This is a genomic window from Eubacterium callanderi (genome assembly GCF_900142645.1).
Lineage (GTDB): Bacteria > Bacillota > Clostridia > Eubacteriales > Eubacteriaceae > Eubacterium > Eubacterium callanderi.
This window is the reverse complement of the sequence record NZ_FRBP01000012.1, coordinates 57,672-115,342: the sequence shown is the minus strand read 5'-3', so window position 1 is coordinate 115,342 and position 57,671 is coordinate 57,672. Positions and strand designations below refer to the sequence as shown.

General features: G+C 44.9%; 55 protein-coding genes and 1 riboswitch (2 of these 56 cut by a window edge). Of the genes, 30 read left to right on the top strand and 25 right to left on the bottom strand.

The genetic code is table 11. The annotated features are described in order from the left end of the window. Together BUC22_RS16405 and BUC22_RS16400 are read left to right on the top strand one after the other, a co-directional pair. On the top strand, window positions 1-239 hold the end of the coding sequence (locus BUC22_RS16405) for a trimethylamine methyltransferase family protein (RefSeq protein WP_013381128.1). It extends 1,168 nt beyond the left edge of the window; the window shows 239 of its 1,407 coding nt (coding positions 1,169-1,407); its start codon lies beyond the left edge, outside the window; the stop codon is at window positions 237-239. 94 nt (window positions 240-333) lie between these two features. Next, entirely contained in the window at window positions 334-1,104 is a 771-nt protein-coding gene (locus BUC22_RS16400; RefSeq protein ID WP_013381127.1) for a formate/nitrite transporter family protein, read from the top strand. A gap of 61 nt (window positions 1,105-1,165) precedes the next feature. Here BUC22_RS16400 and BUC22_RS16395 read toward each other — a convergent pair whose 3' ends face one another. Beyond that, a complete protein-coding gene (locus tag BUC22_RS16395) occupies window positions 1,166-2,050 on the bottom strand; it encodes a LysR family transcriptional regulator (RefSeq protein ID WP_013381126.1) in 885 nt (294 codons plus the stop codon). 155 nt (window positions 2,051-2,205) lie between these two features. Here BUC22_RS16395 and BUC22_RS16390 point away from each other — a divergent pair, with 155 nt between their 5' ends. From BUC22_RS16390 to BUC22_RS16355, 8 genes are all read left to right on the top strand, one after another. Further along, window positions 2,206-3,969, top strand: a complete 1,764-nt coding sequence (locus tag BUC22_RS16390) for an ABC transporter ATP-binding protein (protein ID WP_013381125.1) — start codon at window positions 2,206-2,208, stop codon at window positions 3,967-3,969. After that, window positions 3,969-5,855, top strand: coding sequence for an ABC transporter ATP-binding protein (locus BUC22_RS16385; protein WP_013381124.1), 1,887 nt, complete (start codon window positions 3,969-3,971; stop codon window positions 5,853-5,855). The genes BUC22_RS16390 and BUC22_RS16385 overlap by 1 nt, the downstream gene beginning before the upstream one ends. A 214-nt stretch (window positions 5,856-6,069) precedes the next feature. Beyond that, a complete protein-coding gene (locus tag BUC22_RS16380; protein WP_013381123.1) occupies window positions 6,070-6,651 on the top strand; it encodes an MptD family putative ECF transporter S component in 582 nt (193 codons plus the stop codon). Continuing rightward, the gene (locus tag BUC22_RS16375; protein ID WP_013381122.1) at window positions 6,651-7,385 is read left to right on the top strand and encodes an energy-coupling factor transporter transmembrane component T; all 735 of its coding nucleotides are present in this window, start codon (window positions 6,651-6,653) and stop codon (window positions 7,383-7,385) included. Before BUC22_RS16380 ends, BUC22_RS16375 begins: the two co-directional genes overlap by 1 nt. A gap of 7 nt (window positions 7,386-7,392) precedes the next feature. Further along, window positions 7,393-8,892: an ABC transporter ATP-binding protein gene (locus tag BUC22_RS16370; RefSeq protein WP_013381121.1), complete on the top strand. Its 1,500-nt coding sequence runs from the start codon at window positions 7,393-7,395 to the stop codon at window positions 8,890-8,892. Continuing rightward, window positions 8,882-9,877 (top strand): helix-turn-helix domain-containing protein, encoded by a 996-nt coding sequence (locus tag BUC22_RS16365; protein WP_013381120.1) that lies wholly within the window; start codon window positions 8,882-8,884, stop codon window positions 9,875-9,877. The genes BUC22_RS16370 and BUC22_RS16365 overlap by 11 nt, the downstream gene beginning before the upstream one ends. Window positions 9,878-9,941: 64 nt before the next feature. Further along, window positions 9,942-11,717, top strand: coding sequence for an ABC transporter ATP-binding protein (locus BUC22_RS16360; protein WP_073383256.1), 1,776 nt, complete (start codon window positions 9,942-9,944; stop codon window positions 11,715-11,717). Continuing rightward, window positions 11,710-13,458 (top strand): ABC transporter ATP-binding protein, encoded by a 1,749-nt coding sequence (locus BUC22_RS16355; protein ID WP_013381118.1) that lies wholly within the window; start codon window positions 11,710-11,712, stop codon window positions 13,456-13,458. The genes BUC22_RS16360 and BUC22_RS16355 overlap by 8 nt, the downstream gene beginning before the upstream one ends. Before the next feature lie 211 nt (window positions 13,459-13,669). On the opposite strand, the gene BUC22_RS16350 is transcribed toward BUC22_RS16355, so the two are convergent. From BUC22_RS16350 to BUC22_RS16340, 3 genes are read right to left on the bottom strand one after another with little or no spacing between them, the layout of a single operon-like run. Beyond that, complete coding sequence (locus BUC22_RS16350) at window positions 13,670-15,250, bottom strand: ABC transporter permease subunit (RefSeq protein ID WP_013381117.1); 1,581 nt, start codon at window positions 15,248-15,250, stop codon at window positions 13,670-13,672. A 13-nt stretch (window positions 15,251-15,263) separates the two neighbouring features. After that, entirely contained in the window at window positions 15,264-16,028 is a 765-nt protein-coding gene (locus tag BUC22_RS16345) for an ABC transporter ATP-binding protein (RefSeq protein WP_013381116.1), read from the bottom strand. Between the two features lies 1 nt (window position 16,029). Continuing rightward, window positions 16,030-17,019, bottom strand: coding sequence for an extracellular solute-binding protein (locus BUC22_RS16340; RefSeq protein ID WP_013381115.1), 990 nt, complete (start codon window positions 17,017-17,019; stop codon window positions 16,030-16,032). 301 nt (window positions 17,020-17,320) lie between these two features. Between BUC22_RS16340 and BUC22_RS16335 the strand changes: the two genes are divergently transcribed. Further along, complete coding sequence (locus tag BUC22_RS16335; protein ID WP_013381114.1) at window positions 17,321-18,706, top strand: sigma-54 interaction domain-containing protein; 1,386 nt, start codon at window positions 17,321-17,323, stop codon at window positions 18,704-18,706. A 44-nt stretch (window positions 18,707-18,750) separates the two neighbouring features. On the opposite strand, the gene BUC22_RS16330 is transcribed toward BUC22_RS16335, so the two are convergent. The 7 genes from BUC22_RS16330 to BUC22_RS16300 form a co-directional block, all read right to left on the bottom strand. Continuing rightward, window positions 18,751-20,202, bottom strand: a complete 1,452-nt coding sequence (locus tag BUC22_RS16330) for a trimethylamine methyltransferase family protein (protein WP_013381113.1) — start codon at window positions 20,200-20,202, stop codon at window positions 18,751-18,753. Window positions 20,203-20,239: 37 nt separating this feature from the next. Further along, the gene (locus tag BUC22_RS16325) at window positions 20,240-21,496 is read right to left on the bottom strand and encodes an MFS transporter (protein WP_013381112.1); all 1,257 of its coding nucleotides are present in this window, start codon (window positions 21,494-21,496) and stop codon (window positions 20,240-20,242) included. 274 nt (window positions 21,497-21,770) lie between these two features. Further along, a complete protein-coding gene (locus BUC22_RS16320; protein ID WP_013381111.1) occupies window positions 21,771-22,562 on the bottom strand; it encodes an XdhC family protein in 792 nt (263 codons plus the stop codon). Window positions 22,563-22,576: 14 nt separating this feature from the next. After that, a complete protein-coding gene (locus BUC22_RS16315) occupies window positions 22,577-23,353 on the bottom strand; it encodes an ABC transporter ATP-binding protein (RefSeq protein ID WP_013381110.1) in 777 nt (258 codons plus the stop codon). Beyond that, window positions 23,353-24,360, bottom strand: coding sequence for a FecCD family ABC transporter permease (locus tag BUC22_RS16310; RefSeq protein ID WP_041690285.1), 1,008 nt, complete (start codon window positions 24,358-24,360; stop codon window positions 23,353-23,355). Before BUC22_RS16310 ends, BUC22_RS16315 begins: the two co-directional genes overlap by 1 nt. 64 nt (window positions 24,361-24,424) lie before the next feature. After that, a complete protein-coding gene (locus BUC22_RS16305; protein WP_013381108.1) occupies window positions 24,425-25,465 on the bottom strand; it encodes an ABC transporter substrate-binding protein in 1,041 nt (346 codons plus the stop codon). Then, window positions 25,457-25,592: riboswitch (molybdenum cofactor riboswitch) on the bottom strand. (Overlaps the previous gene by 9 nt.) A 92-nt stretch (window positions 25,593-25,684) precedes the next feature. Further along, on the bottom strand, window positions 25,685-26,599 hold the full coding sequence (locus BUC22_RS16300) for a DHH family phosphoesterase (protein WP_013381107.1): 915 nt from the start codon (window positions 26,597-26,599) through the stop codon (window positions 25,685-25,687). Between the two features lie 240 nt (window positions 26,600-26,839). On the opposite strand from BUC22_RS16300, the gene gpmA reads away from it, so the two are divergent. The 11 genes from gpmA to BUC22_RS16235 all read left to right on the top strand — a co-directional run bounded on the left by gpmA (window position 26,840) and on the right by BUC22_RS16235 (window position 38,735). Beyond that, window positions 26,840-27,583, top strand: a complete 744-nt coding sequence (gene gpmA / locus BUC22_RS16295) for a 2,3-diphosphoglycerate-dependent phosphoglycerate mutase (RefSeq protein WP_041690284.1) — start codon at window positions 26,840-26,842, stop codon at window positions 27,581-27,583. A gap of 336 nt (window positions 27,584-27,919) precedes the next feature. Then, window positions 27,920-30,994, top strand: a complete 3,075-nt coding sequence (locus tag BUC22_RS16290) for a hypothetical protein (RefSeq protein ID WP_013381085.1) — start codon at window positions 27,920-27,922, stop codon at window positions 30,992-30,994. A gap of 152 nt (window positions 30,995-31,146) precedes the next feature. After that, window positions 31,147-32,574 carry a WYL domain-containing protein gene (locus BUC22_RS21325; RefSeq protein ID WP_242946568.1) on the top strand — a complete coding sequence of 476 codons (1,428 nt, stop codon included), beginning with the start codon at window positions 31,147-31,149 and terminating at the stop codon, window positions 32,572-32,574. Window positions 32,575-32,665: 91 nt separating this feature from the next. Then, complete coding sequence (locus BUC22_RS16280; RefSeq protein ID WP_013381083.1) at window positions 32,666-33,442, top strand: MerR family transcriptional regulator; 777 nt, start codon at window positions 32,666-32,668, stop codon at window positions 33,440-33,442. Window positions 33,443-33,787: 345 nt separating this feature from the next. Beyond that, entirely contained in the window at window positions 33,788-34,225 is a 438-nt protein-coding gene (locus BUC22_RS16275) for a GNAT family N-acetyltransferase (RefSeq protein ID WP_238054404.1), read from the top strand. Between the two features lie 211 nt (window positions 34,226-34,436). After that, window positions 34,437-34,853 (top strand): LexA family protein, encoded by a 417-nt coding sequence (locus tag BUC22_RS16270; RefSeq protein WP_242835448.1) that lies wholly within the window; start codon window positions 34,437-34,439, stop codon window positions 34,851-34,853. Between the two features lie 253 nt (window positions 34,854-35,106). Further along, window positions 35,107-35,367 (top strand): hypothetical protein, encoded by a 261-nt coding sequence (locus BUC22_RS16260; protein WP_013381079.1) that lies wholly within the window; start codon window positions 35,107-35,109, stop codon window positions 35,365-35,367. Next, window positions 35,364-36,077, top strand: a complete 714-nt coding sequence (locus BUC22_RS16255) for an ImmA/IrrE family metallo-endopeptidase (RefSeq protein ID WP_013381078.1) — start codon at window positions 35,364-35,366, stop codon at window positions 36,075-36,077. The genes BUC22_RS16260 and BUC22_RS16255 overlap by 4 nt, the downstream gene beginning before the upstream one ends. A 548-nt stretch (window positions 36,078-36,625) precedes the next feature. Continuing rightward, window positions 36,626-37,054, top strand: coding sequence for a hypothetical protein (locus BUC22_RS16245; protein WP_013381076.1), 429 nt, complete (start codon window positions 36,626-36,628; stop codon window positions 37,052-37,054). A gap of 160 nt (window positions 37,055-37,214) precedes the next feature. Next, window positions 37,215-37,436, top strand: a complete 222-nt coding sequence (locus BUC22_RS16240) for a hypothetical protein (protein WP_013381075.1) — start codon at window positions 37,215-37,217, stop codon at window positions 37,434-37,436. Between the two features lie 75 nt (window positions 37,437-37,511). Next, window positions 37,512-38,735: a tyrosine-type recombinase/integrase gene (locus BUC22_RS16235; protein WP_013381074.1), complete on the top strand. Its 1,224-nt coding sequence runs from the start codon at window positions 37,512-37,514 to the stop codon at window positions 38,733-38,735. Between the two features lie 107 nt (window positions 38,736-38,842). Here BUC22_RS16235 and BUC22_RS16230 read toward each other — a convergent pair whose 3' ends face one another. Continuing rightward, the gene (locus BUC22_RS16230) at window positions 38,843-39,520 is read right to left on the bottom strand and encodes a methyltransferase family protein (protein ID WP_013381073.1); all 678 of its coding nucleotides are present in this window, start codon (window positions 39,518-39,520) and stop codon (window positions 38,843-38,845) included. A gap of 166 nt (window positions 39,521-39,686) precedes the next feature. Here BUC22_RS16230 and BUC22_RS16225 point away from each other — a divergent pair, with 166 nt between their 5' ends. Next, on the top strand, window positions 39,687-40,415 hold the full coding sequence (locus tag BUC22_RS16225) for an NAD-dependent protein deacylase (RefSeq protein WP_013381072.1): 729 nt from the start codon (window positions 39,687-39,689) through the stop codon (window positions 40,413-40,415). A 30-nt stretch (window positions 40,416-40,445) separates the two neighbouring features. Here BUC22_RS16225 and BUC22_RS16220 read toward each other — a convergent pair whose 3' ends face one another. Together BUC22_RS16220 and BUC22_RS16215 are read right to left on the bottom strand one after the other, a co-directional pair. Further along, a complete protein-coding gene (locus tag BUC22_RS16220; RefSeq protein ID WP_013381071.1) occupies window positions 40,446-41,381 on the bottom strand; it encodes a DMT family transporter in 936 nt (311 codons plus the stop codon). Continuing rightward, entirely contained in the window at window positions 41,365-42,231 is an 867-nt protein-coding gene (locus BUC22_RS16215) for an AraC family ligand binding domain-containing protein (protein WP_013381070.1), read from the bottom strand. Before BUC22_RS16215 ends, BUC22_RS16220 begins: the two co-directional genes overlap by 17 nt. A gap of 469 nt (window positions 42,232-42,700) precedes the next feature. Between BUC22_RS16215 and BUC22_RS16210 the strand changes: the two genes are divergently transcribed. After that, window positions 42,701-44,023 (top strand): MATE family efflux transporter, encoded by a 1,323-nt coding sequence (locus tag BUC22_RS16210; protein WP_013381067.1) that lies wholly within the window; start codon window positions 42,701-42,703, stop codon window positions 44,021-44,023. Window positions 44,024-44,070: 47 nt separating this feature from the next. On the opposite strand, the gene BUC22_RS16205 is transcribed toward BUC22_RS16210, so the two are convergent. From BUC22_RS16205 to BUC22_RS16155, 11 genes are all read right to left on the bottom strand, one after another. Then, the gene (locus BUC22_RS16205) at window positions 44,071-44,832 is read right to left on the bottom strand and encodes a peptidylprolyl isomerase (protein WP_013381066.1); all 762 of its coding nucleotides are present in this window, start codon (window positions 44,830-44,832) and stop codon (window positions 44,071-44,073) included. 62 nt (window positions 44,833-44,894) lie between these two features. Continuing rightward, complete coding sequence (locus BUC22_RS16200; RefSeq protein WP_013381065.1) at window positions 44,895-45,908, bottom strand: spore photoproduct lyase family protein; 1,014 nt, start codon at window positions 45,906-45,908, stop codon at window positions 44,895-44,897. Beyond that, window positions 45,880-46,413 (bottom strand): hypothetical protein, encoded by a 534-nt coding sequence (locus BUC22_RS16195; RefSeq protein WP_013381064.1) that lies wholly within the window; start codon window positions 46,411-46,413, stop codon window positions 45,880-45,882. Before BUC22_RS16195 ends, BUC22_RS16200 begins: the two co-directional genes overlap by 29 nt. A 47-nt stretch (window positions 46,414-46,460) precedes the next feature. Next, the gene (locus tag BUC22_RS16190) at window positions 46,461-46,760 is read right to left on the bottom strand and encodes a nitrous oxide-stimulated promoter family protein (RefSeq protein WP_013381063.1); all 300 of its coding nucleotides are present in this window, start codon (window positions 46,758-46,760) and stop codon (window positions 46,461-46,463) included. Continuing rightward, window positions 46,760-48,412 (bottom strand): amino acid ABC transporter ATP-binding/permease protein, encoded by a 1,653-nt coding sequence (locus tag BUC22_RS16185; RefSeq protein WP_013381062.1) that lies wholly within the window; start codon window positions 48,410-48,412, stop codon window positions 46,760-46,762. The genes BUC22_RS16190 and BUC22_RS16185 overlap by 1 nt, the downstream gene beginning before the upstream one ends. Next, complete coding sequence (locus BUC22_RS16180; RefSeq protein ID WP_013381061.1) at window positions 48,363-50,147, bottom strand: ABC transporter ATP-binding protein/permease; 1,785 nt, start codon at window positions 50,145-50,147, stop codon at window positions 48,363-48,365. Before BUC22_RS16180 ends, BUC22_RS16185 begins: the two co-directional genes overlap by 50 nt. Further along, window positions 50,140-50,514: a YbaN family protein gene (locus tag BUC22_RS16175; protein WP_013381060.1), complete on the bottom strand. Its 375-nt coding sequence runs from the start codon at window positions 50,512-50,514 to the stop codon at window positions 50,140-50,142. Before BUC22_RS16175 ends, BUC22_RS16180 begins: the two co-directional genes overlap by 8 nt. A gap of 22 nt (window positions 50,515-50,536) precedes the next feature. Further along, window positions 50,537-52,627 carry a heavy metal translocating P-type ATPase gene (locus BUC22_RS16170; RefSeq protein ID WP_013381059.1) on the bottom strand — a complete coding sequence of 697 codons (2,091 nt, stop codon included), beginning with the start codon at window positions 52,625-52,627 and terminating at the stop codon, window positions 50,537-50,539. 14 nt (window positions 52,628-52,641) lie between these two features. Next, window positions 52,642-52,884 carry a DUF6110 family protein gene (locus tag BUC22_RS16165; RefSeq protein WP_013381058.1) on the bottom strand — a complete coding sequence of 81 codons (243 nt, stop codon included), beginning with the start codon at window positions 52,882-52,884 and terminating at the stop codon, window positions 52,642-52,644. 88 nt (window positions 52,885-52,972) lie between these two features. Continuing rightward, entirely contained in the window at window positions 52,973-53,194 is a 222-nt protein-coding gene (locus BUC22_RS16160) for a FeoA family protein (protein ID WP_013381057.1), read from the bottom strand. Between the two features lie 12 nt (window positions 53,195-53,206). After that, entirely contained in the window at window positions 53,207-53,422 is a 216-nt protein-coding gene (locus BUC22_RS16155) for a FeoA family protein (RefSeq protein ID WP_038351731.1), read from the bottom strand. A gap of 295 nt (window positions 53,423-53,717) precedes the next feature. On the opposite strand from BUC22_RS16155, the gene BUC22_RS16150 reads away from it, so the two are divergent. From BUC22_RS16150 to BUC22_RS16125, 6 genes are all read left to right on the top strand, one after another. Further along, entirely contained in the window at window positions 53,718-54,281 is a 564-nt protein-coding gene (locus BUC22_RS16150; RefSeq protein ID WP_013381055.1) for a DUF3793 family protein, read from the top strand. 24 nt (window positions 54,282-54,305) lie between these two features. Next, a complete protein-coding gene (locus tag BUC22_RS16145; RefSeq protein WP_013381054.1) occupies window positions 54,306-54,734 on the top strand; it encodes a flavodoxin in 429 nt (142 codons plus the stop codon). A 57-nt stretch (window positions 54,735-54,791) separates the two neighbouring features. Continuing rightward, window positions 54,792-55,406 carry an L-2-amino-thiazoline-4-carboxylic acid hydrolase gene (locus BUC22_RS16140; RefSeq protein WP_013381053.1) on the top strand — a complete coding sequence of 205 codons (615 nt, stop codon included), beginning with the start codon at window positions 54,792-54,794 and terminating at the stop codon, window positions 55,404-55,406. A gap of 714 nt (window positions 55,407-56,120) precedes the next feature. Continuing rightward, complete coding sequence (locus BUC22_RS16135; RefSeq protein ID WP_013381051.1) at window positions 56,121-56,777, top strand: TetR/AcrR family transcriptional regulator; 657 nt, start codon at window positions 56,121-56,123, stop codon at window positions 56,775-56,777. A gap of 87 nt (window positions 56,778-56,864) precedes the next feature. Next, the gene (locus BUC22_RS16130) at window positions 56,865-57,521 is read left to right on the top strand and encodes an HAD family hydrolase (RefSeq protein WP_013381050.1); all 657 of its coding nucleotides are present in this window, start codon (window positions 56,865-56,867) and stop codon (window positions 57,519-57,521) included. 119 nt (window positions 57,522-57,640) lie between these two features. Further along, window positions 57,641-57,671, top strand: the beginning of a protein-coding gene (locus tag BUC22_RS16125; RefSeq protein WP_013381049.1) for a MarR family winged helix-turn-helix transcriptional regulator. 389 nt of this gene lie beyond the right edge of the window; 31 of the gene's 420 nt are visible here — the first part of the coding sequence; its start codon is at window positions 57,641-57,643; its stop codon lies beyond the right edge, outside the window.

The following is a 57,671-nucleotide window of genomic DNA, read 5'->3' as shown; positions in this document are numbered from 1 at the left end:
AGACCGGCCCCTCCGGACAGCATTTTGAGCGGACACAAAAATCTTACCGTACGGACTTTATCATGCCGAAGCTTTCGATTCGGGATAATCATAACAGCTGGATACAGGCCGGCTGTCCGTCGTCGGAATCGCTGGCGACGGAGGTTTGGAAGAAACGTCTGGATGAGTATGTTAAGCCTGACTTTAACAAGGAGCAGAGAAGTATTCTGGAGGACCTGCTGCCTGAAAAATACCGTTAAGAATCAACAAAGCAATCCTGCGCCGTGACGATGGTCACGGCGCTTCTTTTTTGCCTTTGTTATAATTTTCACAAAAGCGTTAGGAGGATAACAGATGTTTTTTGAAGAGTTTATGAGTGTGCAGAAAGCAGCCGCGGCCAAAACCGGGCTGCTGAAAAAGAACCCCCTTGGCTATTTTGTGGCAGCCATGCTGGCTGGTGCCTTCATTGGATTTGGTGTTTTATTAATTTTTACCATTGGCGGCCTGCTGACCGGGGAACCTTATGTTAAGATTGTCATGGGGGCAGCCTTTGGCGTTGCCCTGAGCCTGGTGGTCATCGCGGGGGCAGAGCTTTTTACAGGAAACAATATGGTCATGACAGCAGGACTTATGTCGAAATCCGTTACCATGGCGGATACCTTAAAGCTGTGGGGCGTCTGCTGGCTTGGCAATCTGGCAGGGTCTGTGCTCCTGGCCCTTGTTTTCTGGGGAGCAGGCTTTGCGACCGGCCCAGTCGGTGAGTTTATTGCAGCGTCGTCAGCGATTAAGATGAACCTTCCTCTGGTACCCCTGTTTCTGAGAGGGGTTCTGTGTAATGTGCTGGTCTGCCTGGCAGTGTGGTGCGGCTTTAAATGCAAATCGGAAAGTGGGAAGCTTATCATGATTTTCTGGTGCCTTTTTGCTTTTATCACAACAGGATTTGAGCACAGCATTGCAAATATGACCCTGCTGACAATCTCCCTGCTTGCGCCCATGGAAGCGGCTGTCACTATTGGCGGCTACGCATACAATCTCATTGTCGTAACCTTGGGCAACATGGTTGGCGGCATTCTCTTTGTGGCGATTCCGTACTATTTTATTTCAAAAAAGAAGGAAACAGTATAGTATAGGGTTTATCTCCCTCGTTCTAAAAACACCTGAGCATTATGCTCAGGTGTTTTTGTTGTTATTGGAGAAAGGTGTTTTTTGTAAGCTCAATAAAAAGCTTAAGCAGCGGGTCTTTTTTCTTTCCCTTATAATACACGCCATAGGAAACCTCGTTGGACGGGTCGTATGGAATGTAGGCCAGCTCAGGGTCACGGCTTGGCATGAGGTCGGGCAAAAGGGAGAAGCCTAGTCCGGCCTTTACGAGGGTATAGGCCTCATCAATATTTTCAGAAAAATAGGAATTGGCCGGTGAAAAATTGGATGCCTCCTTTTGTTGAAAGGCCGAAATATCAGAGAATACTGGCACTGGCGGTTGGCAGAGCACAATGCTGAGATCTTTAAGCTCAGCCGGGGTAACAGACGGCTGCCCGGCAAGGGGGTGGTCCTTTTGCAGGACACAGGCGATGGGCGCTTTGGTCAGCTCGACATAATTGAGACGGAGCTTATCTGTTTTTTCGTTTTTAAATTCAAACATGACGTCAATGGTTTCATCGGTCAGGAGATTGGCAAGGGCGTGGAAAGGAACCATTTTGATAATGGGGTGCAGCAGTGGAACCTGCCGCTTCATTTCCTTAATAATATCCGGAAGAAAGGAAAGCTCCATTTTGCTGTGGAGTCCCATGGCAAAAAAGGAGAGCTTGTCTGTGCTATCATCGTGAAGCCGCATTTTTGATATTTTCATGAGGGACAGGATGTTTTTGGCGTCGGCAAAAAAACTCAGTCCGGCCTGTGTCAGGGATACGGAGCGCGTGGTGCGGTGAAAGAGCTTTACGTTCAGCTCTGCCTCGAGGGTATGGATCTGGTGGGTGACTGAGGGCTGTGTGATGTGCAGCGCTTCCGCTGCCCGTGCGAAGTTCAGGTTCTCTGCGACCTGCATAAAGCATTCGAGCTGTGTGCTGTTCATAAGGGCCTCCTTGATTTATTGATAAAAATTTTATTTATTAATTAATTGACACTCTTAATTAATAATAACATTTTTTGAATTCACTTTCAACAAAATTTGTAGTTTAATATTATCTATAACAGGCAAAAACAACAAACCTTGAAAGGAAGATAAAAATGGTAAAAACACTTTTAGGGCAGGTGAAGCAGTATAAAAAGGCTTCGCTGCTGACACCCTTATTTACAGCCCTGGAGGTTGTGATGGAGGTTTTGATCCCTTTGGTCATATCACTCATCATCGACCGGGGTATTGAGGCTGGAAACATACAGCAGATTTATTTTTACGGAGGGATCATGGTGATCATGGCCATGGCAAGCCTGATCTTTGGTATTCTGGCGGGCAAATACGCGGCCAGCGCGTCTTCAGGCCTGGCCTGCAACCTGAGGGAGGGAATGTATGAAAATATCCAGCGCTTCTCCTTCTCAAACATCGACAAGTACAGCACGGCCGGGCTGGTCACGCGGCTTACAACAGACGTTACCAATGTGCAGAACGCCTTTCAAATGATCCTTCGCATGTGTACCCGCGCGCCGCTGATGCTCATCAGCGCCATGGTCATGTGCTTTTTCATTAATACCCGGCTGAGCCTGGTCTTTGTGGCAGCTATTGTGGTTCTCGGCCTGGCTCTGGCATTGATTATTTTAAAGACCATTAAAATTTTTGACCAGGTTTTTAAAAAATATGACGCCTTAAACGAGAGCGTCCAGGAAAATGTATCTGCCATACGGGTGGTCAAAGCCTATGTCCGGGAGGACTATGAAAATACACGCTTTACCAGGGCAGCCACTAACCTGTATCGGCTTTTTGTTAAAGCAGAGGGCATCCTTGCCTTTAATAACCCAGTAATGATGTTTGTTATTTATGGCTGCATCCTTGGGATTTCCTGGCTTGGCGCTCAGATGATTGTTGTCGGCAGTCTGACAACCGGCGAGCTGACCGCTATGTTCAGCTATATCATGAATATTATGATGTCTCTGATGATGCTGTCCATGATCTTTGTGATGGTGACCATGAGCCTTGCCAGCTGCCGCCGTATTACCGAGGTGCTGGAGGAACAGGCCGATATCAAAGATTCGGCGCGCCCAGTAACAGCCGTGGAAAATGGCAGCATTGATTTTGAACAGGTCTGTTTTGCCTATAAAAAGGGAAGCGGTAAGGAAACACTCTCAGATATCGACCTTCACATCCGCGCCGGTGAGACCATTGGCATTATCGGGGGCACAGGCAGCGGCAAGTCGAGTCTGGTCAATCTCATCAGCCGGCTCTACGATGTGACGGATGGCAGGGTGCTGGTGGGTGGCAGGAATGTCCGGGATTATGACCTGGAGACTCTTAGAAATCAGGTGTCTGTGGTGCTTCAGAAGAATGTATTGTTTTCAGGGACAATTCTGGACAATCTGCGCTGGGGCAATGAGCAGGCGACGCTGGAGGAATGTAAGCACGCCTGCAGGCTGGCCTGCGCCGATACTTTTATTGAGCAGCTGCCCGACAAATATGACACGGTTATTGATCAGGGCGGCACCAATGTTTCCGGAGGACAGAAGCAGCGTATCTGCATTGCGAGGGCGCTTCTGAAAAAGCCGAAAATACTGATCCTGGACGACTCTACCAGTGCGGTGGATACCGCTACAGACGCCCGGATACGGAGCGCCTTTATCAGCGAAATTCCAGGCACGACCAAGCTGATTATCGCCCAGCGTATCTCCAGCGTCGAGGATGCTGACCGGGTTCTGGTGATGGACGCGGGGCGTGTCAACGCATTTGATACGCCTGACAATCTGCTGAAAACAAATGCCATCTATCAGGAAATTTACGCCTCTCAGCTAAACGGCGGCGGAGATTTTGATGAGGGCAGTATGGAAATGGAGGCGGTGAGCTAATGAACAAAATTAAAAAAGACGGTCTGAGCATAAAGGCGCTTGGCCGTATTCTGACAATGATTGTCGAGAATTACAAGGCAGCCACAGTGGTAGTGCTTTTATGTATTTTCGGATCGACTCTGATCACCGTTAAGGGAACCCTGTTTATGCAGACTCTGATTGACGATTATATTATCCCCCTGACCGGAGCTGCCAATCCCGATTTTGGCCCGCTGGCCACAGCGCTTGTCCGTCTGGCCTGTATGTACCTCATTGGTGTAGGGCTGGCCTTTGCCTATAACCGCATCATGATCAATGTGAGCCAGGGTACCCTTAAAAAGCTCAGAATCAAGCTTTTTACCCACATGGAGTCGCTGCCTATCAAGTATTTTGACACCCACGCTCACGGCGATATCATGTCGGTTTACACCAACGATGTCGATACTCTCCGCCAACTCATCAGCCAGAGTCTTCCACAGATTATCCAGTCGATTATCAGTATTGCCACCACCTTTGTGAGCATGCTGTTTCTGGATATTCCTCTGACACTGGTGACACTGGCCATGACCGTGGTTATGCTGGTCGCGACTTCAAAGCTCGGCGGAAAATCAGGCGCTTATTTTGCGGCCCAGCAGAAGGACCTGGGCAGTGTGAACGGCTATATCGAGGAGATGATGAGCGGTCAGAAGGTCGTCAAGGTTTTCAGCCATGAAGAAAAAAGCCTGGAAGGCTTCAGGGAGCGTAATAACCGTCTACGTGAGAGCGCCAACAGCGCCAATAAGTTTGCCAATATTCTCATGCCTGTCAACGCGAATCTCGGTAATATCAGCTATGTGCTGTGTGCCATTGTGGGTGCGGTGCTGGCCCTGAGTGGCAGTGTAAGCCTGACTCTGGGAACACTGGTGTCTTTTCTCACGTTGAACAAAAGCTTTACCCAGCCCATCACCCAGGTCAGCCAGCAGCTTAACAGCATTGTCATGGCTCTGGCAGGGGCTGACCGTATCTTCAACCTTCTGGAGGAAAAGCCCGAGTCTGATGCAGGCTATGTCCAGCTGGTCAATGCAGTGGAGCAGCCGGACGGCTCCCTTTGCGAGAGTACAGAGCGTACAGGCCTCTGGGCGTGGAAGCACCCACACAGGGCAGAAGGTACTGTTACCTACAAACGGCTGGAAGGGGAGGTTACCTTTAACGGCGTCGATTTTGGCTACGACGATATCCATATGGTACTGCATGACATAAGGCTTTTTGCCAAACCTGGGCAAAAGATTGCCTTTGTGGGCAGCACTGGTGCAGGAAAGACGACCATCACCAATCTGATCAACCGCTTCTACGATATACAGGACGGGAAAATACGCTATGACGGCATTAACATCAATAAGATTAAAAAGGCCGATTTACGGCGCTCACTGGGCATTGTTCTGCAGGATACGCATCTTTTTACAGGCACTGTCATGGACAATATCCGCTTTGGACGGCTGGATGCCACCGATGAGGACTGTATCGCTGCTGCGAAATTGGCCAATGCCGACGGTTTTATCAGCCGGCTGCCGGATGGCTACCAGACCATGCTCACTGGCGACGGCGGCAGCCTGAGCCAGGGACAAAGACAGCTTCTGTCCATAGCAAGAGCTGCGGTTGCCGACCCGCCGGTTCTCATTCTGGACGAGGCTACCAGCTCCATCGACACCCGTACCGAAGTCATGGTGCAGGAGGGAATGGACCGCCTGATGAAGGGCAGAACCACCTTTGTTATCGCTCACCGCCTCTCCACTGTCCGCAATGCAGACTGTATCATGGTGCTGGAAAACGGCCGCATTATTGAGCGAGGTACCCACGATGAGCTTATCGCCGAGGAGGGGAAGTATTATGAGCTCTATACTGGAAACTTTGCCGAGGAGGCAGCCTGAGTTCAGAGAAAAGCCTAATTGCTCCTAAAAGACGGAGAATAAACCGTTTAGACGGTTTTTCTGTCTGAATAGATTTATTTTGTCCGGATGGAGCAGACGAGAGACAAAGGGTTATGCTACACTTAATATGCTTATGAAAGGACTCCGAGATCATGGAGTCCTTCTTTAAAAAATCGTAGTTAGATAGAACTAACTAAAACAGGAGGAAATTTATATGAATAATAAGCTTCAGGCAAAGGACCTGATTAATGTGGGCATTTTCACCGCCATTCTTTTGGTTATCTGCATGGGTGTAGCTATGATTGGCTATATTCCCATTTTTGTACCGTTGCTCTCCGTGATCGTTCCCTTTGTGGGCGGGATACCCTTCATGCTGTTTTTGACAAGGGTTAGAAAGTTTGGGATGGTGCTTATCATGGCTGCCATCATCGGTATTATCATGTGTCTGATGGGCATGGGTATGTGGGCGTTGATTACCGCGCCGGTCAGCGGTCTGCTGGCAGAACTGGTACTAAAATCCGGTGATTACACCAGTTCCAGAAAGGGTGTTTTAAGCTACGGTGTATTTTCCATGTGGCTTATCGGCAATTACATTCCCATTGTAGTCAACCGGGGAAGCTATTTTGATATGCTGGTTTCTGGATATGGCCAGGAGTATGCCAACACGCTCATGGCCTACATTCCCGACTGGAGTCTTCTGCCGCTTCTGGCCGCCTGCTTTATCTCCGGTATTTTAGGGGCTCTGCTGGGCAAGGCAGTGCTTAAAAAGCACTTTATGAAAGCAGGGATTGTCTGATGGCAAAGGCGTGTACCAACGCGGATGTGTCTGGCGGTCTGTCGTTTGATCCAAGGACAAAAATGCTTCTGGTTGTCACTGTTTCCACGGTTGTCATCGGTGGGGGGAATGGTGGTGTCATGAATTTTGTCAAGCCGGCCCTCACACTGGTTCCCTTTATGCTGCTGCTGGCCTCAAAAAAGCGGGGGGCGGCTTTTGTGTATTTAGCAACTTACACGGCGGCTTTCTGTGGCGAACTGTTTTTGGTGCCTGTCACCACAGGTTTTTTGAATTTTATCATCGTTGCAACCTGCGGCCTGTTTGCCCGGTTTATGCCCGGGATCATGATGGGGTATTTCCTGGTAAATACCACCACGGTCAGCGCCTTTATGGCAGCTATGGCCCGGATGCGCGTTACCCCGAAATTATCCATCCCAATGTCGGTTATGTTTCGCTTTTTCCCAACAGTCCGGGAAGAGTACGGAGCCATCGGAGACGCTATGCGGATGCGGGGTATCCGCTTTGGCGGCGGCAAGGCAGGCGCCATGCTTGAATACCGTCTGGTGCCTCTTATGATGTCTTGTGTGAAGATTGGAGAGGAGCTTTCGGCAGCCGCTCTGACAAGGGGACTAGGCGCACCTGTGCCGCGGACAAATATTTGCCGGATTGGTTTCCGGCTGGCCGATATTCTGGCCATTGTTCTGTGCGTTGGCAGTCTGGCGGCATTTGTTTTGAATAAATTTGCGCTTCTGTGAGGTGAGTATGATTATATTTGAAGACGTATGTTTTTCTTACGGGCGGGACAAAAAAGAGGTTGATTTGGACAGTCTCAATCTTACCATCGCCGATGGTGAAATCATTTTATTGTGTGGTGAATCGGGATGCGGCAAAACAACCGTGACCCGGCTGATCAACGGCTTAATCCCGCATTACTACGAGGGTGTCCTGTCAGGCAGTGTCGTGGTTAACGGCCTGGATGTAAGGAGTGCGCCTTTGTACGAAACAGCAAAAATGGTCGGGTCTGTGTTCCAGAATCCCCGGTCGCAGTTTTTTAATGTGGATACCACTAGCGAGCTGGTCTTTGGCTGTGAAAATCTGGGCTTGCCAGAGGATGAGATATACAGACGGCTGAAAAACACCACCGAAGCCTTTGGGCTTAATTCGCTTTGTGGCAGGAATATTTTTAAGCTTTCAGGCGGCGAAAAGCAGAAGATTGCCTGCGGGTCTGTGGCGGCGCTGTACCCGGAGGTCATGGTTTTGGATGAGCCCTCATCCAATTTGGATACTGCTGCCATAAAGGAGTTGAGAAGAGTCATCCGCCGGTGGAAAGCGCAGGGAAAGACCATTGTGGTGGCAGAGCACCGATTGTATTATCTGGAGGGCCTGGCGGACAGGGTGGTCTGTATGAAAAAAGGCCGGATTGACAAGACCTACACCGGTCGGGAATTTTACAGGCTGCCGAACAGCAGACCGGAGGAGATGGGTCTGAGGGCACTTTCCATGTCTGGTCTTTCAGAAATAAAGGTGGCCGGACTCAGCGACGAGAAGACCATGCGGCTTGAGCGGTTTCAGTTTGCCTATCCCCATTGTCCGCCGGCGCTGTCCATCGGACAGGCCGATGTGCCAGAGCGTGGCGTTATCGGTATCATCGGCCATAACGGCGCGGGTAAGTCCACCTTTGCGCGGAGTCTTTGCGGCCTGCAGAAAAAAGATAAAGGGATTGTACGCTATAAAGGTACAGCGCTTAAATCTAAAAAACGGCTGTCGGCCTGCTATATGGTTATGCAGGATGTCAACCACCAGCTTTTTACTGAGAGCGTGCTGGACGAGGTGCTGCTCTCTATGAAGCAGGAGGCACCGGAACGGGCAGCTTCCATCCTGGAATCCCTCGACCTGCTGGTCTATAAGGAAAAGCACCCTATGGCGTTGTCGGGCGGACAGAAGCAGCGTGTCGCGGTGGCTTCAGCCATCGCCTCACAGCGGGAGATTATTGTTTTTGATGAACCGACCAGCGGGCTGGATCTTCGGCATATGCGTGAGGTATCCAGCAATATACGCGGCCTTTCAGAGCAGGGCAAAACAGTCTTTGTTGTCACCCATGACCCTGAGTTTATCCTGTCCTGCTGTACGCATATCCTTCATATCGACCAAGGCAGGCTGGTGGGAAATTACCCCCTTAGCGCAGCAGGGAGGGACAGGATGCTCTCTTTCTTTTTAAAAACCAGTGAGGACGGGGAAGGAGGCAGACACTATGCATTTTGACCGGGAAGCAATGGGCCCAAACGTTTCGCTGATCTGTAAAGATGAAAGCTGTACGGTTTACCAGGTAAATGAGGACAGCGGCGAAGGGGTGATGACTGCCTACGATGTATTCCCGGGGGTTTATCTCCTTTATAATGATTTTCATATGGAAAAATGCTTTTCAGAGTTCAAGCCTGATGTAGACTTGTTCTGCATCGACCACTGCCGGGAGGGACGGATTGAGTGGGAGATCGTAAAAAATAAATTCATATACCTGGAAGCCGGAGATCTGCAGATGAATAACCGAAAGCATCACGTCTGTGATTTCAGCTTTCCCTTAAAGCACTATCATGGCATCACTGTTGGTTTTTATATGGAAAAAGCCATGAAGGTTCTGCCGCATGTCCTGGAGGGGGTTCCTGTTGACCTCGCAAAAATCCGAGAGAAATTCTGCGGGGATGAGCACCCCTTTGTCATGCGGGCAGGCGAAGGGGTGGAGCACATCTTTTCAGAGCTTTACACTGTCCCTGAGCATTTGAGGATGAGCTATTTTAAGATCAAGGTGTTTGAACTCCTTTTGTTTTTGGATGCGCTGGAGGTTGCCCAGAAGAGTGCCGAGCGCCCTTATTTTTACAAAACACAGGTCGAAAAAGTCAAAGCCATCGTCCGGCTTTTGACCGACAATTTGGAGCGGCATTACACGTTAAAAGAGCTCTCTGAACGCTTTGAGTTTCCGCTCACCTCTATGAAGCTTTGTTTCAAAGGTGTTTATGGAACCTCTATTTATGCCTATATGAAGGAATACCGGATGAACGCCGCTGCGCTTATGCTCCAGAAAACCAATGAAAATGTCGTTTCCATTGCCAACCGGGTAGGCTATGAAAACCCGAGTAAATTTGCAGCAGCTTTTCAATCCGTTATGGGCATGTGCCCGGCAGAGTATCGTAAATCCGTCGTCCGAATGGATCAGTATTGGCAGGAACGGAGCAGACAGGAAGCGCAATGATTGCGTATAATACGGATGGTTCTTAAAAAAGGACTGTCCGTTATTATTTTTAGGAGGCGAAAGCATGAAGAAAAAAGGAACCTTTCAGAGCATCTTCTCGTTTGCAGCTGAGTGCAGGACAAAGATGTTTTTGTCTGTGATATGCGCTGTGGTCAGTGTGCTGGGTGGGCTGGTGCCTTATCTCGGCGTCTATCAGATAATCCTGCTGTTTTTTAAGGGGACGCCCGAAGTACAGAGCATTCTGGCCTGGGCGGCGGTGTGTGTGACAGGGTACATTGTAAAGCTGGTGTTTTACGGCATTTCAACAACCTTTTCCCATATGTCGGCATATCAGATTTTAGAGAGTATCCGTCTGGCGCTGACCGATAAGCTGATGCGTGCGCCCCTCGGAACAGTTTTGTCCAAAACGGCTGGCGGTCTTAAAAGTATTTTTGTCGACAGGGTAAAAACCATTGAGCTTCCGCTGGGCCACCTGATTCCAGAGGGAATTTCAAATCTGCTGCTGCCGGTCTGTGTATTTATTTATATGATCAGCATTGACTGGCGCATTGCCTTGGCATCGCTGGCCTGTATTCCGCCCGGAGCACTGGTTTATGCCATTATGATGCGCAACTATAACAGCCAGTACGCCAGATTCATGGAATCCAGCCGCCATGTCAACAGTGTAATCGTGGAGTATGTCGAGGGGATACAGGTCATCAAGGCCTTTAACCAGTCCTCGAGCTCATATGAGAAATTCACCAGGGCAGTGGGAGATTTCAAGGACTTTACCCTTGACTGGTTCCGCTCGACCTGGGGGTTGATGAATCTGGGAAACGCCATTCTGCCCAGTACCCTGCTTGGTATCCTGCCGGTGGGAATGCTTCTGTATATTTACGGTGCGCTCACACCTGCGGAGCTGACCCTGTGCATGATTCTCTCCATGAGTATTGTGGGTCCGGTGAGCTGGTTCACCACAGCGGTTAATGATTTTAAATCCATCCAGTATGCCATTAACGATGTCAATCAGCTGATGGAGCTTCCAGAGCTCCCGGAGGAAAAGGAGAACGTCTGTCTGGAGCACTACACGGTCGTGCTGGAGGACGTGAGCTTTGCCTACAATGACAGGGACGGCGATGTGCTCAGAAATATCAGCCTGCATCTGCCGCAGGGCAGCTTTACTGCGCTGGTCGGTCCTTCAGGCGGCGGGAAATCAACAGTTGCCCGGCTGATTGCCCGGTTCTGGGATGTGAGGGATGGAAGTATTTCCATCGGAGGTGTTGATATAAGAAAAATCCCACTGTCTCAGCTTGCAGATACAGTGAGCTTTGTCACCCAGGATAATTTTCTGTTTAACTGTTCATTGCTTGAAAACATCCGGCTTGGTAAACCGTCAGCTACCGACGAGGAAGTTTTTGAGGCGGCTAGGGCGGCCCAGTGCGAGCACTTTATCAGCCATCTGGAAAAGGGCTGGGATACAACCGCGGGAGAAGCCGGCGGAAAGCTTTCCGGTGGCGAACGCCAGCGCATCGCCATTGCCCGGGCGATTCTGAAGAATGCCCCGGTGGTTATCCTTGACGAGGCCACAGCCTTTACAGATCCAGAAAACGAGGCACAGCTGCAGCGTTCCATCGCAGCGCTGACGGAGGGAAAAACCTTGCTGGTCATTGCGCACCGGCTGTCAACCATCCAGAATGCTGACAGAATTGTCGTTTTGGAAAAGGGGCAGATTACAGCCGAGGGCACACAGCAGGAGCTCCTGGAATGCTGTGCACTGTACCGGGATATGTGGCAGGCCCATGTCGGTGCCAGATGTTGGGCAGCGGGAAAAGAGATGAAAGGAGAATTGACCGATGCTTAAAACCATCAGACACATTATAAAATGGACTGGCGGACGTAAAAACCGATTATACTGGGGGTTCCTCTGGTCCTTTTTACAGAGTATTTTTACAGCAATGCCTGTTATCGGCGCTGCCTACGGGCTGGAGCTTATGCTGGAGGATCAGCGTGGAGAAATTGTTCTGACACCTGTCTGGGCCCTTTGGTTTCTTATCTTTATGGTTGGGATGATCCTTGGGCGCTTTCTGTTTTCATATCTCAAGGCGACCTTTCAGGAGAGCATCGCCTATGAAAAAACCGCCGAGGAGCGCATCCGGATCGGTGATATTCTGAAAAGAGTTTCCCTTGGCTTTTTTGACCGCAATAATACAGGGGAGCTTGCCGGGGCAGTAACCACGGACCTGTCTGTTTTGGAGATGTACGCCATGAAGATGACCGATGTGGTGGTCGGCGGCTATATCAGCGCACTGGCCATTATTCTCTGCCTGGCTTTTTATTCCTGGCAGATCGCCCTGATTGCAGTTGCCGGCGTTTTAGGTTCGGCCTTCTTTCTGAGAATACTGAGCCGCAGAAGCCGGATAAATGCAGCCGTACATCAGGAGGCCCAGAATGATCTCATCGCAGCAACGCTGGAATACATAAGGGGCCTGGCAGTCGTAAAGGCCTATGGACAGGAAGGCGTTTCTGTCGAGGGGATGAAGCGGGCCTGCAGGGAGCACCGGCGCATCAATGTGAAGATCGAGCTGGACTACATTCCCTGCAACTGTCTTCATCAGTTTTGTTTGAAGCTTGCGTCGGTGGCAGTGGCGGCAGCGGCAGCTGTTTTTACCGCGGAGGGCGCCATGGCTGTGCCGGTCTTTTTAATGTTTGCGGTTTTCTCCTTTATGATTTTTACGCATGTCGAGCAGATTAACAATGCGGCCCATACCATGGAGCTGATTGAATCGACGTTTGAAAAGCTGGACAAAATTGAAAAGGCAAAATTTATTGATGAAAACGGAAAGGATAAAAAGCCGGATAACTTTAATATCACCTTTAATAATGTGAGCTTTGGTTATGACAGCCGGCCGGTTCTGGAAAATGTCAGCTTTGATATTCCCGAAAAAACAACCACAGCTATTGTAGGCCCCTCTGGAAGCGGTAAAACCACAATGTGCAGCCTGCTGGCCCGCTTTTACGATGTAAACAGCGGTGCCATTACCATCGGGAACATGGATATCCGGGAGTTGACCTGCGACAGTCTGCTCTCAAATATCAGTATGGTATTCCAGAACGTTTATCTTTTTCACGACACCATTTTAAATAATATCCGTTTTGGCAACCCCGATGCGGATATGGAGGAAGTCATAAGAGCCGCAAAGGAGGCACAGTGCCATGCGTTTATCACAGCCCTGCCCGATGGCTACAACACACTGGTGGGCGAGGGCGGTTCCTCACTGTCCGGCGGCGAAAAGCAGAGAATATCCATTGCCCGGGCTATTCTGAAGGATGCGCCGATCATAATACTGGATGAAGCCACTGCCAGTGTTGACCCGGAAAACGAGCACTTTATACAGGAGGCAATTTCCTCTTTGACAAATGGAAAGACCATCATCGTCATTGCCCACCGACTGGCAACCATCGAGCATGCCGACCAGATACTGGTTGTAGATAACGGACGGATCGCCCAGCGCGGAACCCATGCACAGCTTATTCTGGAAAAGGGAATCTACAGGCAGTTTGTCGATATTCGAGAAGCGGCTGAGGGCTGGAGGATTGCCTGAATAAAAGCCGCAGTCTTAAAGCTGGCTTAAGGGCAGGCGGCACTTCACATAACCATCACATTGCCGGTTTATACTATAATCAAGTTAAGAAATTAACTTACTAATCTCTAACGGGCTGTATGAGATTAAAACAAAAACTTTTTCATTTCTTTTCCTTTTTATAAAGACCCTTTCATGGAGTAATGGACATGAAGGGGTTTTTATTTTGTATTCAGTTCAGATACTTTTGCCATTTTGAGGAGACAAAGCTGATGAGCGCTTTCAGAATAAGGTTGCTCACAAGAATGATCAAAGAGACAAAAGCAGCGCATTCAAAGAGCCGCTGTCCCTCAAAGACAGGGATCATCAATGCCAGAGGCATATTGTCAACCGTGCTCAGGAACGAAATGGCAGAGATGGTGATCATACCATTGATAAAATAATAAGTGAACATCTCAAGCAGCGTACCGAAGGTGGAGGGCAGCAGCACATCCCGGATCATGCGGTGCTTTGGAATGTTCAGTGTCATGGCGATATCCTCAAAGTTCGGATTCAGCTTGAGCAGAGCGTTGTGCGCCATGAGATAGGGCGATGAAAAGAAATGGATGGTGTTGACAAGGACGAGGATCATGAGCGTCCCGTAAAGGATACTGCCGCTGAAACGCGTAACATATCCAAGGCCGAGGACAATACCAGGCACCGCAACGGTTACCAGTGAGATAAGATGCAGGCATCTTGAGGTAAAGGTCTGTTTTCCTCTGGAGGTAAAATAAGCCACAGTAAAGGCGATGGCAGTCCCGACAAGCGCTGTCAGGAGAGACATGACAATGGCATTAAAAAAGTATTCGCCAGCGCCGAGCTGAAGCGTCTGCAAAATGCTGTCAAAGGAAAGCGACAGGTCAACCGGATATTTTTTCACAACAGATAAAACAACAAAAGCGATGATCGGCAGGTTAAACAAAACCGCAGTCAGGATACAGAAGCCGGCAGCGCAGCGGTCGCGCACCGGAGAAGCCTTGATTTTAAGCCTGACACTGTTGCTGCCGCTTTGGCTGTCCTGGCTGAAAAAGTCGATGATAAAAGCCAGAATGGCCGGCAGAAGCAGGATAATCCCAACAACAGCACCGTTAGAGAAATTGAGCAGGCCCAGGACCTCGCGGTACATATAGGTTGAAAGCACACGATACTTGCCGCCGACTGCCAGAGGGACGCCATAGTCGGTAAAAATCATGGTAAACACAGCAAAAAAGGCCGAGATTAACGGTTTTTTCAGATAAACAAGGGTGAGGTCTGTAAACTGGCGGAGCTTTGAAACACCCATGACCTGCGCCGCTTCGTACAAGGCGTCATCCTCGTATTTAAAAACATCCAAGAGCATTAAAAAAGCGATGGGGAACGTATAGAGCACAGAGCCAATGACAATGCCTGAGAAGCCGTAAAGGCTGAAGCTGGTATGCAGCAGGTTTGTAATGATCCCCTTTGCGCCGAAGAGGATGACCAGCCCCATACCGTGCGAAATGGAGGGGATGAGCATCGGCAGGGTCAGGGCTGGGATCAGAATGTTTTTAAAAGGCATGGCTGTTTTCGCCACGCACCAGGAAAGCGCCAGCGCCAGCAGGATTGCAATAAGCGTCGCGGTAGCAGTCACGAGGACAGACTGCAGAATAACCTCCCCGAAAACCGGTGTAAACAGCAGGTTTTGAATGCTTTCTGTGGTGATGGTGGCAAACATATTGAACAGGGGAAGAATCAGGGTAACAAAAAAGAACACGACGAATAAAAGCCTCAGCGATTTAGATTTTATCCATTTCATGGTAGCGCCTCCTTTATTTTCCTGTGAAACGACGGAACGCTGCCAGCTTTTCCATCAGGTGAAAGACAACAAATTCTTCAATATAGGCATTGGCGGGGTGATGATAAATGTTGAAAGGCGTATCCAGCTGCTCAATGGCGCCATTACTCATGACCATAATGCGGTTCGACATGGAGAAAGCCTCCTCCTGGTCATGGGTGATGTAGATCATCGTTACGCCAAACTCCCGCTGGATACGCTCCAGCTCAAAGCGCAGCGTCAGCCGGGTAGAGGCGTCGAGAGCGGACATCGGCTCGTCAAACAAAATAATATCCGGGTTCAGCGCAAGGGTGCGTGCGATGGCCACACGCTGCTGCTGGCCGCCGGAAAGCTTACTGGGCCTTTTGTCCAGATGATCGGACAGACCAATGCTGTCAATAGCCGCGCGGGCGCGTTCAAGGGCTTCCTTTTTGGGAAATTTGTTGATTTTAAGGGGATAGACTACATTTTCCAGAACCGTCATATTTGGAAAGAGGGCATAATTCTGAAAGACAATGCCCATGCCCCGTTTGTCTGCGCTTAAGTGTGAGATATCCACGCCATCCTTTGTAATCCTGCCCCCATCCTGATCTGTAATGCCGATCAAAATCCGGAGCAGCGTTGTTTTACCGCAGCCAGATGGCCCCAGGATGGATAGAAACTCACCAGAGTAGACCTCAAAGCTGATATCATCCAGAATCGTTTTGCCGTTATAAGACTTATGTATATTTTTAATGGTAAGTTTAACCGTTTGGTTCATGTCAGTACCTCCAGCGTTTTAGCAGATTTTCTTTGTGTTTTATGTCATTGATGTCCTTCATGTCACCGTAGACAATGTTTTGCGGGTAGTTAGGGATGGTAATGGTTTGGTTTTTAAAGACAGGCTCAGGAGAAAAAAGCGCCTTATCTCTGTAAATAAAATGGTTGTACAGATAGCTGAATACTGCCGCTACATCCTCGGCATTATCCCTGTCCTTCAGCATGGCAAAGGATGAGGTGTTGTAGGGGGAGCCCTCACCAAAATAGATGATTTTAAAAGGCATACCGTTGTTGATTTCCTGGACAACGGTAAAAGTAAGGCCCAGACCAATGGCCGCTTCTCCCTGGATCAGGAGGTTGACTGGCCCGGAGCCGGAAGCTGTGAAGAAAATAATGTTTTCGACCAGCTGATCAAGATAGTCAAAAGCCTCGTCCTCGCCCATAAAGTTTACCATGTTTTCAAGAAAAAGGTAGCCGGTGCCTGTGGATTTGGGGTCGGGCATGACGATCAGGTTTTTATACTCGGGTTTGAGCAGATCCTCGTAGCAGGTGGGCTCAGGCAGGCCTTTCTCAGCCAAAAGCGCCTCATTGATGACAATACAGCCGCCGTAACGCTCCCAGATGGCGTATTCCCGGCCTGGTATTTTAAACTCATCCAGATACAGGCTGTCATCATAGCCGTTAAGTGGCTCCAGATAATCCTTGAGGCTTTCAGAATAAGCTGTGTCCAGCCCAATGATGATATCACCCTCCGATTTTGTGCCCTCGGCCTTGAGTTTAGAGGCGATCTTGCCAGTGGACAGGCTCTGGACATTGACGGAAATATGAGGGAGGTCCTTTTGCAGCTGTTCAATCATGTCCTGGTTTCTGAAGGACTCGAGACAGGAATAGATGACGACACGCTGGCTGTCCCGCTTGGCACAGCCGCAGAGATTAAACAGAAGAACAGCAACGCTGAGAAAAATAATAATGGAAGATGATTTTTGTTTCATATGAAGAACCTCCTTTTTACTATTTATATATGCAATATTAATGCCATAAGTCGAAAAAATCAACAAAAACGCTGTATTATTTTTAAATTTACGAAAAATAGGAAAATAAGGCTTTTTGTACTGTTTAAAAGGCTGGAATCTTTTGAAAAATAAAATTTACTCAAAAAAATATGTTTCAAATTTGAAAATAACCGTTCAAATATGACTCGAAATCGGTTATAATAAGCATAGAAAATGATTACAACTTTAAATAGAGTTGTAATAATTGTTAAATTACAAAAAAAGTGTGAGTAGGAGAATTATGGAAGAAACAGGTTACAGCGAGGAGTATCAGGCATATTTGGACAGCCTGCCTAAGGAAACGCTGCTTAAAATTTTAGAAAATGCGTATACTGAGGTTTTTGTGACGGATGCTGATGACCGGTATGTCTACACCAATCCGGCGTGTATGCGCCACTATGGCTTGACGCCGGAGCAGATGAAGAACATGAATCTCCAAAGTGAGCTGAGGCCTGAGCGGTGGAAAATATCCCTGTCGGGCCGGGTGAAAAAGTCGAAGAAGGTCATTATCGCGGAGAACAAGTATTACGCCATGGAGCAAAACGTGGTCACCATCTCTGTCCCGATTCTCGATGAAGAAGGAAATGTGGAGATGATCGTTTCAACGACTCAGGACCCCATCAACAGCTATGATTTCAGCATTAAAAATGAGGTTAAAACCATCGTATCGGAGGAAGAAGACTCTGGGGAGATCATTGGCTCAAGCAAAGCGATTAAGCGATGCCTGTCTATTTTACAGAAGGTGTCCAAAACTGATATCAACGTTCTTATTTTGGGCGAATCGGGGACGGGTAAAAGTTTTTTGTCAAAATATGTTCATACCAACAGCCTGCGTAAGGACAAGCCCTTTATCTCTATTAACTGCTCGGCGATTCCAGAGACATTGCTGGAATCTGAGCTGTTCGGTTATGTCCCCCATGCCTTTACCGGCGCCAGCAATAAGGGGAAGGAAGGTCTGATCAAGATTGCCAACGGCGGAACCCTTTTTTTGGATGAGATTGGAGAGCTCTCCCTGCCCATGCAGGTTAAGATACTGGATGTCATTGAAAATAAACGCTTTATTCCAGTGGGGAGCACTACCCCGGAGCACGCGGATATCCGAATCATCACCGCTACCAATAAAGACCTGTATCAGCTAGTGCAGGACAATAAATTCAGGGAGGACCTTTATTGGCGTTTGAACAGCATTAAGACCACACTGCCGCCTCTGCGGGAGCGGCCAGAGGATATCATCTCCTTGGCAAACTATTTTTTGAACGTGTTTAATGAAAAGTATAAAACCAATAAGTATTTTTCCAAAAAAGTGCCGCCCCTTCTGTGCGGGTACCACTGGCCAGGCAATATCCGTCAGCTTCGCAATCTGGTGGAAAGACTTGTGATCCTGTCCGATGGTAAGGTCATTGAGGATTATGATTTTCAGCGTTTCACCTCAGAGGAAGAGTCCGGATCAAAGAGGGTTGTAAACTCTGACTACGAATCAGTGATGGAGGAGGCAGAGCGTAAGCTGGTGGAGAACAGCTATCTTTTTTACAAGAGCAGCCGGAAAATGGCAGAGGCCTTAAACATCAGCCAGTCCAAGGCTTACCGCCTTATACGCAAATATGTGTATGACGAGAAGGAAGACTAGAAATAGGAAAAGGAGATGCGCTGCTGAGCGCATCTCCTTTTTGTTTAAAGGTCGTATTTATAAGGATCAGGGAGGTATTCGTTTAGTATTTCTTTTTGTTTTTTGGTCGTTTCAGGAAGCTCGTATTCGTCTACGCGGCGTTGTACTTCCTTTTTAGCGCGGTCTAGGGCTGTTCCGAATTTTTCACGATCCGCCAGCTTGTCACCCTGTTTATTAAAGTACTTCGGCAGGTAGTGTTCTTCACGGTAGTCCTTTGGTGTTCTGCCTTTGAGGTAGTTGCCGCGCGGGCCGACTTTAAGCATAAGGTCAACGCCGTCCTTTTTGTCGGAAATGGCGATGCCTTCGTAGAGGCGTTTCAGCATGGAGACAACCTCTTCATCCAGCACCAGCTTTTCAAAACTACCGAGGTTAAAGGAGCCGAGGGTACCGACAGAGTGAGAAACAAAGTCTGCATTGCCCAGGTAGGTTGGCAGAAGGGTCATCATGGTTTCTGCGCCTGCCTGATAATCAACAGTGAGGGAGTCGGAAAGACCGCCGCCAGAGCCTACCGGCACACCGTAGTAGCGGGCCATGGCGATACCGGCAAAGCCGAGAAGGGTATTTTCAGGGCTGCCGATTGCCAGCTTGACCTCACGCATATCAGTCGGGGCGCTTAAAGTACGGTAAATGGTCGGGGTTCCGGGTTTTACAAGCTGCGTGAAGACCATGGCGGCCAGCAGCGTTGCGTTATCCTGCACAACGGTTCCCATAATGCTTGGGGGGGAGGTAAGATTGGTCATGGAGCAGACTGTGAACTGGACAATCTGGTCTTCATCCAGCATCGCCAGCATATTTTCCAGAACCTCACTGCCGACAGAAAGAGGAGAAATACAGCAGTGGTCAGTCAGAATAATATTTTTGTCCCACACATCATAGAATTTTTTAATGAGCTGGATAGAATCGCGGGTGCCCTGGCGGATGCTCTTACCCCGGGTATGGTTACTGTTGACAATGGTTCCGTAAACAGGTTTGGTATTGTATTTTAGCAGCAATGCCTGCTGCGGATTAAAGAGATTTTCAGAGTTGCGGTCAAGATCCGCGGTATCCGAGGATACGATACGGGTAACATCGATAACATCACTGGACTCGATGAGCTTGTAAAATTTGATGACATCCTCAAGGGTAGAATCGCGGATCGAGTCGTCCTCATGTACCAGCTGGGGAGGCCCGCCGGCGGTGGTGATGACCGGGGCGCCATCCACAGAAATGGTGGAGAAACCAGCGCGGCCATGGAGTTCAAAGCTCTTTGGCACGGTTTGCAGTGCATTATTAATTATATCCTCATCGAGATAGACGATTGAGTTCTCGACACGTGCACCGTGTTTTTTAAAGACATCCAGCACTTCTTCGTGCTTGAATTCTACACCGACTTCCTTTAAGACGCGAAGGGTACTCTCGTGGATTTTTTCGACATCATCCAAACTCAGAAACAAGTCATAAGCGTTTTTGCGTAACATTTTTCTACCTCACTTTTATTGTAATTTTAATTGAAAACTAAAGGGCCTGCTGTGTGTTCTTTTTCTGGATCATCCGTCTTAAGATAATGCTGATCAAAAGGCCGACGGTCACAATACCGAGAACGAGCATAAAGATATAGCTGTAGCCTGCTTCACCGTATTTATCCAGCATATTGCCGCCGATCAGATAGAAGAAAGCATCGGGTGAAAAGGCAACGGCCGAGACAATACCGACGATGGTGCCGTAATATTTGTTCGGGATTCTGGCTTCTGTGATGGGGGTATACCAGCAGGGGACAGACAGGTTATAGATCGCTGCAACCATGAGCAGCAGAATAACCGCAATGATGGCAAAGGAAGGGCTGCCTGGCAGCAGCAGCGTAATGCCGATAACGATGATGCCGAGGATGAAGTCCACTGTCATGACCTTGGTGGCAGATTTCATCTTATCAATGAAAATACCTGAGATGGGATTCATGATAATACGCACGCCATAAGATCTGAAAATGGCGATAAAGTTCATCATGACCACCGGAATGGCAAAGGCATCGGTCAGATAGGGTGTGAAATAAGAGGCGCTGCATTTAAAGGTGTAGGAGCAGCAGCCCATTAAGGCGATCAGCCAGACCTCGGGCATTTTCACGACATCGCCCAGATATTTCAGCTGGAATTTTTCATCCTGATCCTCCTCGGTCAGGTAAGTATCCCGCTTTTCGTTGTAGAAGAACAAAAGGACAATCCCAGGCAGGATATTAAAGAAGGCGTACAGGTAAAGCATGTAACGGAAGGCTTCGACATCGCCGGCCCCAGAGAGGCCTGCGTAAATACCTGAGGCAATGAAGCCAAGAGTCATTCCTAAAAGGCCATTAAAGGCAAACATAAAACCATACATTTTCCCCTGCTCGTGTTCCTCACCGATGGTATGGGTGAATTTTACAAAAGCGCCGTAGAAAGTGCAGACAACAGTGATGGCAAAACCCATCTGAATAGCCAGCATGATAGGATAGCTGGGAAGCGTGGCCATCAGCAGGATCAGGGCGCCGGTTCCAAAGCTTGAGATAAGCAGCAATGGTTTGAGTGGAAAACGGTCGGATAGAATACCGGCGATGATGTACATAAAGACTGCAATAATACCAAAAACCGTGATCAGCATTCCAAGCTGGCCATCTGTATAGCCGAGGGCCCCCTGCATGGCTTTGTAATAGTAAGTTGAAAACCAGGGCATGACGTTTTGGGAAGAGTAGAGCATTCCCATAAAGAACATGAGAATATAACGTTTTTTCTTAAGGTCCATTGTTTCTTTTCCTTTCTAAAAATGTTTCAGATCTCTGATGCCAATATGTTAACGCAAGATGTGTGCCATAAAACAAAATAAATATAAAATTACGAAAATATAGTGTGTTAAAAGGGTTTTGAAAGGGATTTAGAAAATAAAAAAGAAGAAATTACAAAAAATAATCAAAAGTGAGTCTAAAATGAATCGGGCTTTCACAAAAACAACTCAAAGACTCTGAACAAAAAATAAAAAACCGGAGAACCTGTCTCCGGTAAAATTATAAACATATCAATTAGAGATCCTTTAAATGCGCGCCACTTCGTTTATATTTAACCGCCAGCATTTCAGCGACAATGGAAATGGCGATCTCCTCAGGGGTTTCACCGCCAATATCCATGCCAATGGGCGCATAAACTGCTTCCAGCTGCTCATGGGTAAAACCCTCTGAACGCAGCTTTTCATAAACCGCTGCGATTTTTTTTCGGCTGCCGATCATTCCAAGATAGGCGGCCTTTTTGGTCAGAGCTGCCGCCAACGCTTCTTTGTCAAAACGATGGCCATAAGTAGTAATGACGATAAAGGCTCCAGCGGGAATCGTCAGTGCCATAATCCCTTTGTAGAAGTCCTCAACAGGCACATAGGTATCTGCCAGCAGGATGGCGTCTCCGATCTGGTCCTCTGCACGGGTATCGACCAAAGTGATATCAAAGCCAGCCAGATGGGCGGCTTTCATAAGGGCAGTTCCAACGTGGCCAGCGCCGCAGAGCAGCAGACGCGGTCTTGGGTTTTCAACCTCAATAAATACAGAGAAGTCTCCGCCACAGACCATACCGTTTTCGCTGTTCAGGACATAATCCTTAACGGCGTTTTCGCCATAGCGGATACATGCCTGAGCGTCCTGTATGGCCAAAAGCTCCGAGCTGCCGCCGCCAATGGTGCCAATGCTGTTGCCATCCGCGGTTACCAGCATTTTGCCGCTTTTTCTGGGGACAGCGCCGTTGGCCCGGATGATGGTGATGACTGCGTAGGGACGCCCGGCTTCCTCCAGCTTAAGCTGTTCTTCCAGTAATTTTTTTGGATTCATGGTAAACCTCCATTTTATAGTTTTGGTGCAAAGCAGACCCGGCGGCCAACAGAAGGAATTTCCTCAAGCCGGAGGTCGATGCCGTAAAGATGATTAAGAAAGGGCTCCGTCAATACCTCCTTACATTTGCCAAAGGTAAAGGTGCCGTCCCGTTCCAGGACAGCCAGCTGATCACCCAGAAGCAGCGCATGGTCGGGATTGTGTGTGGTCAGCGCAATGCCATAGCCCTGAGAAGCCATGGTGCGGATTGTCTTAAGAACCTGAATCTGGTTGCCATAGTCCAGATGGGCGGTGGGCTCATCCATCAGGATAAAAGCCGGCCTTTGAGCCAGAGCTCGCGCAATGCTGACCTGCTGCCGTTCGCCGCCGCTGATTTCGTTGTAGGGCTTATCTCTGAGTGCCGCGATCCCCATGGACTCCAGCGCAGCCATGGCAGCGTCAAAATGAATCTGCTTTGGCCGTTCAAAGGTGCCAATGTGCGGGGCGCAGCCTGTCACCACATAATCTAAAACAGAATAGGAAAAGGCAGGGACAATGATCTGTGGCACATAGCCGATTATTCTGGCAACCTCCCGGTGGGAGAGCGTCTCCATGTTCTTTCCGTCAATCAGGATATTACCCTCCCTGGGCTTAAAAAGGCCTGCAATACAGTTGAGCAGCGTTGTTTTCCCCGCTCCGTTTGGTCCCAGAATGGATATTACCCGCCCAGCGTTAAGGGTAAAGTCAATACTTTTTAGCAGAGGAGCGGCTTCATCATAGGAGAAGGACAACTTTTCAATTTGTATCTTCATCAGCTTACCTTTGCTTTCTGCCGGTATAAAAGCCAGGCAAAGAAGGGCGCGCCGATGAGTCCTGTCAAAACCGAAAGCGGAATTTCCAGAGAGGTGGCGGTCCGGGCGATGGTATCAATGAGAAGAAGAAAAATACCACCCATCAGCATGGTTACCGGGAGAGATTTAATATGGTCGGAGCCGGCCAGCATCCTTGCGAGATGGGGCATGATCAGCCCAATCCAGGCAATGGTTCCGCTGATACAGACCGCACTGGCTGTCAGCAGGCTGGCGATCAGGATGATGATCCATCGGATTTTTTTAACGTTAACCCCAAGGCTCTGGGCTTCAATATCGCCAAAGGAAAGGATGTTGATCCGAAAGGAGAGGCTCAGCAGGATAAACGCGCCAACAGCGAACACAGGCAGCACAGAAAGAATTTCATGAACCTTTATGGAGGCCAGACTGCCCATTTGCCAGAAAACAATGGCGGCGAGATCCGTATCATTTTCAGAAGTGAATTTCATAAGTCCAAGAATTGAGTCCATAAAGCCGCTGGTGATGATACCGGCAAGCACCAGAACAAGGTTGCTCTGGTTGCGCAGGAGCTTTGGAAAGGTCATGGTCATAAGCATGGCGATGATGCCGAAGGCAAAAGCAGACAGCTGACGCGCAAGCATACCGCCGCCCAGCAGGATTGAAAAAGCCGCGCCTACACAGGCGCCCTTGGAGACACCGAGCAAGTCCGGCGATACCAGTGGGTTTTTAAAAATGCCCTGATAGACCGCGCCGCAGAGTGAAAGCACCGCACCAATGCTGACTGCGGCAATGACACGGGGCAGCCGAATGACAAAAAAGACGTTTTCCATGGCCAGATTCCCCGGCTCGCCTGTCATTTTAGTCTGGATGGCATAAAGCATATCCTGAGGGTTAACTGTATAACGCCCAACGCAGCAGGCGATAACCATGAGCGAGAGCAATATGGTGCTCAGTACAATAATGAGATGTCGATGTTTTGTGTTCTTCATAGCAGATAAAATGAAAGGGCCGGCAGGCAATTGCACAGCCCGCCAGCCCGGAAGACCTCAATGCTTATTGAAGCCCAAGCTGTTCCTTGGTAAAGGTTTTGCCGTAGACCATCTGATAGAAGGCATCGACATCCTTCATAAAATCATCTGAGCTGTAAAGATCACCGTGAAGATTATTAGCTGCCCAGCAGACTCCCAGTACAGAGGAGGCGGTGGGGTAGTCCCACGGCTCCAGAGAGGATGGAAAGACATAAACGGCCTTATCCTGTACGGCTTTAATGCTGCTCCAGGCCGGGTCGTTCAGAAGATCGTCGGCCTTGTATTTAGCATAGGAGGGTATCCAGATAATATCGGGATTCCAGCCGACAATCTGTTCAATGCTCACATCGGCGAACTCCCCTTTTTTATCGACCCCGCTGACTGCGTTAGTACCGCCGGCCTTTTCGATAATATAGGTCTGAATCATGGCGTCGGGCGCAACGGTGAGAGGGCTGGAACCGCCTAAAAATAAAATGGACGGTTTTTCAGAGGCTGAACCCACCTTTTTGCTGACATCGGCGATTTTATCGTCGATAAAGGAAGTGATTTTTTCCGCGCGTTTGTCCTCACCCAGAGCCTTTCCGACAATTTTCAGAGAGTTGGTGACTGTGTCGAAGCTTTCATCATTGGGGAGAGCAACAACTGCCGGGACATTGACTTCGGCGAACTGGTCGGCTTGATTGGCGAAACGTTCAGGCAGAATAGCGAGGTCTGCGCCCAACTCCATAACTGTTTCCATATTGATATCCTTGGCCTTACCGATTTGCGGCAGGTCGTCATATCCGTCGATTACTTCCTCGTACAGGCCACGGGCCATATCTTTATTTCCAAATCCGACAATGTATTTGCCACCGCCGCCAATGACAACCGCAGTATTTAAGGATGGATTGTGTGTTCCCACCACCTTCGTCGCTGGTGCAGGAAGCGTCACCTCGCGTCCGATGGCGTCTGTGACTTTAATCTCGCCGGATGCTTTGTCTGACGAGTCCTCCTGCTTTGGGCTGCAGGCAGTCATACTTAAAATTAAAGTAAGGACCAGAATCATGCACAGTAGTTTTTTTCTCATTTTTTTACTCCTTTTCAAATACAGAAGGTAAAGCCGTTTCCAACAGTACCCTATCGTGGCAAAACCATGAACAAATGATTTTGGGCAATCCGTTTTTAGGTTAAGTCCATCAGAGCTTGTTATATAAATTCATTATAGCACGGTTTGATAACGTTTTAAAGAAGAAAAATAAAACTCCCCGCGCCCTGTGACAGAAGCGGGGTTGCAGATGGATGATTTTTATTGAGGATTCACAAGCTCATCCAGCAGCTTAGGGAGCTTCGCTTCAATTTCCTCGTCTTTAAACTGACAGGTGCCGACAGCCTTATGGCCGCCACCGCCATATTTCAGCATTAAACTGCCAACGTCAATGTTGGAAGTCCGGTTTAAGACCGAATAACCAACAGCCACAGAACAGCCCAGACCACCTTTGCCGCTGACAATCCAGGCAGAAATATTCTGCTTTGGATACATACTGTAAATAAGAAAACGGTTCCCCGTATAAATAGGGTCGACGCCGCGCAGATCAGAGATGATGACATCGCCGTCGGTTCGGGTATATTTGTTTACCATTTCCTTAAACTTGGCGGTTTGCTCAAAATAAACTTCGATACGCTCCTGAACGTCGGAAAGGTTTAGAATCTCATCAGTGGACATGGTACGGCAGGCATCAATGAGCTTTTCCATCAGCTGGTAGTTGGAGATGGTAAAATTACGCCAGCGTCCAAGCCCGGTTCTGGGGTCCATCAGAAAACCGATCAATATCCAGCCTTCCGGGTTTTGAATTTCATCAATAGTCAAATTGCCAGAGTCCACCTTGTCGACGGCGGCCAGCATTTCATTGAAATGTGAAAAGCGTTCCTCACCGCCATAGTATTCGTAAATGATTCTCGCACAGGATGGCGTGATACGGCTTTCACCTTTATATTTGCCTTCAAGCTGGTTGCGCTCAAACTCACTGGAATGATGGTCAAACCAAAGGCCGCAGCCCTCCACAAAAGGGACATTTGCCAGACAGTCATCTTCGTTGACCTCTACCAGGCCATCCTGCAAGTCTTTAGGATGGGCAAATTTCCAGTGGTCAATGATTCCGGCTTCCTTGAGCAGCGCGCCACAGACAAGGCCGTCGAAATCAGAACGGGTAATTAATCTCATAATATTAGCTCTCCCTCTCAGATATTATTATCATCAAACAGGTGTTTTATTGCCTGTATGTCAATTATAGTTGATAACAGCAGGGACTTCAACTTGATTCTAAAGTAAAATTTAGATAAAGATGAGAATGAATCTTAGTTGTAAAAAATAATTGGGTATAAAAAAGAATCATTTTTGAAAAATATGCAATTTCCAGAAATTTTTGGGTATAAAATTTTAAAAGAACTGGAGATGATAAAGATGAAGCTTGTACTTTTAAGACATGGTGAAAGTGAATGGAACCGCCTGAACCTGTTTACAGGATGGACGGACGTAATTTTATCGAATAAAGGTATTAAAGAAGCCGCAGACGCTGGCAATATGCTAAAAGGAAAGGACTACGATTTTGATATCTGTTACACCTCTTTTTTAAAAAGAGCGGTGGATACCTTAAACGTGGTTTTGGATACCATGGACCGGGCCTGGCTGCCAGTCATAAAGGACTGGAAGCTTAACGAACGCCATTATGGCGCCTTGCAAGGGCTGAATAAGGCCGAGACAGCAGAGAAATACGGAGAGGAACAGGTCAAAATCTGGCGCCGATCCTTTGACGTCCGTCCACCGGCTCTGGAACCGGATGACCCCAGAAACCCACAGCTGCAGGAGCAGTATCGAAATGTGGAAAAAAGCGAGCTGCCTTTGGCAGAAAGCCTGAAGGATACGATCACTCGCGTTATCCCTTATTATGAAAATGTGATAAAAAAGGATATGCTTGAGGGCAAACGCGTTCTGCTGGTAGCCCACGGAAACTCGATCCGCGCGCTGGTTAAATATTTTGAAAACCTGTCGGAGGATGAGATCATGGGTGTCAATATCCCAACCGGTATTCCTTTGATTTATGAATTCGACGATGACTTTAATATGACTGACCATTACTACCTGGGAGACCAATCCATTATTGAAACACGAATGAAAAAAGTGGCTGAGCAGGGAAAAGCAAAATAAAAAACGGAAAACGGTTTGTTCTCAATGCGGCTTATTCTGCCGCTCTATGAAGATAAAAATGACATTACACTGTAACTAATCGGTAAGTAATACGGTCTCAAAGCAGCTCGTAGAGCACCGCAGTTCTCCAAGAGTTATCTTGTTCGTGTTGATCAAACAAGAAACATTAGTAGATATATCGGCAGATACGACCAGAGTGATAAATATCATATTTCATCAAACTTGGAAACTGTATTTGCAAATTTAATATACAGAAATAACCGAGATGCGTTTGAAAGTACCATAGTTGAGTGGCAGAAGTACAATGAAATAAAATGGGAAGAGTTGTATTCCCAGATGAATCGTTGGCTGTCATTAAGTGGTGTGTGGGCAGATTATTCACTGTTTAGAAAAGTGATTGTTGAAGGAATCTATCCGATGCACCCGCTGGCTACATTTATGCTTACGCAATTATCAGATTATCTTCAAAATAGATCGTCGATGACTTTGATAAGTCAGTATATAGCAGAAGTTGCGGATTCTTCAATTGAAAATGGAATACCGTTGGTACTTCCTGAAGAGTTGATGTGTGGCGATCTGTATCAAGAAATGTTGTCATCAGAGATAAACGGTAAACAGTTGTCTCAGCATTGTATTCGATATGATAATATTTTAAGAAAACAAGGAGATAAACTTTCCGATCGTTTGTTGGCAGTTTTGAGAGCAAACTTAATTGCACGTATTCTGAAGTTTAAAACTCGCGATTATGAAGATGCGAAAGAAGCATTGGTTTTATGTTCAGGACTCACCATCTCAGAATTAGAAGACGAATTAGAACTTCTTGAAAATGAGTATGCAGTACTTGGATTTGATGAGCATGCAGGATGTTTTGACTTTATGGAAGATTCTCGTGGTGCTCATGAATACAAAATCAAAAAGAAACGAATTGCAGCTACATGGAAAACAGATTTCAGAGCAATGTTTAAGACTGCAAAAGTCCTAGAAATAGGAGAGCTTAGCGAACCGCAAGAAACATCTTTTGGTACAACGCATAAAATACTTACAAATGAGTGGAAGTATTCACAGGAGGTTCTTCTTGCAGAAGACGTATCAAAAGAATTAATTGGAGAATACAAGAAAACTTGGAAGGCAAGCGTGAGCGCTGCAGTGCCAAAAGGCAGATTAATATGGATTTATGTAAATAAAGATACGGATTATCAATACATTAAACGCTTACATATGTTTGCTAAAGAACTCCAAGGATCACCAATATTGCTGATGTTGCTTAATGATTCTGAGGACCGCTTAGCATCTGCATTGAAGAATTATGATGTATTGGATCAGATGGATGATAGCATCCGTCAAATGTATTCTAGAGCATATTCTGATGACTATAACCAAGCTGAAGATATCTTGAGAAATGAATTTGAGATGTTGAAAAAGCAAAGACAGTGCATATATCCTGACGAAATAATTCAGCTGAAAAAGCGTCTGCAGGTTGCGTTGACAGAAGTGTTTGAAGGTATATATCCAAAAGTCGTTTCGTTTAATTTTGACGGGTTGTTAACTGCTTCGAATAATTTTACAGGAAAAGGAAGTCAATATTATTGTCAAATCATTAAAATGCTTCTTTCAAATAATGTAAATTACGACACCATTCATGATTTTACATCAGATGTAAGGAGTAAGATTACAGCAGTGCTAATGGAAAGCAGTGCTACTTCTTGGAAATGTATTAGCACAAACTATGCTATTATGCCACCAGCAGAATCTAGAGCTAGAGCTGTATATGAAGAAGCAGTAAGTGATTTGAACTCTTCTAAAAAGTATGATTGTGTTCAATTTTTAGAAAAATATTGTTATCCGCCGTATGGCTTGAGTGAAGAGTCTGCTTTGATGATGCTTGCAGTATTACTTGCAAATCATAGTTACTGTGTAAGAATCCACTATAATGGCTCACAAAACAGCATTATTCGTTGGAAAGATGAAGTTATTATCAAGGATAAAAAAATCAATATGGACTTAATCAGAACATCCAAATTGATTTTAATTGATACTAATGCTGTTGAAGCCAAATTCCAGCAATATATTAATCGCTTAGATGCAACGACAGACTTAGATGCTGTAATTCGTTTGCAGAGAGAAATTCAGAAATTTGCTGATGATAACGGAGTACCGGAGTCTCTTGAAGTAAATTACAAATTAGCCAATTCTAGATTTGAAATCGCAGCTAGAGCCCGAAAAGATTGGGATGACAGAATTGTTAAGGTTGAAGACGAACTCGAAACCGCGTATGAAAGAGGTAATGTATATAATGCGCTAGTTGCACTTGAGACAATCGATGAAATTCCTTTATATTCAATATTTAATGAAAATGGTTTTACTATCAGCGAAGAATATAGAAATCGGTTATTAGAGTTGGGAAACGAGGCAAGAAATATCGTTGACACGTGTTTTGAAAATTGGTTGGAGGGTACTATTCATTGTAAATCTGTAGAAGCAATGACTCAGTTTGAAAAGCATGTTAAGCGGTGCAATGAGAAATTAGTGAAATTTAGATTTGCTACTTATGCAAAGAAATTGTCAGCAAAAGGTGATGCTGAGTTAGCTAAAAAGGATGAAATTAGAAGCCGACAGGAACTGCTTTCGGATGGACAAAAGTATTTAACTGCATATAAAAAAGTATCCACCAAAAATTATACGGACGTTTCTGATATGCTTGCAAAGGCTAAGGATTTGTTAGAACGATTATCAAAATACGAATTAGCCTTAGGAAATGATGCAAAGCGATTACATACACAATTGGATCAATGTGTAGCAAAACTCGATTCTGCTAAAAAGAGAATGCAACAAGATATGGAAAATATCTGGGAAGATTTAGCTAATACACAAACATTAGAAGATATTGAAAATGTCCAAAGTTGCATTGCTATGGTAATGAACTATCGAATGGCTACTCGTGATTTGCAGGATTTTGAAGAGCTTAATACAGCCTTAGATAATTTTGTATCAGATATTAATGTTTTGAAGGAAGCTGTGAATGATAGAAAATTATTACAGAAAGAAATTGCTTCATTAAGAAATAAATACTCTGATGCAGAATTAGATTTTGATGTTGATGCAGTTCTTGAAGATGTTATTTCGAGTGCAGAAAATGCAATCGATACAAAGGATCATGTATGGAGAACTCAGTATCTTACTTTAGGAAACCAGACAAGAGAAGAAATACATATATGGAAGGATAACACCCGAATTTTACCAGCATTTTTAAAACAAGAAACAATAGAAGCTGTTGAGAAAATGAAAATAGAAGCCGACCAAATTGTAAGTAAAGCAATGATTGAAGATGTGGTTTTCTATTTTAAGAAATTAAATCCAGAAGAGAGAACTCGCTGTTTAGCATTGTTAATGAGTAATAACGAGGACTGTTAAATATGAGAGTGTTAATGCTTGGCAATAGTTTTACTTTTGCAAACAACATGCCAGATACCCTGGCTAACTTAATAGATGCCGAAGTGGTTCAGCACACCCGTGGTGGAGCACGCCTTGCCGAGCAGTTGAATCCTAACACCAAGATGGGAGGAATGACGCAAGCGGCTCTGGAGAATGAGAAGTGGGATTATGTAATTCTCCAGGAGATGAGCAACGGCCCGATTACTTCCAGGGAAAGCTTCTTGAATAATACTGCATTGCTGTGCGAGCGTATTCGTGCCAACGGAGCAGTACCGGTTCTGTATGCCACCTGGGCTTATCAGAAGGGCGGCAAGCAGCTGGAATCCTTCGGTATGGATTATGATGAGATGTTTCAGAAGATGTATGATGCTTATCATGAGGCTGCCGATCAGAACGGAGCTTTGATTGCCGATGTAGGTAAGTGCTTCTATGAGGAAGCAGCTAAGCAGGATATCTTTGCTGAGGATGGCTGTCATCCAAATGAGCTTGGATCTAAGCTTGCAGCGCAGGTAATTGCTGATGTTATCTTAGCTGATCAGGCAACCAAAACAGAAGTAGTGATTGAACCAAAGGCAGAGGACAACGATACAAGGCTTCGCATCATATATCTCTATCAGATGCTTCTGACGCAGACCGATGAGGAACATACCCTTTCCACAAAGCAGATCACTGACTGCATGATGGAGCAGCACAATATTCTTGTGCATAGAACCACCGTGCCTAAGGATATTGATTTGCTTCGAGCAGCTGGATTCGAGATTATTGGAGAGCGTAAGCGTGCCTGGGAATACTACCTGGCAGACCGCAAGTTCTTTGTGCCGGAGTTAAAGCTTCTGATCGATGCAGTGCAGTCTTCCAAGTTCATTACGGAGAAGAAGAGTGAGAGCCTGATTGAAAAGCTAATTTCTTTGACCAGTGAGACCAATGCAGATAAGTTAAAGAGATCTGTGCATATCACCGGCCGTGTGAAGTCAGAGAATGAAAAAGGCTATTACATTGTTGATGCAATCAATGATGCCATTAATGCCGGCGTGAAGATTTCCTTCTATTATTTTGAAATCAATGGTAAGAAGAAGGAAGTGCTCAGGAACGATGGGAAACCATATACAGTCAGTCCATTTGATCTGATCTGGGATGGCGACTATTACTATCTGACTGGTTACTGTGATGAGAGGGAGTCTGTTCGCACCTATCGAGTAGACCGCATTAAGAAGCAACCGGAGCTGCTGACAGAGAAGGCTGTTAAGAAGCCGAAGGGCTATGATGTATCCAAATACACAACCGAAGTCTTCCGTATGTTCTCTACAGATGAAGCAGTTGACGTGACCTTGCTTTGTGACAACTGCTGTATGAAGTCTGTGGTAGATAAGTTCGGTATGAAGATCAAGACTCGTAGCGTCGGTGAGGAACAGTTCCGGACAACGGTTAAGGTCTGCGCAAGCCCAACCTTCTATCGCTGGGTATTCGGATCTGCAGGAAAAATCAAAATTGAAGGGCCGACGGAGGTCCGAAATGAATATAGAGAAATGCTGAAAAAGGCATTGGATTCTATAGAGTGATAATCATCTGAAAAAGATTTAAAAAGACTCTTGACTCTCCCCTTAGGGGAGCATCCAGAATATGGATTGTAACGAAGGAGGTGAATGTCACATGCTAAAGATCGGTGAATTTTCGAAGCTGTCTCATCTGACAGTAAAGGCGCTCAGGTTTTATGAAAGAGAAGGCCTTCTGATACCGGTATCGATTGATTTCTGGACCGGATATCGTTTTTATGAAACCAGTCAGCTGGCAAGAGCGGCTCAGATCAAAGCGTATAGACAGCTTGGTCTATCCATAGATGAGATCAGAGACATTATGAATGGTAAGGATGCAAGAAAGATCTTTACCGAGAAAGCGAAAGCACTGCAGGAGCAAAGGGATGACATTGATATTCGCCTCTCCATAATCAATCACATATTGGAGGATGAAGAGATGAAATATCAGGTAACAGAAAAGACTATTCCGGAAATGATCGTTTATTATTCAGAAACTGTACTGGACAAGTATGAAGACAGTATGCAGTGGATTCCTGCTCAGGGAGCAGAGTGTATGAAGCTCAATCCGAATCTGAAATGTGCGGAGCCACCTTATGAATTTTGCGAGTATCTTGACGGAGAGCATAAGGAAACAGACATTCAAATCAGACATAACGAAGCTGTAACAGCCATGGGTGTTGAGAGTGACACTATCAAATTCAGACGGCTTCCTGAGACAAAGGTGATCAGTATCTTCCACAAAGGTGCATATGATCAGATTGGTGAGGCATACGCCTACATTATGAAATATGCAGAAGAAAATGGATTTGAGATTGCTGGTCTTGCAAGAGAATGTTATATTGATGGTATCTGGAACAAGGATAGCGTAGATGAATGGCTGACCGAGATCTAGTTACCAATTAAATAATCATTTATGAAAAAGGAGTTTGCTTTTTGACAATTAGCAGAACACTGGAGATTGTGGCATAACCGGGAGGTTTGCTGACAATCGCAAAACCTCCCGCTTTTCGAAAGCATTGAACGTCATCAATTTTCAGGAGGAAATAAATAATGAATACAAATGTCATTAACATTCGTTTAGAGAAAAAAAGAATATCGTGTAGTAGAAAACCTTGTAAGAGAATCATTTTGGAACGTGTATCGTCCGGGATGTCTGGAGCATTATGTGCTCAATCAATTGCGAGAGGATCCTGCGTTTATTCCAGAACTCGATTTCGTAATGGAGTTGGATGGAAAGATGATTGGACAGAATATGTTTATGAAGGCAGTGATCAAATCAGATGATGGAAGAGATGTTCCGATTATAACCATGGGTCCAATCTGTATCACACCAGAGCTTAAGAGAAAGGGCTATGGTAAAATCCTGTTGGATTATTCGCTTGAGAAGGTTGCCGCTATGGGATTTGGAGCTGTATGCTTCGAAGGAAACATTGATTTCTATGGAAAGAGCGGTTTTACGTATGCCAGTGAGTATGGTATTCGTTACCACGGATTACCAGAAGGTGAGGATGCATCTTTTTTTCTGTGCAAGGAGCTGATTCCCGGTTACCTGGATGGAATCACTGGAGAGTATGCTACACCGGAAGGCTATATGGTAGATGAAAATGAAGCCGAGAAGTATGACGCTACATTTCCTACCAAGGAAAAATTGAAGCTTCCAGGTCAGTTATTCTGATTTTCTGACGAACAAATCACAATTTTATAACGATAATCGTGGAAGGTGTTGTCTGATGGCGACACCTTCTTCTTTTGGCACAAAAAGTGCTTGCAGACCACGAACATATATTCTATAATGACCATATCGCAGGTGGAAACAACTTATTTCCGGTATAGATTTAGAATTAGAAAGAGAGGATCCTTTTATGAATACTAAGGATCCAGAACTAATGGACAGAATCAAAGAGTATATCAGTGGCTATTATAGGGAGTATAACGGCCTCATGCCTACCATCACGCAGATTTCCAATGCGATGGGTGTTGTCAGAAGCACTGCGTATAAGTATCTTGTGGCGATGGATAAGAAGGGCATGATTTCTTACCAGGATGGAAGGATATCCATTCCGGACATGGGCAAGATTATAGTTGAGTCCGAGCAGGTAGATGCTGTCGGTGCAATCAACTGTGGTGAACCCGCACTAGATGAGAACAATGAGAATACGCTGAAGCGTTATGCGGGAATCGACAAGGAATCCCGCAAGGTTGTTCTTGAGTATATGAACCAGGAAGTATATCCGGATAAGAAGATTCTGATCAGTTCGCTGATCTGTCAGGGAGTTCTAAGTCATGTGATCAAGGCGATATAAACTTTTTAAGGGAGGATTAGCCGATGAAACAGTATGATGTGAAGTGCCCTGTGTGTGGACATGTAAATCACAACCTCTTTTTGGAGGAAACTGACGGATGGATGGAATGCGAAGAATGCAGCTCCATGACCAGATTAAATCGATTCGGTGAAACAATCCGAATCCCCATAATCGCCGTGAATGGGCATTGCAAGCCTGCAGTGCTGCACGCATAAGAATATGGGAAAGTATACGATCTGGAGGTTGGTTATGTATGAGCAGAGTGAACGTCAGTGTAGAAAGCATTACTTATGCTGATGGCTCCATTGTCCCGAAGAAGATCTTCTGGGAGGATGGACGTACCTGGAATATTGACAGAGTCATCCATATGGCCGGACCGGTCAACAATGAGTTTGAAGGAATTCGCTACACCATTGCAATTGGGAGTGCGGTAAAAAATATATATCGGTTAGGATCAACCTGGTATGTGTATACCATTGAGGATCCGGACCAGACGGAGGTTGACTCAGCTTGAAACACTTTATTCCAAACAGAGAGCTTGATGAGCTCGGTACAGGAGTAGTTCTGACCTACATTAAAAAGTCAGGAATAGCAGGCCTTCCAAGGTGTGTGGATATTGAAGGCATTGCTAATTCAATGGGACTTAACGTTGTATATGAAACTTACGCAGAGGACGATTACGATAAAATCGGATTTCTGTCAGACGGAATTACACCTTTGAAGGTAAAAAGAGGAAACAAGATCGTTCCATTTCTTTTCCCTTTGGGAACAATCGTTGTGGAAGCTAATCTTCGAAAGGAAACAGAGAGCGGGAAACGCCGCTTTACCATCGCGCACGAGGTGGCACATTTCATTATTAATCGCCACAATCCAGTGCCCCAGTTCCAGCGGACATTCGACGCGGAGCGGGAGTATTCGTTAGCTGAGATGAAGAAGCATTTCAATCTGGCTGAAACGCAGGCTGACAAGCTTGCTGCAGCACTTCTGATGCCTTACTTTATTGTAGAAGCTGCATTGAAGGACTTTAACAATGGAAACAAGCTTAAGATCTATGGAGACAGTGTATTTGCTCCAAAGGATCGAATTATCATAAAGAAAATGGCAGCACAGATCGGAGTGTCCTTTTCAGCACTCCTGATCCGAATCAAACAGCTCGATATGGTTGAGTGCAGACCAATTGATGAGTATGTTGAGGCTACATTAATGACGGAGGTGATTGGTTGAATCAGGCAACATTAAGATTTAACCCAAAGTATCCGATTCCCTGTGAAGATATTCAGCGAAAGCTTCTATTATCTATGGAAGCTGCTGAGGAGGTTGGTTCCCGCGAAATGCGATGTCCAATCTGTGGCTTCAAGGTGACGGATGTACCACTGACTCAGACCGAGGTTGTCTATGTCAGATGTCGCAAGTGTAAATTTGAAGGACCCTTAAGTCCTGCATATTTCCGCAGGATGAAAAGAAAGAATTATGCTTATACCGGTCCGTATCAGAAAAGAGGCATGATTCGCTAACAATCAAATAAGAAACAAAATAACAATTACGAACTTTTAATCGAGCAAGCGGAGCCGGTCATTGATCGGATAATCTACCAAGCGCCGTACGAAGCAAGTCATTGAATAATGGGATAACCATATCCTTTTATTTGACTTATTTCGACGGCGCTTTTCTTTATGCTCAAAAATGCTTGTTTTGCTGCCAGCTCCAATATCGATTGCTTCGTACGGTCAGTAGAAGTCCTGATCCCGGCAAATGCTTGGGAAAGGACTTTTATGATCTACAAATACGAAAGAATCTGCAGAAACGAGAATTTAACAGAGGAGCACATCAAAAAGATTGACAACGGGCTCCACGCATTAACCCAGGCAAAATACAGAGAGGAACAGGCAAGAGAAAAATATGGCGTTGAGATTCTGTCTTCGGATGCAATGATGGGACCGGATGGAGAGGTTGGAAGCTTTGAGATGGCCGATCCTGATATGGATGTCGAGGAGATTGTAATGCACAAGCTGCAGCTGGAACGCCTGCATGAGGTGTTAGCTATGCTTGACGAGGAAGACAGCTGCTTCATCATAGAATACTTTGAAGGCAAGGGAGAAGGAAAATTTCTGGATGCACTCTGTGTCCGTTATGGACTTTCCAAAAAGCAGGCCAATACAAGAATGCACAAAATCGTAGAATTACTCCGAGAATTATTCTAAAAAGCAAAAAAAGTTTCATAAAAGTGGAGATGCAGTCAAAAAAACGTGACCACAGATTATATAGAGGGGTCAAGAACCTGGCAAGGTTTCCGGAGCTATCGTAGTGTGGATGCGAGAGCTTCCGGTTCCAGAAACAATAACTGAGAAAGAGGTACATAGAATGGAAAAATTAATTAGCCGAAAAGAGGCTGCAAAAATATTGGGAATCAGTGTTACAGCACTGGATCAGGCACGTAGCTGTGGTCATATCACCTATGTGCAGTATGTAGAAAATGGTTGTGTGTATTTTACAGAGAGAGCATTACAGGAATACGTTGCTCGCTGCACCCATCGTGCAAGACCTTTGGATAATAACCCAACCTACAGAAAGAGAAGAGTATAGAAATCGACAACATGGATAGAACTCCCGGCATATGTTAAATAATAATTACAGTGCTGGGAAGAATGGAGGGACGTAATGGCTAGAAGACGTCAGATTCCGAAATACGGAACAGTGGTGCATAACGGAGTGACTTATTATAGAACTAGAATTCGAGATGCAGGTGGAAAGAGAGTTGCTCTTTATGGGAAAACAAGGGAAGAACTTTATGATAAGGTAGAAGAAGCTAATCGACAGATCGAGGACAAGATCTTCAGGCAGAAGACACCAACAGTAAAAGAGTATGCTGAAAAATGGCTGTACATGCAGTCGGCCCATGTCAGATATACGACAATGTTAGATTACACGTCAAAGGTGAAAAACTATATCGTTCAGCCGCTGGGGCATATGTACATGGCAGATGTGACGCAGGATGATATCAAGATGGCTTTGGTGCCGGTTTCAAAAAAATCTGAATCGGTATATCATTCCGTGGTGATGCTGTTGAAGTGCATTTTCTATTCAGCAGAGGACAATCATTTAATCAGGGAAAATCCAACGAAGAGAATCCCTTCCAGGGGAGGCGTTCCGGAGAAGGAGAAACCGCCATTGACAGATGAGCAGGTGGAAATGCTTTTGGATGCGATCAAGGGTCTGCCACCTTATGTGTTTGTAATGCTGGGGCTTTATGCTGGACTTCGACGAGAAGAAATTCTGGGACTTAAATGGGATTGTGTGTTTCTTGATGAAGAGGTGCCGTATCTTTCTGTGAAAAGAGCCTGGCACACAGAGCGTAATCGTCCGGTTATTACAGAACAGCTGAAAACGAAGGCTGCAAAAAGAGATATTCCACTTCCAGATTGTCTGACTGAATGCTTAAGAGAAGCAAAGGAACAGTCGAAATCTGAGTTTGTGGTGTGTAATAGAGGTGGTGAGGCCCTTTCCTATACACAGTTTAGGAGAGTGTGGCAGTATATTGTGACACGATCAACCAAGGAGAGAACTTATGTGAGATATGTGAACGGTGAGAAAATCAAGCATACAGTTACGCCGGTGCTTGGAGAAAAGGCTAAGCATAACAACACGGTTGTATATACATTGGACTTTCAGGTGACACCGCATGAGCTGCGTCATACCTATATTACCAACCTGATCGCTGCATCTGTGGACCCGAAAACAGTGCAGTATCTGGCTGGTCATGAGAGCAGCAAAATCACAATGGACATATATGCAAAAGTGAAGTATAATAGACCAAAAGAGTTGTACGCTGTTGTGAATGGAGCATTCGAACAGAGACAACTCGGGTTATTAAAGACGGAATAGGCCCCTGGTTTGGGGTGAATCAAGGGGTGAAGAAATTAGCGAAATCGCTAAAAACCCCGAAAAATAGAGAAGAGGAACGTGAGGTCAGACAAAATACGGTTTTAGGTTTACCAGATAAATGGGATTAATCGGTATTTTACCTGTTGGGCATAGCGTACATAGCCGGGGAAAGAGGCCAGCAGCGATTGATCCTCATAATAGGTTCGCAGGATCAGCAGAAGGACTATGACCGCGGACACAATACCAGTGGCCCACCCAAAAATCATCCCGACAGTGACGGCCCAGAAGCTCATAAAGAGGTAGCCGGGATGTCTTACAAAACGGTAGGGACCACTGCTACAGACTACGGGCTGAGCATCCTTCAGCATCGGCGTGTCCGCTTCATAGTACTTGTTTGAAAGCAGCGCCCAGGACATCAGCAGGTTGGCGACAGCGCTGAGAACAAGTCCGGCAGCCACAACCGGCTGAGGTACCGAGGACCAATGGAACCGTGCTTCCAGCCCGGCAACGATGTAAATGCCGTAAAAAGACAAAGGACTGCAAAAATTGCGAAGGGTGATATCGCTCCCGGAAGCTTTCTCTGCATTTTTTTCTGGAAACGACAGAGCGGTTGGGTTGCGGTGTAACAGGACAGCCAGTGTGCCAGCCATGATAATCAGATATAAAATAAAATAGATCCAGCCGCGTATACAGCCCAGAGTCCCGGCTGCAACTAAAAAACAGGACAGGCTTAATATTTTTTGCAGCATTGCCAGGGCGGCAAAGCCAATGGTTTGTTTTTTCATAAAAAATTCTCCTGAAAGAAAAATTGGATTTTAAAAATGTTGTTATTATACCATATTTCAAGATCCTTATACAGTAGAGAAGGATGGTTTATCACTCTTTTAGTAGAAATGATTGATTTTTTTATCATAAAGTGTGATATACTAAAAATAAAAAGAGGTTTTAGCCATGGAACAGATTGAACAATTGCAGAAAATTATTGATGAGGGCAAAAGCATTGTATTTTTTGGCGGAGCGGGTGTCTCAACAGAAAGTGGGATTCCTGATTTTCGCAGCAGTAATGGTCTTTATATGCAGGAGTACCGCTATCCGCCTGAACAAGTGGTAAGCCACAGCTTTTTCGTAAACCATACAGAAGCCTTTTATGATTTTTATAAAAACAAAATGATGTTTTTGGACGCTAAGCCAAACGCTGCCCATATGAAGCTGGCAGAGCTTGAAAAATGTGGAAAGCTTAAAGCTGTGGTGACACAAAATATCGACGGTCTGCACCAGGCAGCAGGTAGCAGGACGGTTTATGAGCTGCACGGCAGTATTCATCGCAATTACTGTCAAAAATGTGGGAAGTTTTTTGACGCCGTCTATGTTATAAATGCGGATGGAGTGCCAAAATGCGACGCCTGCGGGGGAATGATCAAGCCAGACGTAGTGCTTTATGAAGAGGCTCTTGACTCAGATACTATCCAGAAAGCCGTGCAGGCAATCAGTGAGGCGGATACGCTGATTATCGGCGGAACATCTTTGGTCGTTTATCCGGCAGCCAGTTTTATTGACTATTTTAGAGGAAAGAATCTGGTGGTTATCAATAAGGACGCCACTGCCAGAGAATCAGAAGCTTCCCTGGCGATCCACGACGCCATTGGCAAGGTTATGGAGCAGATCAAAGTTGAATGCTGACGCTGACACAGAAAAGGAGGAGCTGCGTGCTTAGCTGCGCAGCTCCTCCTTTTCATTTACTATTTTCTGACGCTTGAAATTAAGACGGCTTTCTGAAAGAAACAAGCCGGCAATGGTTAGCCCAATGCCCAAAATAGCTGGCAGGGTAATGTGCTCATGAAGAATAATGACAGAGGTAACAACCGTAATGACCGGGACCATATAAATATATACACTGGTCTTGACTGGACCCAGGAGCTTAACGGCCAGGTTCCAGGTGACAAAGCAGAGCGCTGATGCGCCAAAGCCCAGGAATAAAATATTTGCTAGATTTTTAAACTCAATAAAAACCGAGAGATCCAGATGGAAACCAAAAATAAACAGGGCGGGAACCATAAAAAGCAGCCCATAGAAAAAGATTCTTCGGGTAGTCAGAATGGTTCCATAGCCAAAGCTGCTGATTTTTTTGGTGAAGGTTGAGTAACCAGCCCAGACGACAGCAGCGGTAATGGCCAGCAGATCACCTGCCGGGTTAAGCTGTACGGTATTGTCACCGCGGAAGCTGATCAGGCAGATGCCTGTAATCGCCACGATAAACCCGATGAAAAACCGCGGCCCGGGCCGTTCTCCATGAAGGAAAAAGTAATCAAACAGTGCGGTGAAAAAAGGCGCAATGGCAATGATTACCCCGACATTTGCCGCCAGAGTAAGGGTGAGGGCAAAATTTTCCAAAAGAAAGTAAAGCGTGACGCCGAGAAGACCGGCAGCCATAAAATAGAATTCCTGTCTGCGGTTGTCTAGCCTGAGGCCTTTGGGTGTGACCAGCCATAAAATCAGATAACCAAGAAAAAAGCGGCAAAACAGAATTTCAACAGGCGTAAGCACTCGCAGCAGCACTTTTGTGGCGATAAAGGTAGTTCCCCAGATGACAATGGTAAAAAAGGCAGCAATGTGGCCAAAGGATGTACTCTTAATGTTCGTGTTCATTGGTAGAAGCCTCTTTCTTTGAATGCTTATCTGTCTGGAAGATTTTCTGGTATTGTCTGGGTGTCAGCCCAATGAAATCCTTAAAAAAACGGGAAAAGTGGCTCTGGTCAGAAAAGCCAGTCATGGCAGCGGTGTCAATGGGCGGTATACCCTGTTCCAGCAGCTTTTTAGCCCGCTCAATACGAATTGACTGAAGATAACGGTATGGGGAGACGCCAACCTGTTTTGTGAACAGCAGCAAAAAATAAGACTTGCTGAGCCCGGCAAGAGCCGTTAAATCGTCCAGGGAAATATTGTCAGAAAAGTGATCCTCCATATAGGCACAGACGGCTTTGATTTTATTATCAGGCTCGGCGGTGCTGCTCTGTTCAAAGGGGGAACTGTATTCACGAAAAATTTGTTCCAAAAGCAGAAAGAAAGCCTCCTCCTTTTCAAAGCGTGATGAAATCTCGACAATCCCTGTATAAAGATCATTTAAGGCAGAGGTAATGTCACTCTGATAGACGACGTTTTGGGTAAAAAACGGTGTGTAGGGCTGGCCGGTAACCTCGTGAGCAGCGCTTTTCATGATATCAGCAGGAATATTGACAGCTCTGTAGTCCAGGATTTCTCCGTTCCTTGGGGAACAACGGTGGCTGTCTCTTGGATTAAAGAGCACCAGATCACCGGCGCTCAGGTCATACTCCCGATCTCTGCACCACAGATGCCGTCGTCCGCCTTCTACAAAGCCGATAACGTAATAATCATGAAAATGATTGGGAAATGGCTGTACAATTCCAGTCAGATGGTATGCTTCAATTTTCAGATCTGTATCATAGTAAACATGCCGCTGTTCTTGTTCAAATGTCATGTAATTGCCTCTCTTTCTGGTTTTATTTTAGCAGAAGTGCTGGCTTGTGTCTTGTATGATCTTCCAGGTGAAAGATAAAATTTTAAGAAAAAGAATAGAAAAAGCCATAAACAGGACCCTGGAATTGAAAAGTTTGGAGTTTATCTGCTGCCGGATGCGTTTATGCCACTGTTAACAGTGACTCAATCGTTCTGGAAGATTTTGCGCGATCTCATCATCTTTTTAAATTTATAAATGTTTAAATACTGTTGATCAGGGTATATAAACATTGCAATATCATACCAAACCCTTATCTTTGATAATCTCGGACAACCAAAAAGGCCGCTGTTGCTTTTCCGCATCAGCGGTCTTTTTGTAGTTAAAGAAAAAAATTTTCCGTATCGTAAAGGCTTATGTTATAATTTTGAAAGATTAACAAAAACTAACGGGTCTGCTGATTAATGGTAAATGGCCCTAAAGGGAGAATAAAATGGATAAAAACCAACTGGTTAAACAGCCTGTTCCAAAGATGTTCTTTCACTATCTGCTTCCGGCGGTCAGTGGGACGATGGTAACTTCTATTTATATTTTAGCCGATACAATTATTATAGGAAAAGGTATCGGCACAGAAGCAATGGCTGCCTTAAACATTGTTCTGCCTGTCTTTAACCTTGTTTTTGGAACCGGCCTGTTGTTTGGTGTGGGCGGCTCTGTGCTGATGTCGATCAGCCGGGGGCGGGGAGAAGAGAAAAAGGGACAGCAGTATTTTACCACTGCCTTTATCCTTAATCTGCTGGCAGGGATTGTTTATATATCGCTTTTCTTTGCCTTTGGGGAAAACATCATGCTTTTCTTAGGTGGAACCGCTGTTACCATGCCATACATCATGGAATATGCCCCTTATATTGCAGGTGGTGCACTGATCTTTAGCTTTTCATCATTTTTACAGGCCTTTGTCCGAAATGATGGTGCGCCCAGGCGTGCAATGGCGGCTGTTATCGCGGGCGGTGTGTTTAATATTATCTTTGATATACTGCTGGTTTTTCCCTTTCAGATGGGAATGTCCGGCGCTGCACTGGCCAGCGTTATGGGATCTGTATTAACAGATTGTATCCTGATTTCGCATTTCTTTTCCAGGCAAAACGGGCTGCGGTTTTGTTTTGGAGGACTGAGATTATCTTTTTTCAAAGCTGTTTTTGCCAATGGCTTTACCAGCTTTCTGATTGAAATTTCAGCTGGTATTGTTATTTTCGCGTTTAACCATCAGCTTTTACGCTATGTGGGAGAGATTGGCGTCAGTGCTTATGGTGTTATTACAAATACGGCCTTTGTGGTCACCGCTTTAAGTAATGGTGTCAGCCAGGCAGCTCAGCCAATTTTGTCAACCAATTATGGCGCTGGAAAGTTTGACCGTATCTACGAAGTGCGGGCTCTGGGGGTGAGGACAGCTCTAGCCGTTTGTGCTTTGCCGGCGCTTCTTGGGCTTTTGATGCCGGATCTGTTTACCTATATTTTTTTAAACCCCTCACCGGAAGTACTGGCGCTGTCTGCAACGGCCATACGCATTTATTTTATTGGTTTTTTTGTTACAGGAACCAACATGTTCATTATCAATTATTTTCAGGCAGTTGTACGGCCGAGGATTTCTTTAGGCCTGTGTCTGTTTAGAGGCTGTGTTTTCAATTTGTTTTTAGTCACTGTGCTGCCGCTTTTATGGGGTGTGACAGGCATCTGGATGGCAGTACCCTTAACAGAGTTTATCTCGCTTGGAATAGGTGTACTCTTGATAAAAAGAATTTCCATTGAACAGTAAAAAAGATTGAAAAAGAAAAGGCCTGAGCAGAAAGCCAGGCCTTTAAATTAGAATAAGCCGATTTTTACATCGACATCATATTCTTTTTTTAGTTCATCGACACGATCAAGGAAAGCGCGGTTTTGTTTTTGCTCAAGAAGATACTGGCGGGCGCTCTCCTTTACCACATCGTAAGGAATAGTTTCAGAGGTTTTGCTGTCGGTCACCTTAATGATGTGCCAGCCAAAGTCTGTTTTTACAGGTTCATCGCTCATTTCGCCAACCTTCATAGCAAAGGCGGCATTTTCAAATTGTGGTACCATCTTTCCTTTTGAGAAATAACTCAAATCGCCGCCCTGTTCTCTTGACGGGCAGACAGAGTAAGCTTTTGCGGCTTCTTCAAAGGTTTTGCCTCCATCCTTGATTTCCTTAATAATATCAATGGCCTGCTGTTCAGATGGCAGTAAAATATGGCTGGCGCGGATGCTGTCCGGTGCGATGAACTGTTTGGGGTTTTCATCATAAAACTTTTTAACCTCTTCATCGCTGACTTCTACATTTTTCATGAATTTGGCAATCATATGCGATTTCAGCAGCTTTTCTTTTGCATCCTCAACCAGAGCGAGATACTCTTCAGATTCGTCCTCGTGATCTTTCTTCCCTTCCAGATAGAAAAGTTCCTGAGCAACAAGCTCCTCGAGTAATTTTCTGCGCCCTTCCTTTGTACGGAACTGGCCCTGCTGCTCCTGAGGTAATTGTTGTATTAAAGCTTCCAGGTCGGTATTGTAAATTTCTTTACCTTCGACCACTGCTACGACTTGTTTTTCCATTTAGAAAATCTCCTTCTATTAATAGTCATTAAATTAAATATTATAGTTTATATTTCTCTTTGTCAAGGGGCGGTTTGGTATACAATGATTTTTTCAGGTTTTACAAAGCTTTTCAAATCCCGCTCTATTTGCCTGATCAGAGCATTGCTATCTGCATAGCTGACGTCGCAGGTGCTTTCGGTTAAAGACCAGGCAAAAACCGGACAGGTCGGATCTTTTTTATAAAAGGTCTTAAACTGCTTACCGCTGATTCGAAAACCGCCGATGTTAATATCCAGCAGCTGGTTTAAATCAAACTGTTTTCCCAGGCTGTCGATAAAGTCGCGGTATATCCTCGCACTGTTGTTGATAGGCATTACGGGCTCAATGGAGAATCGAACTGTCGCATGGGCTCTAAGCGCCTGAGATACTGCCGCCATCCGCGTTGCAAGGGAAGGGGTATGACGTTCGTAAAGATGGATTACCGGATCGGGGAGCAGCGACCAGGCAAAAATGACATTTTGAGGCGGGTCTGAGATGGGAAAACGCCCGGCTTTTGTTTTCACCTCGATCGTCAGGTTAGCATGTCTTTTAGCTAATGCGAGCCATGGGCCCAGAAAGTGGGTAAGCGGATCAAGCGCCATCAAATCACTGTCATAGGAAATGGCCAGATAAAGGGGCTCACAGCTGGATAATAAATCCTGTTCTACAGAGGTGATGAAATCCTCATTATTGACAAAAATAACTATGTGCCCGGAGGGGTAGATGCTTTTTAAGTAACAATAGCTGCAATCATAAAGGCAGTTCATGATAATACCAGTATAGTAAAAGCGTGCATGTCCAAAGTTTTCACAGTAGGGAGAACCATCATAATAAAAATCCTGCTTTTTTCGGGCTAAAATAAGATTTGGGGAACGCTTCTGTGCAATGAAATCCTGATGGTGCCGGTTGAAAATTTGTGAGTAGTCATCAATATAAATAAGACTGTCGTAATTGATTTTTTGTAAAATAGCCTGTGTGTTTGGATGATGGGCTGCCCCCTTCTCAATGTAAATGTGTGAAAAGGGCTTAGCACCAGAGGTTTTTAAGTAATGCATTAAAAGCGAAGCTCCTTTCTTTTTTGATGGTAATTTTAAGCTCAGTATAAGGGAGAAGAGTATTAGAAAGGCAGGCTGAATCTCTGAGCTTTTTCGAAACGCATGCTTTTGTAAAAGTAATTTTTTGTGTCTGAGTCAGGCGAAGCGCGGACTTTGTTTTTTCCATCAGCAGAGATTCCTCTGGGGTAAAAAAGGGCTCCTCATCTTTTTCAAACATAGCCTTCCAGCGGGAAAAGGTTTTTTGCCATTCAGGGTTGTCATTAATCCTCAGCAGAACAATACGATGGGGCGGAAGCTTTCTAAAAGCTGTTTCCAGCGCAGCGGTAACATCAGTGCTCAGAGCATCATCGACAGAGAGATATAAAGACCCCTCGTCAAAGGGATGACGATAGAGAATATCCGGGAAATAGCAATGTGTTTTCCCATTTTTTCTTATCGAAACTTGATTGACGAGGGTCCAGTTTTTAATATTTTGATCATTAACGAGCAAGTAAAAATATTTCATGTCGGCCTCCTTTGAGGTTATTTTACCTCAAAGAAGGCCGTTTGTCATCAGCGATTGCTTTCAATCATATGCTTAACCACCAAAACAGGATGATGAAAAAGCATCCGGGGGCCTGAAAAACGCATTACCTCCTGCACGCGTTTTCGCATTTCCGGTTTGTAGCAGTGGACCGGACAATGGCTGCAGAATGATTTTGAATCCTGAAAAGGACATCGCTCCAGGCGGCCCAGAGCATAATCCAGAAGTGCCTGGCAATCGGGACACAGGTTTTTTTGGCGGTGCTTTTTTAAGCAGTAGAGGCGGATCATTTTTTCAATAATATGCTGTTCAGATTTTACACATGCCATTAGGAGAGCCTCCCGTTTTCTATGGAATAATCCAGGTCGGTGATACCCATGGTGGAACGCCGGTGAGAAACCAACACAACGGTATGGTTAGCTGCATGCTCCCGGATGGATTTCAAAATAATCCCTTCATTCAGGCTGTCCAGATTACTGGTAGGCTCATCGAGAAGAATAAAGGGTGCCTGGTGTAAAAAGGCCCTGGCCAGCCCAATACGTTGTCGTTCGCCGCCCGACAGGGATTCGCCAAGTTCGCCTACGGGAGTATCGTACCCTTTAGGAAGCCGAGTGATAAAATCATGGATAGCGGCTTTTTTTGCGGCTTCGGCCACCTCTTCGTCACTGGCGTTTAAACGGGCAACACGGATATTTGCTCCGATAGTATCATTAAAAAGGTAGGTGCTTTGAGTGACATAGCTTTCATTTTCACGGAGACTGCGGGTATTAACAGAGCGGATATCATAACTGGAAAGCTCAAGGCTGCCGGACTGGCGGTCCCAAAAGCGCATGAGCAGTTTAAGAAAAGTAGACTTTCCAGACCCACTTTTTCCATGAATGCCAATAACCTTTGAGGCGGGGAGTTCCATGGTAATATTGTCGAGGATTATTTCGTCGTCATAGGCGAAAGAGAGGTTTTTACATGAGGCTCTGTCAAAGGTAATGTCCACACCCTTCTCCACTTCACTAACAACTGGACTTTCGTCTAGAATATCCAGCACACGCTCTCCGGCGGCAAAGGTTTGAAGCAAATTGTTTGAAAGGCTGCTGAGCGCTGCGGTTGGACCAAAGGAGCTGAATAAGGCAACGGTTGGAATTAAAATACCTTCAAAGCCGACAATCCCCTGACGCATTAGTATAATAGAGGAAAAAAGCATCGCGAGATCAAAAAACAGGATAACTGTATTTGTAACAGCAGCCGATAAACCTTCCTGATTTTTCAAGGCTTTTTGATGAATATCAAGAGCATCGGACTGGCGTGTGATCTCTTTTAGCCTTGAGGGGCCGCAATGGTATTGGATACATTCCTTTAAACCGCGCAGGCTGTCCAGAAAATAGGTGTTGAGCTCGCCAAAAAGTCTCCGATAGCTTCTTCCTTTATCTGCCCCCAGCCGTGAGGCGGCTACGGGAATGAGAAGCCCTACACAAAGATAGGCGACGGCGGCAATAAGGCCGAGCAGCAGATGAAACTGCCCAATGAAGATTACCATGATTAAAGAGGTGATAATAGCGATGGCAATGGGGGCGATGGTGTGCGCATAAAATACTTCCAGAAGCTCGATATCGCCAGTAATGACAGCAATCAGATTGCCTTTATCCCTGCCTTCCAGTTTTGCAGGAGCAAGCTTGCGAAGGGCTTTAAAAACTTTGTCACGGATAATAGCAAGAAGCTTAAACGCGATATAGTGGCCGCTGGCCTGTTCAATATAATGAAGCACGCCGCGCAAAAGCCCCAGGATAAGGATGACCATAAAAAGCAGCTTTAAATCTATTTTCTGGATATCCAGAATGGAAAGAATACCATAGCTGCCCAGGATGGTAATAAAAATTGCACATAGATAGCCCGCAACACCCATAAGGATCGTGAGCAGCATGATGTGGATCAGCGGCTTAACCAGCCCGATAAGCCGCATCATGATTGAGATGGGATTTCTGCGCATAGACAGGAGTCTCCTTTCCATAATTTTCAAGAGATGTCTGGGTAAAATACAGATCTGCATAGTAGCTGCTGTTTTCCAAAAGCTCTGTATGCGTTCCGAATTCGATGATACGCCCTTTATACAAAACATAAATTTGATCGGTGGAACGCACATTGGCCAGTCGATGGGAGATCAGCACAACCGTTTTGGTATGTGACAGATCCTCGATGACGTCCATGATCTGTTCTTCGCTCTCCACATCTATGTTAGAAGTTGCTTCATCGAAAATGTAGATTTCAGAGTCGTGAAGAAGTGCCCGTGCGAGGGAAAGACGCTGGCACTGGCCTCCGGAAAGGTTTGAACCATTCTCCAGTATCTGTGTATCAAGCCCTTGCTGTTCTATAAGAAAATCATAGAGACAAACCCGTTTGAGTACAGAGTACAGCGCTTCGTCACTGGCATTTGGCTGGGCCATTAAAAGATTGTCACGAACAGTTCCCTTGAAAATCATACTGTTGTGACTTACGAGGGTGATATTTTCCATAATGCTGGCTTCAGACAGGGATTTTAAATTTTGCTTTCCAATACTGATATCGCCGCGGTAACTGCGATGGGCACCCATAATAAGCGAAGCGATGGTACTTTTTCCACTGCCAGATTCTCCGACGATGGATACAAATTTTCCCTTTGGAATGCTTAGGGAGACGTCTTCCAGAACAGGGCGCTCGACATCATAAGAAAACTCAATGTGATTTAAATGAATATCCGCGTCCTCTGGATCAATATTACCCGCGGCGTGGACAGGCTCATCAAGGTCAAGCAGACGAAAAATTTTATCCGATGCGGCCATTCCATTCATTGCGATGTGAAAAAAAGAGCCCAGCAGACGCAATGGGATAAAGAATTCCGCTGAAAGCATAATCAGTGCAAAGGTACCGCCAAAGGAAATATTTCCTTTCATAAATTCTGTGACCGCCAGAATAATCCCAACGGCAGCGCCCCCGTAGGCGATAATATCCATGACAGTTACAGAGTTTAATTGCATGGTGAGGACCTTCATGGTTATTTTTCGGAATTTTTCGGACTGAGCATTCATTTCTTCATTTTTATAATGATCCGCCTCATAAATTTTAAGGGTCGTCAACCCCTGAAGATTTTCAAGGAAGCTGTCTCCTAGTTCTGTATAGGTACTCCAATATTTTGATAGAAGCCTTTTGGCGATTTTTTGTACAGCTACAATTGAAACAGGGATAAGCGGCACACAGATCAAAAGGATCAGTGCGGTTTTTAAATTAACAAACGAGAGAACTGCAAACAGGGTTAACGGTGCGAGAAGACTATAAAAAAGCTGCGGAAGATATTTGCCAAAATAAATATCCAGTTGTTCAACACCCTCCACAGAAACCTGAACTACTTCGGCTGTAGAAATTTTTTCATTGTAGCTTATGCCCAGGCGAAGAAGTTTTTCATATATTTTTTCACGCAATGTTTTTTTTACACCGGAGGAAGCTGCGTAAGACATTTTTGAAGCCATAAGAGTAGCGGCAGACCGTACAATCAAAGACACACAGATGATTACCAGATAGCCGGATATTTTAATGCTTTCAATACCGTCTGTTAAAATATTCTGCAAAAGCCAGGCGATGGTGAAAACAATCGCCATGTTTGCTAAAAGACAGATCCAGTTAAAGAACACATTTAAAAAAATATAGCGGTTAGCCTTACCCATCATATGTGTCAGGCGTTTGTCAATCATTCTGTACCTCCTGAATGGTTTTAATCCTACAGATGAAGTAGTAGTATTTAAAAATCATTACCGCAATGATGAGGATACGCGCATAAATGACATCGACCAGACAGAAGGCCAGGATCAGCATAGCGGATGCAAAGGACAGAAGCGAAATCTTAGTTTTCAGTGTCATGGCTCGTTCCTTAACGAAGCTGTCCAGATGTTTTTGATAAATTTTGGTACTCAAAAACCAGTCATTAAACCGCTTGCTGCCCCGCGCGAAGCAATAGCTTGCGACAAGAAGGAAAGGGGTGGTTGGGAGCACCGGCAAGATAACACCGATGGCTCCAAGCCCGAAGAATAAAAAACCAATAATAAGATAAAGTGTTTTCATAAAACTCCTTTCAGATAATCGATCATACAGGTGGTTTTAAGCAGGGCCGCATACTGGCCGCGCTGATAAACATTGTAGAAAAATTGTGTAAAAAGGCAGAGGTAGCAGGAGGAATAAATCCAATGAGCCCGCCTGCCAGCAGCAGGCTGTTAAATCCAATGATGACATGGAAATTTTTTTGGATGCGTTCCATTAAAGACAGGCTGAGGTGCCGCAAAGTAACAAGCGCTCTGAGGTCTGTGCTGAGCAACGTAATATCAGCAACCTCACGGGCAATATCAGAGGAATCTTTCATGGAAACAGAGACATTTGCAGCGGCTAAAGCCGGTGAATCATTAATGCCGTCACCCACCATGATAACCTGGTGGCCATCTTCCTTCAGACGCTCGATGACTGATGCCTTGTCTTCTGGTAAAATTTGCGCCTGGTATTCCGTAATGCCAAGCTGGGCTGAGACGTCTCTCGCGGCTTCATCACTGTCGCCAGTGAGCATGATAATTTTCTTTATGCCAGATTCGCGGAGTGCTTGTATGGTTTCAGCAGCTTCTGGACGGAGAGGGTCATCAATACAGATCATTCCGGCCAATGCGTCACCCAAAGCTAAGAAAATCGCCGATTTGCCATGACCTTTTTCTTCGATGATGGATTTTTGTTCTGGCGTTACGGGAATCCCTTCATCCTCTACAATGAAATGGTAGCTGCCAATAAGCGCCTTTTTGCCGTGAAGCTTTGAACGAATCCCATGTGCAACGACATATTCTACTTCGGCATGTTCTTCACGATGCTTTAGATTTTCCTGTTCTGCTTTGTGAACAATGGCGTGAGCAACACTGTGAGGGAAATGCTCTTCAAGACAGGCCGAGGTTTTCAGAACCTCTGTCCTATTATACGGTGGAAACGAAATAACCTCATTGACACTTGGAGAGGCAACGGTGAGCGTTCCGGTTTTATCAAAAACAATGGTATCTGCCAGAGCATAAGATTCGAGAAATTTCCCACCCTTTACCACGATTTTATGGTTTGCAGCTTCACGCATAGCTGAGATGACGGAGATCGGTGTTGCAAGTTTGATGGCGCAGGAGTAGTCAACCAGCAGGACAGAGGCCGCTTTTGTCGCGTTTCTGGTGAGTAAAAACGCCAGACCAGATGCCAGAAAGCTAAAGGGAACAATGGAGTCCGCTAAATTTTCGGCATGGCTCTGTACATCTGCTTTCAGGTTTTCAGATTGGTCAATAAGCTCGATGATTTTGTTCATACGAGTCCCGTTTCCAATAGCACGTACCTTTATAACAATGCTGCCGTCTTCAACGACGGTTCCTGCATAGACTGAATCCTCCGCTTTTTTTAAAACGGACTGAGATTCGCCCGTCATACAGGCTTCGTTAATGTAGGCTTCACCCTCACAGATAGTACCATCTACTGGGATTGTGCCGCTGGTACGGACAATAATAGTATCATCCTCTTCAAGCTGGCTGATGGGTGTGCTTATAAAGTTGCCATAACTATCCTGTTTCCATACGGTGTCAACATTGACAGACAAGCTTCCTGCCAGGGCAAGCTTTGTTTTTTTTCTTGTGTAGTCTTCCAGTAAATCTGAAAGCGACAGGAGAAACATAATGGAGCTTGCGGTTCCATAATCTCCCTGTGCTAAAGAAACGCCAATGGAGGATGCATCTAAAACATCGACATTAATACGGAAATTAAGCAAGCTCTTTATTCCGCGCACAACATAGGGGACAGCGCGGAATAAAGTGATTACATGACGGACAGGAGAGGGAAGAAGCCCCCGGAAAAGTAATCGGCGGACAATTCTAAACGCAAGCGCATATTGAAAGCCTGCGTCAACTTCAGAAGTGGTGTCTCTCTCGGCTGGCGGTATGACGGGAAGTTCTGCAGGCACTAAAGTATCAATGAAGTCTAAAAGTAAAGAACGGGAGTCATCGATATAAAAAATTAAAAGGCTTCCGTTGATACTGGAAGCCTTTGCGTCGGTAACTATGGTTTGTGCCATCAAAACAGAAGTTATACTGTAGCCTTCATCAAGAGAAAAAGCATTACGCCCGCAACGCAGACGAATGCGTCCAGGCATATCGTGAACGATGGTGTATTTCATAGTCTGACTACTCCTTATTCTCCAGCAGATTCAGCTTTTTTTGACTCGAGTTTTGCTTCATAACAGAGATCAACAGCATCTTCCTTGATATTTTCATACATCACTTTAGCATCATCCTGCAATTTCATACCAGAGGCTAAAGCACTTACAAAGAATTTATGGGCGCATTTACTCTTTAAAGCTTTTACACCAAGAGTGGCCGCCGCAATACCGCCAATAAAAAAAGTCAACTTATCATTTTCTAAAACATTCTTCATAATTATACTCCTTATAAATTAGTCCACTCGATATTTGTTTTACTATCTATACATGATTAGAAAAAACTAACAAAAACATAAAATAAAATTACTCTACAATAATACTTTCGGCGTCAGCTTTTCTAAGTGATAGCTCATAACCTCGTACTGTTACTTCTATCGGGTCGCCTAAAGGAGCAACCTTTCGGACAAATATATCGACACCTTTGGTAATTCCCATATCCATAATACGACGTTTGATTGGCCCTTTGTTTTCAATTTTTACAACTTTTACTGTTTGACCACATGGAGTGGCTTTTAAAGTTTTCATATTCATATCTCCTTATTCGTTGATCATTATTCGATTTGCCATTGATTTATCAATTGCAACTCGTGTATCTTTAACATTGATGATCATGTTGCCGCCTAGTTGAGAAACGACAGTGACATTATCACCAATAACAAATCCCAAACTATTTAAAAAACGTTTTGTTTCATCTTTACCATTAATTTTCATTATTCTTACTGGTTCTCCCATACGGGCCATACTTAACGGCATCATTCATACCTCCTAATTCAGTTAGATGCTCATAAAAATGTTAGCCGCATCTGATATCTTGTTTAAAGTTTAACCTTTTGTGATAATATTGTCAAGAAGAATTTAGCGATTGATTCAATTTCGAGAGAAAAAATAGCGTAATATTAACTAATTTATAATCATTCCTATTTAATGAAAAGGTATTGACAGAATAAAAAACGCGTGCTAAGATGTTTTCAGTTAGTTAGCTAGCACTAACAATAATTCCAAAGTTAACGCTGGAATCATTGAACATATAAAAGGGGAAATAAGACAGATGCTGAATGATTTTGATAAATTACTGGGTTTTCATTGTGCCCCAACCCTGATGGGAATAAAAGAAGCGAATCTCATCTGCTGCGCAAAGAAGCAGTTTGCAGATATTTCAGATTTGTTATCTGAGTATAATGCCTTTTTGAATCATAAAGGTTTATACCTTGAACCGTTATGGGAAACAGAACGTCGCGTATTGGTTCTGGTTTATCAAAAAAAGAAGCTTACAGAGAGTCTTAAAGAACCAAAAGTAATAAACTTTTTAGAAAAATATGGTTATCAAGAAAATATGACTTTTAATGAACTGCTGGATAACCTTAAAAAAAATGTAAGTGCAACAGGAGATTTTCCACACGAAATTGGTGTTTTTCTGGGATATCCCATAGAAGATGTTGAAGGGTTTATCCTCAATAAGGGAAAAAACTGCCAGGTGTGTGGTTGTTGGAAGGTATATTCGGACGTTGAAAATAAATTGAAATTATTTGAAAAATATACAAAATGCCGAGATGTAGTTTGCAGCTATATTAATCGGGGAGCCTCAATCAGACAATTAATGCAAGCTGGTTGATAAAATCATTAAAGGAGAATAAAAATGGATAAAATTGCAGTTATTTATTGGAGCGGCACAGGAAATACAGAATTAATGGCCAATCGTATTGCGGACGGTATTGAAAAAGGTGGGAAAAGTTCAGAGACTTTTTTTGTAACGGATTTTAGCAAAGACAAAATCGCGGATTATGATCATATTGTTTTCGGATGTCCGTCGATGGGGGCAGAAGTGCTTGAAGAAGGCGATTTTGATCCGTTCTTTACGGATATTGAAGCCAACTTAAAAGATAAAAAAGTGGCTTTGTTTGGCTCTTACGGCTGGGGCGACGGTGAATGGATGAGAGACTGGGAGGATCGTGTTCGTGAAGCTGGGGCAGTGCTTTATGACGAAGGGCTGATTATTCAGGAAACACCAGATAGTGATGGTGAGGAAGAGTGCGTTGACTTTGGAAAAGGATTTGCGCAGTTTTAGTTTTACAGGCCGGCAGAGATCCGGCCTTTTTGTTATTCATCTTAGAAAGGACAAAATATGAGAGCGGCAATCAATAAACAGGAATTACTTGAAAAATGCAGATTATTGCTTTTGGAAATGCTCGGAACTGAAAGAGGAGGTAAAGCCTACAGGTCTTTTGAGCTTAGCTACGATGCTTTGCTGACAAAAGAATCGTCTGAAGAGACAAAGGGCGAGCTGCCGCAGATGCGGGAGATTGTGCTGCGCACAATAGCGTTATATCAGGCATTGCTTAAGATAAAAATTTCATGGCAGCAAACCGAGGAAATATTAAAAGCGCTTATGAAAGGGTATGCTGTTTTAATGTCTAGAGAGCTGGAGAGGCTGTCGTCAACGCCGTTCTTTTTTGCGAACTATCGAAAAAAGGTAGCGGAAGGTTATAGCGATTATTTTTCTGAAAAAGAATGGGATATTGAATTGATTGAAAATACACGCAGCAAGTTGTGCTTTGATATTAAAGCCTGTCTATTTTTTGATGTTTTAAAAGCAAATGATTGCGTCATTTTAGCTCCTTTATTTTGTGAATTTGAAAAAACTGCTTTTGAAGGTATGGAAGATAAAGTTGGATTTAGTCGTCCTTATTATAAAGGGCAGGGAGATGATTATTGCGAGCTGAGCTTTTATAAAGTCTAAATAAAAAAAGCCTGTCAGTAAAGCCTGCAGGCTGTTTAATGAACAATGAATGATAGCATTCATCAATTCAAGAGAGGTTAATTGGATGTGTTGGGAAAGGAGCCTGCCTGCCCTTGGCAGGCTCCAAAAGAAGGAGTATCATTTCCCGAAACACTTTTGAAGAAATTAATAAGTTAGTTTCAGCAGCTTTTGAAAGTGGATTAAACAATTCATTGGTATTTGAACGAAGTTGATTGTTAAAAGGATTTGTCTTAATAGGAATACTTCTCACATGTTACGGTGAGTGATTATCGCTGTGCTTCGATAATCTTCATCTGATTGGCTGCATTAATCAGAGAGTGTGTTGTTGTTCAGTTTAGCTGCTTAAGTTAAGCATAACTAACTTATGACTTAAGTATACAACAAAGAAAAAGAACTGTCAAGTATAAAATATAAAAAATTATTTTTATTTTATTACAAAATGAAACTCTTTCGTTATTGATGTAACTTTGTTTATGTAATTTTCTTTTGCAATACCAAGGCTTAGATGGTAGTGATTGAATTATATATCAAAATATAAATAAAACGATTATTGAAAAAGAAAATATAAAAAAACAGCGAAAAAGACGATATTTTTACTGAGAATATTGGTTGTTATCATGAGAATCAAATGGTACAATTACTGTATTGGAAAATAAAATTCTCCATTAGTACTTAAAGAAAGCAGGGTGAAGTATGGCCGAAAAATTAACAACTAAAGGGAAAAAGACCCGAGAAAATATAATGAATACTGCAAAAAAGCTGTTTTATGAACGCGGTTATACCAATACAGGAATCCAGGATATTGCAGAAGAAGCAGGTGTAAAGCTTGGTACGATGACCTATTATTTCAAAAAAAAGACAGATTTAGTAGGTGAGATTTACAATACATATTTCATGGGGCTTTACAACTCTATCAGTGAGACTTTGGGACAGGAGGCAACACTGTTTACAAAATACTGTTTTACGCTGATTTGTTTTTTTGATGATATCCTTAAAGACTCAAAAAATGCTCGGTTTTATTATGAAATATTGGAAAAAGATGCCAGCCGTAAAGAGCGTTTGTATTTAATTAAGACATTCAATCGATCATGTCTTGATTTTTTCAATAAATCATATGAGAAAGATGATCTGGACGCATATGCCATTACGAATTATGGCGCGCAAAAGGAAATATATATGGATTATTACGACAGAGAGTTGCCTTTTGATGCACACAAGGTTGTGGAGTATCTGGTACGCAACACGTTTCGTATTTTAGCCATTGACAAAGAAACGCTGGATAATACTATTGAGCAGGCCTTTCGTTTTTCTGAAAGCGGACAACTGTCAGAAATTCGCTTTCTGATCTAACCTCGGCGTTAGATGCTTTGGAGTGATATGAGCTTGCGGAAGCGGTTTGCAGTATTTATATAGGAAATATTTTTTTGAGGAGATGAAATGATCGAGGCAGTCATTTTTGATATGGATGGAGTCATTATTGATTCTGAACCAGACTATAAACAAATTGAGTTGGATATGTACGCCGAAATGGGCTTGGAGATGTCTGAAGAAGACGCAGTGAAAAGCATGGGCAGAGTGACAGTTGACTGGTGGCGGGAGCTGAAAGAACGATTTGGTTTTGAACAGAGCGCTGAGGAACTGGCAGAATATGAAAATAATCTATATCTGGACTTTTTATTCAGCGATGAAAATCAGAAAACCATGATGGAGGGTGTAGATGTTTTTCTGAAGACCTTAAGGGATAAAGGGTACCGCATCGCAATCGCCTCTTCCTCAACCGTTCCTGCGATTAATCGTGTGTTGGAATTGTTTGATTTAGAGGACGCTTTTGATGTAAGGGTTTCAGGAGATCACGTCGCTGTGGGTAAGCCGGCTCCGGATATTTTTTTGCGCGCTGCAGAATTATTGAATGTAGCGCCTGAAAAATGTATGGTCATTGAAGATTCTGGCAGCGGGATTCTGGCAGCCAAGCGGGCCGGTATGCAGTGTACAGCGTATCTCAGCGCTCCGGAAGGTCAGGTTGATGTCCATCTGGCGGATTATCGAATCGCACATTTTGACCGCTTTTTTGAAACCGTAACGATTATGGATTAACTTAATTAAAACTTTAGGCAAGGTAGCCCTGTCTTGACACTTGGTTAGGATAGGGCTATAATTATGCTTGTAAAGTTAGGTTAATGCTAACTAATTAATTATGGTAAAAGGTGGACAAAATGACATGTAAAAGACATGAGCTCTATCAGG

Bases quoted from the DNA above. Each gene is read 5' to 3' on its own strand.
- BUC22_RS16400 (WP_013381127.1), top strand. From the start codon at position 334: ATGTTTTTTGAAGAGTTTATGAGTGTGCAGAAAGCAGCCGCGGCCAAA.
- BUC22_RS16395 (WP_013381126.1), bottom strand. From the start codon at position 2,050: ATGAACAGCACACAGCTCGAATGCTTTATGCAGGTCGCAGAGAACCTG.
- BUC22_RS16390 (WP_013381125.1), top strand. From the start codon at position 2,206: ATGGTAAAAACACTTTTAGGGCAGGTGAAGCAGTATAAAAAGGCTTCG.
- BUC22_RS16385 (WP_013381124.1), top strand. From the start codon at position 3,969: ATGAACAAAATTAAAAAAGACGGTCTGAGCATAAAGGCGCTTGGCCGT.
- BUC22_RS16380 (WP_013381123.1), top strand. From the start codon at position 6,070: ATGAATAATAAGCTTCAGGCAAAGGACCTGATTAATGTGGGCATTTTC.
- BUC22_RS16375 (WP_013381122.1), top strand. From the start codon at position 6,651: ATGGCAAAGGCGTGTACCAACGCGGATGTGTCTGGCGGTCTGTCGTTT.
- BUC22_RS16370 (WP_013381121.1), top strand. From the start codon at position 7,393: ATGATTATATTTGAAGACGTATGTTTTTCTTACGGGCGGGACAAAAAA.
- BUC22_RS16365 (WP_013381120.1), top strand. From the start codon at position 8,882: ATGCATTTTGACCGGGAAGCAATGGGCCCAAACGTTTCGCTGATCTGT.
- BUC22_RS16360 (WP_073383256.1), top strand. From the start codon at position 9,942: ATGAAGAAAAAAGGAACCTTTCAGAGCATCTTCTCGTTTGCAGCTGAG.
- BUC22_RS16355 (WP_013381118.1), top strand. From the start codon at position 11,710: ATGCTTAAAACCATCAGACACATTATAAAATGGACTGGCGGACGTAAA.
- BUC22_RS16350 (WP_013381117.1), bottom strand. From the start codon at position 15,250: ATGAAATGGATAAAATCTAAATCGCTGAGGCTTTTATTCGTCGTGTTC.
- BUC22_RS16345 (WP_013381116.1), bottom strand. From the start codon at position 16,028: ATGAACCAAACGGTTAAACTTACCATTAAAAATATACATAAGTCTTAT.
- BUC22_RS16340 (WP_013381115.1), bottom strand. From the start codon at position 17,019: ATGAAACAAAAATCATCTTCCATTATTATTTTTCTCAGCGTTGCTGTT.
- BUC22_RS16335 (WP_013381114.1), top strand. From the start codon at position 17,321: ATGGAAGAAACAGGTTACAGCGAGGAGTATCAGGCATATTTGGACAGC.
- BUC22_RS16330 (WP_013381113.1), bottom strand. From the start codon at position 20,202: ATGTTACGCAAAAACGCTTATGACTTGTTTCTGAGTTTGGATGATGTC.
- BUC22_RS16325 (WP_013381112.1), bottom strand. From the start codon at position 21,496: ATGGACCTTAAGAAAAAACGTTATATTCTCATGTTCTTTATGGGAATG.
- BUC22_RS16320 (WP_013381111.1), bottom strand. From the start codon at position 22,562: ATGAATCCAAAAAAATTACTGGAAGAACAGCTTAAGCTGGAGGAAGCC.
- BUC22_RS16315 (WP_013381110.1), bottom strand. From the start codon at position 23,353: ATGAAGATACAAATTGAAAAGTTGTCCTTCTCCTATGATGAAGCCGCT.
- BUC22_RS16310 (WP_041690285.1), bottom strand. From the start codon at position 24,360: ATGAAGAACACAAAACATCGACATCTCATTATTGTACTGAGCACCATA.
- BUC22_RS16305 (WP_013381108.1), bottom strand. From the start codon at position 25,465: ATGAGAAAAAAACTACTGTGCATGATTCTGGTCCTTACTTTAATTTTA.
- BUC22_RS16300 (WP_013381107.1), bottom strand. From the start codon at position 26,599: ATGAGATTAATTACCCGTTCTGATTTCGACGGCCTTGTCTGTGGCGCG.
- gpmA (WP_041690284.1), top strand. From the start codon at position 26,840: ATGAAGCTTGTACTTTTAAGACATGGTGAAAGTGAATGGAACCGCCTG.
- BUC22_RS16290 (WP_013381085.1), top strand. From the start codon at position 27,920: ATGAATCGTTGGCTGTCATTAAGTGGTGTGTGGGCAGATTATTCACTG.
- BUC22_RS21325 (WP_242946568.1), top strand. From the start codon at position 31,147: ATGACGCAAGCGGCTCTGGAGAATGAGAAGTGGGATTATGTAATTCTC.
- BUC22_RS16280 (WP_013381083.1), top strand. From the start codon at position 32,666: ATGCTAAAGATCGGTGAATTTTCGAAGCTGTCTCATCTGACAGTAAAG.
- BUC22_RS16275 (WP_238054404.1), top strand. From the start codon at position 33,788: ATGATTGGACAGAATATGTTTATGAAGGCAGTGATCAAATCAGATGAT.
- BUC22_RS16270 (WP_242835448.1), top strand. From the start codon at position 34,437: ATGGACAGAATCAAAGAGTATATCAGTGGCTATTATAGGGAGTATAAC.
- BUC22_RS16260 (WP_013381079.1), top strand. From the start codon at position 35,107: ATGAGCAGAGTGAACGTCAGTGTAGAAAGCATTACTTATGCTGATGGC.
- BUC22_RS16245 (WP_013381076.1), top strand. From the start codon at position 36,626: ATGATCTACAAATACGAAAGAATCTGCAGAAACGAGAATTTAACAGAG.
- BUC22_RS16240 (WP_013381075.1), top strand. From the start codon at position 37,215: ATGGAAAAATTAATTAGCCGAAAAGAGGCTGCAAAAATATTGGGAATC.
- BUC22_RS16235 (WP_013381074.1), top strand. From the start codon at position 37,512: ATGGCTAGAAGACGTCAGATTCCGAAATACGGAACAGTGGTGCATAAC.
- BUC22_RS16230 (WP_013381073.1), bottom strand. From the start codon at position 39,520: ATGAAAAAACAAACCATTGGCTTTGCCGCCCTGGCAATGCTGCAAAAA.
- BUC22_RS16225 (WP_013381072.1), top strand. From the start codon at position 39,687: ATGGAACAGATTGAACAATTGCAGAAAATTATTGATGAGGGCAAAAGC.
- BUC22_RS16220 (WP_013381071.1), bottom strand. From the start codon at position 41,381: ATGAACACGAACATTAAGAGTACATCCTTTGGCCACATTGCTGCCTTT.
- BUC22_RS16215 (WP_013381070.1), bottom strand. From the start codon at position 42,231: ATGACATTTGAACAAGAACAGCGGCATGTTTACTATGATACAGATCTG.
- BUC22_RS16210 (WP_013381067.1), top strand. From the start codon at position 42,701: ATGGATAAAAACCAACTGGTTAAACAGCCTGTTCCAAAGATGTTCTTT.
- BUC22_RS16205 (WP_013381066.1), bottom strand. From the start codon at position 44,832: ATGGAAAAACAAGTCGTAGCAGTGGTCGAAGGTAAAGAAATTTACAAT.
- BUC22_RS16200 (WP_013381065.1), bottom strand. From the start codon at position 45,908: ATGCATTACTTAAAAACCTCTGGTGCTAAGCCCTTTTCACACATTTAC.
- BUC22_RS16195 (WP_013381064.1), bottom strand. From the start codon at position 46,413: ATGAAATATTTTTACTTGCTCGTTAATGATCAAAATATTAAAAACTGG.
- BUC22_RS16190 (WP_013381063.1), bottom strand. From the start codon at position 46,760: ATGGCATGTGTAAAATCTGAACAGCATATTATTGAAAAAATGATCCGC.
- BUC22_RS16185 (WP_013381062.1), bottom strand. From the start codon at position 48,412: ATGCGCAGAAATCCCATCTCAATCATGATGCGGCTTATCGGGCTGGTT.
- BUC22_RS16180 (WP_013381061.1), bottom strand. From the start codon at position 50,147: ATGATTGACAAACGCCTGACACATATGATGGGTAAGGCTAACCGCTAT.
- BUC22_RS16175 (WP_013381060.1), bottom strand. From the start codon at position 50,514: ATGAAAACACTTTATCTTATTATTGGTTTTTTATTCTTCGGGCTTGGA.
- BUC22_RS16170 (WP_013381059.1), bottom strand. From the start codon at position 52,627: ATGAAATACACCATCGTTCACGATATGCCTGGACGCATTCGTCTGCGT.
- BUC22_RS16165 (WP_013381058.1), bottom strand. From the start codon at position 52,884: ATGAAGAATGTTTTAGAAAATGATAAGTTGACTTTTTTTATTGGCGGT.
- BUC22_RS16160 (WP_013381057.1), bottom strand. From the start codon at position 53,194: ATGAAAACTTTAAAAGCCACTCCATGTGGTCAAACAGTAAAAGTTGTA.
- BUC22_RS16155 (WP_038351731.1), bottom strand. From the start codon at position 53,422: ATGCCGTTAAGTATGGCCCGTATGGGAGAACCAGTAAGAATAATGAAA.
- BUC22_RS16150 (WP_013381055.1), top strand. From the start codon at position 53,718: ATGCTGAATGATTTTGATAAATTACTGGGTTTTCATTGTGCCCCAACC.
- BUC22_RS16145 (WP_013381054.1), top strand. From the start codon at position 54,306: ATGGATAAAATTGCAGTTATTTATTGGAGCGGCACAGGAAATACAGAA.
- BUC22_RS16140 (WP_013381053.1), top strand. From the start codon at position 54,792: ATGAGAGCGGCAATCAATAAACAGGAATTACTTGAAAAATGCAGATTA.
- BUC22_RS16135 (WP_013381051.1), top strand. From the start codon at position 56,121: ATGGCCGAAAAATTAACAACTAAAGGGAAAAAGACCCGAGAAAATATA.
- BUC22_RS16130 (WP_013381050.1), top strand. From the start codon at position 56,865: ATGATCGAGGCAGTCATTTTTGATATGGATGGAGTCATTATTGATTCT.